This window comes from Lysobacter arenosi, assembly GCF_016613475.2.
In the GTDB taxonomy this organism is placed as follows: domain Bacteria; phylum Pseudomonadota; class Gammaproteobacteria; order Xanthomonadales; family Xanthomonadaceae; genus Lysobacter_J; species Lysobacter_J arenosi.
Genome location: NZ_CP071517.1, coordinates 1,763,032 through 1,818,115 on the forward strand (window position 1 = coordinate 1,763,032; position 55,084 = coordinate 1,818,115).

Sequence of the window (55,084 nt, forward strand, 5' to 3'; positions counted from 1 at the left end):
CGGTGCGCTTCGTCCGCGAGATGATGCTGGACGAACCGATCAAGTAACGATGCACCACCCCTCTCCCGACTGCGGGAGAGGGGCTTCATCCAACGAGGAACCCGCCATGTCCCCCGGCAGCACGGTCATTCCCACCCTGGTCTACCGCGACGCACCCAAGGCCATCGACTGGCTGTGCGACGCATTCGGCTTCCAGCGCCAGGCGGTCCACGCCGACGGCGATGTAATCCTCCACGCGCAGCTCGTGCACGGCAGCGGCATGATCATGCTCGGCTCGGCCAACAAGGACGGCGAGTGGTCGCGGCTGATGATTCACCCCGATGAAACCGGCCAGCGCGCGACCCAGAGCATCTGCGTGATCGTCAGCGACGCGGACGCCCACTACGCGCAGGCAACCAGAGCCGGCGCACCAGTCGTGATCGATATCGCCGATCAGCCCTACGGTGGCCGCGGCTACGCCTGCCGCGACCTCGAAGGCCACCTGTGGTGGTTCGGCACCTACGACCCATGGAAGGACGCCTGAGCGATGGACGAATTCGGTAGCGGCCCGAAACCGGTCGACGGTATCCGCGTCGGCGTCGGCGGCTGGACCTACGTGCCCTGGCGCAGCAACTTCTACCCCAAGGGCCTGGTGCAGCGGCGCGAGCTCGAGTACGCCAGCCGCCATCTCAGCGCGATCGAGGTCAACGGCACCTACTACGGCTCGCAGAAACCGGCGACGTACGCGAAGTGGGCAGCGGAGACGCCGGACGGTTTCCTTTTCTCGGCCAAGGCGCCGATGCGGATCATGCAGTCGAAAACGCTGGCGAAGACCGGTCCGCAAATCGAGGACTTTGTCGGTGGCATCGCCTCGCTGGGTGATCGCCTCGGCCCGATCGTCTGGCAGTTCGACCAGGGGCCGCCGTTGCAGCGCGACACGTTCGCGCAGTTCCTCGCGCTGCTTCCCAACGAAGTCGAAGGCCGGCGACTGCGCCACGTGATCGACGTGCGCGACCATGCCTTCGTCGACCAGGACTACGTGGCGTTGCTGCGCCAGCACAACATGGCCGGCGTCTTCACCGATTCGTCCGAGCACCCGTCCTTCGCCGACGTCACCGCGGACTTCGTCTACGCGCGCCTGATGCAGACGCGCAGCGACATCGCCGATGGCTATCCCGACGACGAACTCGACCGCTGGGCAGCGCGTGCTCGCGAATGGTCGCAAGGCGGGCAGCCGGCCGACCTGCCCTATCTTGCGGCGCAACATGCCGACGGCGGGAAGCGTGACGTGTTCGTTTATTTCATCAGCGCAGCTAAGGAGCGCAACCCGGCGGCGGCGATGGCGCTGCTGCGGCGCCTGGGCGCCTGACGACACTCGGCTCGGCGCAGCGAGCACTCGCTCCATGCCCATCGGCACTGTCGTACGCGCCGCATCGACCGTATCAACGGCACAATCTCCGTTCACCCCGGAAGAGATCACGCCATGGCCAACCGTCGCGAGTTCATCTCCACCGCCACCCTGACCGCCGCGGGCATCGCCCTGGCGCCGCTGGTGGCTTGCAGCCAGGAAAAGCCGGCCGCCAGCGCTGCCGCGCCTGCGTCGGCAGCAGCCAAACCGTTCAAGGGCCCGTTGCTGACACGGGCGGTCCCCGCCACCGGCGAAAAGATCCCGGTGATCGGCATGGGCACGTCCGGCAGCTTCGAAGTCGGTACCGATGCCGGCGGCCGCGCGCCGCTGCGTGAAGTGCTCGATACCTTCGTCAATGCCGGCGGATCGCTGATCGATACCGCACCGACCTACTCCACCGCCGAAGACGTCCTCGGCGACCTGATCGCCGACGCCAAGGCGAGGCAGAAGCTCTTCATCGCCACCAAGTTGTCGGGCGTGAGCGGGCGCGAGGAAGGCCTGGCCCAGTTCAACGATTCGCTGCGCCGGCTCAAGACCGACAAGGTCGAGTTGCTGCAGGTCCACAACCTGCGCGATACCGCCGCGCAGATAGCACTCGCGCGCGAACTCAAGCAGCAGGGCAAGACGCGCTACGTCGGCCTCACCCACTACCGCGAGGACGGCCAGGCGCAGCTCGCCGACGAGATGCGCCAGTTCAAGCCCGACTGGGTGCAGATCAACTACTCGCCGGTGTCACGCGGCGCCGAAAAAACGATCTTTCCGTTGGCAAAGGAACTGGGCATCGCGGTGATGATCAACCGCGCCTTCGAGGACGGCCGGCTGATCTCGCAGATGCGCGACAAGCCGCTGCCACCGTGGGCGGCCGAAGTCGGCGCCGACTCCTGGGCGCAGCTGATCCTGAAGTACGTGCTCAGCCAGCCGGAAGTGACGGTGGTGATCCCGGCCACCTCGAAGGCCCGGCACCAGCTCGACAACCTCAAGGCGGGCACGGGCCAACTGCTCGATGCAAAGCAACGCGACGCGCTCGTCGCGGCGCTGGCCTGACCGGTGCCCATGGCGAACTGGTCGCACAAGATCGCGTCCCTCTTCGGCGTGACCGAAGAGGAGGCGCCCCCGGTACTGGCCGGCGCCCTGGTGTTCTTCCTGCTGTTCGCCGGCTACTTCATGCTGCGGCCGGTGCGCGAGACGATGGGCGTCGCCGGTGGCGTCGACAACCTGCAATGGCTGTTCACCGGCACCTTCGTCGCCACGCTGGCGGTGATGCCGCTGTTCGGCTGGATCGCGGCGAAGGTGAAGCGGCGCCACATCCTGCCGTGGACCTTTGGCTTCTTCGCCGCCAACCTGGCGCTGTTCGCGGTGTGCTTCCAGCTCGATCCGGAGAACCTGTGGATCGCGCGCACCTTCTACATCTGGATCTCGGTGTTCAACCTGATCGCGGTGTCGGTGGTGTGGAGCGTGTGCGTGGACCTGTTCCCGACCTCGCAGGCCAAGCGCGTCTTCGCGCTGATGGCGTCCGGCGCGAGCCTGGGCGGCCTGGTCGGGCCATTGCTCGGCATCGCGCTGGTCGAGCTGATCGGCCATGCCGGCCTGCTGTGGCTGGCGGCGACACTGCTGATTGCCGCGATCTTCGCTGCCCGGCGCCTGCAACGCTGGCGCGATGCGCATCCGGTGCGGGAGGAACTGACCGCCGGCGCACGTGCGCGTCCGCTCGGCGGCAGCCCGCTCGCGGGCATCACCACCGTGATGCGCTCGCCGTACCTGCTCGGCATCTCCGCGTTCGTGCTGCTGTTGGCCAGCGTCAGCACCTTCCTCTACTTCGAGCAGGCGCGGCTGATCGAGCTGCGTTTCCCCGATCGCGCCGACCAGACCCAAGTGTTCGGGATGATCGATGTGATCGTGCAGAGCCTGACGATCGCCTCGCAGCTGTTCCTCACCGGGCGGCTCGTGCAGCGACTGGGACTGGGCGTGCTGCTGGTGGCGGTGCCGATGGTGACCATGCTCGGCTTCCTGTGGCTGGCGATGGCGCCGACCTTCGCTGTCCTGGCGGTGGTGATGGTGGTGCGCCGCTTCGGCGAGTACGCCTTCGTCAGGCCGGGCCGCGAGATGCTGTTCACCGTCGTCCCGACCGAAGCCAAGTACAAGGCCAAGAGCTTCATCGACTCGGTGGTCTATCGCGGCGCCGATGCCGTCAGCGGCTGGGCCAAGACCTTCGTCGACATGCTGGCGCAGCAGCCGGCGATCGCCGCGCTGGTGGGCGCGGCCATCGCGTTGACCTGGGCGGTGACTGGCGCGGGGTTGGCGCGGGCTCAGTCGCGCATCGCCGACCAGCTGGAAACCCAGCTGGAAACGGAGCCCGCCGCCGCGAACCGCTCCGTCTAACCCAGGCGCGCCATCGCCCGCACCGGGAACGTGCCGGCGCCCTTCACCTTCGGCGGGATCGCGCTGAAGGCGAAGCCTTCATCCGGCAGCGCGGCCAGGTTGCACAGGTGCTCGACGATCAGGATCTCGGCGCCGAGGAGCGTCGAATGCACCGGGCGTTCGCCGCCGCGGGTGTCGTCGATGTTCATCGAGTCGATGCCGACCAGGGCGACGCCGCACTCACGCAGGTAAGCGGCCGTGTCCTCGGTCAGGAACGGGTGCTCGATCGCGTAGCCCGGCTCGCGCCAGTAGGCATCCCAGCCGGTGTGGACGAGCACGGCACGACCGCGCAGTTCCTTGTCGCGGAACCATGAGGCATCGATCGCGCGGACTTCGCGATGGTCGGCGTGGATGACGATGCCGTCGAGGTCGGCGAACGCCGCAATCCCGACCTGCGACAGGTCGTGGCCATGCGCGTAGCGGTGCGACGGACAGTCGATGTAGGTGCCGGTGTTGGCGACGATCTCGATCCTGGCGATCTGGAACTCGGTACCGGCCGCGTACTTCGCGCGCGACTGCTCGCGGCTGAGGAAGTCGCAGATGCGCGCGGCGGGGAGACCGGGATAGGTGACCAGGCCGTCCTCGATGACGTGGCTGAGGTCGACGTAGGTGCGCCCTTTCTCGGCGCCTCCGGCCTTGCGCTTGTGCGGCTCGGTGATGATCTTCTTGTTGAGGATGCGCGCCGGGCCGACCATCAGCAGGCGCAGGTCGCGCACGATGTAGTCGACCAGCTCCGCATCGGCGATGTCGTCACCGTCGATGTCCAGGCGGAAGTCCTGGCCCTGGATGCCGCCGCCGTTGGTGAACTCGAAGTCGAAGTCGAAAACGACGCGCTTGTCGGTCATGTCGTCACTTTCCAGCCCGCTGGCTCAGCGCCACGCTGCCCAGGATCATCACGCCGGCGATGCCCATCTTCAAGGTCAGCGGCTCGTCCAGCAGCAGCCACGCCCAGGCCACGCCGAACACCGGAATCAGGTAGGTCACCGTCGAGGCGCGACCTGCGCCGATCCGGGCGATCAGGCGGTAGTACATGACGAACGCCAGGCCGGTGCAGAGCACACCGAGCATGCCGGCCGACAACCAGGACTTCATCGCAACCGCATGCGTCGGCCAGTTCGCGACCGCGAACGGCAAGGTCAGCAGTGCCGCCACGCCGAGAGTGGCCGAGGCCACCGCTGCCGGCGGAAGCCCGGTCAGGTGGCGACGCACCAGGTTGATGCCGACGCCGTACAGGAACGAAGCGCCCGCACCGGCGGCCACGGCCCAGCCGATGCTCGCGCCTGCCGTCTTGTCGCTGGCCAGCACGATCACGCCGACGAAACCGGCGACCAGCGCGATCGCACGGCGCGCACCGATCTTCTCGCCGAAGAACAGGAAGCCGACGAGCGCGGTGAACAGCACCGTCATCGCATTGGTGATCGCGCCCACGCCGGCCGGCGCGGTCTTGGCGGCCCACGCAAAGAGCATGAACGGCAGCGCCGAATTCAGCGCACCGATGATCGCCAGCTTCGGCCACAGCTTCGCCGGGAACTGCGCGCGGGCACGCCACAGGAACGGCAGCAGCACGAGCGAGCCCAGTGCAAGACGAACCTCGACCAGCGCCATCGCGCCGAAATCAGGAGCGGCCACGCGCATGAACAGGAACGAGGCGCCCCAGATGGCGCCGAGCAGGCACAGTTCCAGCGGCGTGAACCAACCGCGTTCGTGCGTATCGGAAAGACTGGAAGTCGATGCAACGCTGGTCATGCCAAACCTCTTTTGAGGACGTACTCGTGGGGGAGGACGTATGCGGAACGACAGTCGACGCTCGGGCGTAGTCAGCCCTGCGTCGGGTGATAGCAATGCGTGATGGATTCCGAACTACCGCCTGCGGCGAGGAAGGCGGCGTAGCCAAGGTTCACTCCGATCAGGCGTACACCGCTTTCGGTATGCGGGCGATGCCGGCTGTCGGGAGCGAAGTACACGTACGTTCCGTCGCCGTGGCGGACGTCTCCCTCGATGACCTCGCCGCTGATCACGTAGTACGACTCACCGGTCTCGTGGTGGTCCAGCACCGGCCACTGCGCGCCGGGCGCCATGTCCACCACCCACATGCGCAGGCCGGGGCCGGCGGGCAGGTCGCGGCGCAGGCAGCCGGGGCCGACCTCGACTGCCGGGACCGCCTCGATCGGCAGCGCCTGCATCGTCAATTGCGGGCTGATTTCGTGCAGATGGCCCATTCGTCCGCTCCTGCGGTCGGGCGCCAAGGGAGGCGCCCATCGACTAATCTGGCTCTTGCCAGACCGACATTCTGATTACCTGTACGTCCTGCACAAGCGCATACTTTGGCTGTCAGACACAAACCAGATTTGAGGCTCGACATGGCACTGCGCGCGGACTGGCTGCCGGCCCTGACGGCATTCGAATCGGCGGCCCGGCACCAGAACTTCGCCCACGCCGCCGAGGAGCTGCACCTGACCGCCAGCGCGGTCAGTCACCACGTACGCAAGCTCGAGTCGCGGCTGGGCGTGGCCCTGTTCCAGCGCCATGCGCGCGGAGTGGCCCTGACCGCCGACGGCCGCAAGCTGGCCGACGCCGCCGGCAGCGCCCTGGCCGACGTCGATGGCGTGCTGCGCAGCCTGCGCTCGGGGCGCGAGGACCACGACCGCATCCGCTTCACCACCCTGCACTCGCTCACCTACACCTGGCTGACTCCGCGCCTGCCCGAGTTCACCCAGGCGCACCCCAACCTGCGCCTGAGCATCGACACCGAGGTCGCACTGACCCGCTTCGACGAACCCGGCCCGGATTTCGGCATCCGCCATGGACCAGGCCACTGGCCGGGACTGACCGCGCATTTCCTGATGGACGAAGGACTGCTGCCCGTGGTCTCGCCGAACTTTCCGGGAATCGACCAGATCCGGGAGCCGGCCGACGTCGCCAGGCAGCCGCTGATCTCCGACCACTCGCGGCAAGGCTGGCACGACTGGTTCCGCGCCGCCGGCGTGCACGGCGCAAAGTTCGACGAACGCCTGACCTACACCGACAGCACCGGGGCGATGAACGCCGCCGTGTTCGGGATGGGCATCGCGCTCGCACGCTCGCGCATCGTCACCCCCTACCTCGAGAGCGGACGCCTGCAGCGGCTGCCGGTGCCGACGGTGAAGGCGCGCTGGGGCTACTACGTGGTCTACCCCTCGCACCGGCGCCTGCGCGCGGCGGCGCAGACGTTTGTCGACTGGTTGCTGGCGCTGCCGAAGGATTGACGCAGGTCTCCACCCTGGCGAGTGACCGCCTTCGCGGGAATGACGGCTTTCGAACGAAGACCGTGCAATGAACTGCCGGAGCGTCGTCCGCCGGGTCGGGGATTGCGTAGCAGTGGGCCATGGATGGCCCACGCCCCGCCTTCGGACAGGATGTCCGAACGAAGGGGCGGAGCAATCCCCGGCCCGGCGGACGACGCCGCCACCGCAGCAGGAACCCCACAGCGCAAAAAATTCCGGAAGCGAGTGTCGATCCCGCCCGTTCCCGTTCGTCATCCAGACAAGAGCCCCACTCCGGCGGCTCCAAGGCAGGAGACGACGATGCGCTTCATGGTGATAGTCCGCGCCACCGCGGAATCGGAAACCGGCGTAATGCCGAGCGAAGAACTGCTCACGCAGATGGGCAACTACAACGAAGAACTGGTCAAGGCCGGCATCATGGTCGGCGGCGAAGGCCTGCACCCGAGCAGCAAGGGCGCACGAGTGCGCTTCAGCGGCAAGCAGCGCAACGTCGTCGACGGCCCGTTCGCCGAGACCAAGGAACTCATCGCCGGCTACTGGCTGTTCGAGACCGGCTCACTGGCCGAAGCGATCGAATGGGTCAAGCGCGCACCCAACCTGTTCGAAGGCGAAGACAACGGCGAAGTCGAGATCCGCCAGGTCTACGAGACCGAGGACTTCGGCCCCGAACTCACCCCCGAACTGCGCGCCCAGGAAGACCGCCTGCGCGACCAGCTCGGCGAACGCCGCTGAACCCCGACCTCATCCGCCAACAGGACGTCCCATGAAGATCAACGCCTACCTCACCTTCAACGGCAACTGCGAAGCCGCGATGCGCTTCTACGCGCAGGCACTCGGCGGCACCCTCGACCCCATCACCACGTTCGGCGACAGCCCGGCCTGCGATCACGTACCGGCCGACCACCGAAACAAGATCATGCACGCGCGCCTGCACGTCGGCGACCAGGTGCTGATGGCATCGGACGGCATGCCGACCGACACCTACGACGGCGTCAAGGGTTGCGCGATCGCGCTCAACGTCGATTCCGTCGCCGAAGCCGAGCGCGCGTTCAAGGCACTGTCCGAGAACGGGACCGTATGCATGCCGCTCGACAAGACCTTCTGGGCAGTCAGCTTCGGCATGCTGATCGACCAGTTCGGTGTGTCGTGGATGGTCAACTGCGAACGCGAGGCCTGATCGCCATGGCCAGCCAGATCTTCCTCAACCTCCCGGTCAAGGACCTCGACCGCTCGGTCGACTTCTTCGAAAAGCTCGGTTACTCGTTCAACCCGGACTTCACCAACGAAATGGGCGCCTGCATGGTCGTCTCCGACGACATCCACGTCATGCTGCTGACCGAAGCGTTCTTCCAGACCTTCACCCGCAAACCCGTGCACGATGCAACCAAGGCCACCGAGGCCATCGTTTGCCTGACCCTGGACAGCAGCAACGACGTCGATGCGATCGTCGCCAAGGCCGTGGCCGCCGGCGCCAAAACCCACTTCGATGCCAGCGACCAGGGCTTTATGTATGGCCATGGCTTCGAGGACCTGGACGGACACCTATGGGAGTACGTCCACATGAAACCCGATGCGGTACCCAACCGCTGACCTGCCATGACCGCACAGTCCACCACGGAGATGCCACCATGCGCTTCATGATGCTGATGATCCCCAAGGGCTATGAATCCGCCGCGCCCGGCACGTTGCCCGAAGCCGACGCCGTCGCGACGATGATGAAATACAACGAGTCCCTGCACAAAGCCGGCGTGCTGCTGGCACTGGACGGACTGCACCCGCCGTCGATGGGTGCGCGCGTGAGTTTCACCGATGGCAAGCCGCAGGTTACCGACGGCCCCTTCAGCGAAGCCAGGGAAGTGCTCGGCGGCTACTGGATGATCCAGGTGAAGTCGCGCGAGGAAGCCATCGCCTGGGCCTCGCGTTGCCCGGCCGCGAACAACGAAGTCATCGAGATCCGGCAAGTGATGGAACTGGCCGACTTCCCGGCCGACGTATGCAACGCCGCCGCCGGTCTGCAGGACATGCAGCAGCAAGCCGGCTCGACACCCAAACACTGATCTATAAACCCAAGGAACGGAGTCACGAATGCTCAAGTTCATCGCCGTCGCCGTCGTCGTACTGATCGCGGCCGTCCTCATCTTCGCCGCCACCCGGCCGGACACGTTCCGCGTCGAACGCCACATCCACATCCAGGCATCGCCGGAACAGGTGTTCGCGCAGATCAACGACTTCAACCGCTGGCGGTCCTGGTCGCCGTACGAGAAGCTCGACCCGCAGATGCAGCGCGAGATTGGCGGTGCCGCACAGGGCACCGGCGCCACCTACCGTTGGGACGGCAACAACAAGGCCGGAGCCGGACGGATGGAGATCGTGCAATCGGTGCCCTCCTCGCGGATCGAGGTCCAGCTCGACTTCACCCGGCCAATGCAGGCGCGCAGCGCCGCGCAGTTCACCATCGTGCCGCAGGGCAATGGCAGCGACGTGACCTGGGCGATGAATGGCGACATGCCGTATGTCTCCAAGGTGTTCAGCGTGTTCGTGAACATGGATCGCATGATCGGCAAGGCCTTCGAGGAAGGGCTCGGCAACCTCAAGCGCCTGAGCGAGCACGACGGTGCCGCGACACCCCGCCTGGAAGGCGCGTGATGCCACTTCGAGCACTTGCAACGGTACAACGTCGGTGGTGTGATCGGTCGCCATGACGGCGACCGACATCCACCGCAGCATCGATGCCGTATGGCGCATCGAATCGGCCAAGCTGATCGCGACGCTCGCGCGCATGGTGCGCGACGTCGGCCTGGCCGAGGAGCTGGCGCAGGACGCGCTGGTCGCGGCACTGGAGCGCTGGCCGGAGACCGGCGTTCCCGACCAGCCCGGCGCCTGGCTCATGGCCACGGCCAAGCATCGTGCGATCGACCGCCTGCGCCGCAGCAAACTGCTGCAGCGCAAGCACGAGGAACTCGCGCGCGAACTTGAGGCCGAACAGGAAAGCGCCGATGACGCGCACCTGGACAAGCTCGACGACCCGATCGGCGATGACCTGCTGCGACTGGTGTTCACCGCGTGCCATCCGGTGCTGTCCACGCCCGCGCAGGTGGCATTGACCCTGCGCCTGCTCGGCGGCCTGAGCACCGACGAGATCGCGCGTGCGTTCCTGGTGCCGGAGCCGACGATCGCCCAGCGCATCGTCCGCGCCAAGCGCACGCTGGCCGACAAGCAAGTGCCCTACGAAGTCCCGCGTGGCGAGGAACTGGCGCAGCGCCTGTCGTCGGTGCTGGCGGTGATCTACCTGATCTTCAACGAAGGCTATGCCGCCACTGCCGGCGACGACTGGATGCGCCCCGGTTTGTGCGAGGACGCGCTGCGCCTGGGCCGAATCCTCGCCGGGCTGGTGCCGAACGAGCCGGAAGTGCACGGCCTGGTCGCGCTGATGGAAATCCAGGCCTCACGCTCGGCCGCGCGCGTGAACGGAAACGGTGAGCCGGTGCTGCTGCTCGAACAGAACCGCGCCCGCTGGGACCAGCTGCTGATCCACCGCGGGCTGGCAGCGCTGGAGCGAGCGGAGAAGCTCGGCTCGGTGCGCAATCCCACACGTGGCCCGTACACGCTGCAAGCGGCGATCGCGGCCTGCCATGCGCGCGCGTTGACCGCCGAGGAGACCGACTGGGCCAGCATCGTCGGCCTCTACGGCGCGCTGGCGCAGCAGGTGCCCTCGCCGGTGGTCGAGCTCAACCGCGCGGTGGCGCTGTCGATGCTGTTCGGACCTGCCGCCGGCCTGGCCGTGGTCGACGGGCTGACCGGCGACCCGCTGCTGAAGGATTACCACCTGCTGCCGAGCGTGCGCGGCGATCTGCTGCGCAAGCTTGGTCGCTTCGGCGAGGCGCGCGAGGAGTTCGAGCGCGCCGCGGGCATGACCCGCAACGCGCGCGAACAGGCGCTGCTTCGGCAGCGCGCGGCCGAGTGCCTGGCCGAAGGTTGAGCTTCAGAGCGAAACGATAGGCTTGAAGCCGCCCCAGAACATGCGCTTGCCGTCGAACGGCGCGTTCTTGGGATTCATCATGTCGGCCAGGCGCGGGTCGTTCATCACCTGCTTGTTGATCTTGTCGCGTTGTGCGCGCGACTTGTAGGTGATCCACGAGAACACCACGACCTCGTTGGCCTTGAGCTTCACCGCCTGCGGGAACGAGGTGAGCTTGCCGGGCTGGACGTCGTCGGCGACGCACTCGTTGACCTCCAGCGCACCGTATTCGCGCCAGATCTTCCCGGCCTTGCGCGCCATCGCGCGGTAAGCCGCCAGGTTCTTCTTCGGCAGCGGCAACACATATCCATCGACGTAGAAAGCCATCGTTTGCTCCTTCTTCATGGGGCGACCGTGAAGTCGCATGATCCGGCACCGGCTGTTAGCGGGCCGGCAAGAAACGATCAGCAGGTCACGGCGCCTGCGCCTTGTCCGCCTGTGCCTGCGCTTCCTGCACCGCTTCAACTTGAATCCGCAGCGTCACGTTCATGTCGAAGCCATAGTCCTTGCCGGCGTCGATGCCGAACTCGTCGCGGCGGAACGTGCCCAGCGCATCGGCGCCGCACAGTTCGCGCTTGTGCAGCGGATGCGGGATGCACTTGAAGCGGTCGATGGTCAGGTCCAGCGGCCGCGTCACGCCGCGCAGGGTCAGTTCGCCCTTGACGCGCGTGGGTGCGCCGTCGCGAAAATCGGCCAGGCGCCCTTTGTAGACCGCCTTCGGAAATTTGACCGCATCGAGCAGGTCGGCTTCACGCGCCTTGTCGTTCATCACGTCCAGGCCGTAATCGACGCTGGCGGTATCGATCGTGACTTCCACCGTGCCGGTGCCCGCGCTCTTGTCGAGCGAGATCTCGCCCTGGCTGGAGTTGAACTTGCCACGCCACACCGACACGCCCATGTGGTCGGCTTCGAAGCTCGGGAAGGTGTGGGCCGGGTCGATCTCGTAGCGGACGGGCTTGGCGCTGGCGACCGCGGCCAGCGCAAGCAGGGTCGCGGCCAGGGCGAGGCGGGCGAAAACAGGATGCTGGAATGACATGACAGGGTTCCGGGGTTGGATGGGATGCCGGCGGTCTGCGGACTATCCGCAATGGCGGCCTTCACTGTCATGACGAACGGGCCCGGGCCAAATCGACATCGCCGCAGCGGGCCGCGGATTGCTATTTGCGGCGCTTGGACGGGGTCTTGCGCAGGGCGGCTGCGTAGGCGAGTTCCGCCCAGGGTTTCATCGCCTGCGCCGATTCCATGGCCGATTCCGGGACGGACCAGTAGCTCATCCGGATCGGCAGCTGCTGCCCGCGGTAGACGTAGGGCTCGCTGCCCGCGGCTTCGAAATGCAGGCGGGTCTCGTTGTCGGCCTTCAGGTACAGGGCTTCCTCGATGACCACGCCGATCAGCGCGCCGTCGAGATACACGCCATGGCCGCCGAACATGGCACGCGTCGTCACCCGGCCCATGCCGTCGAGCAGGTCGTGGAGATGGGCGATGAGGGCATTGCTCATGGACGTGCGATCGCGGTGGCTCCGGCCGCTCCCAGTCTGCACCCACCGTGGCGCCTCGTCTCGCCCTGTTTCGCCCGTCGCCGCCAACTGGCAACTGCGGCGACAATAGGCCCCCTCGCCGCCACCGACCCACAGCGACCACAGCCGCATGAACCCGACCAGCAAGGCGCAACTGCAAATCCATTTCTGCGTGCTGCTGTGGGGCTTCACCGCGATCCTCGGCAAGCTGATCACGTTGCCGGCGCTGCCGCTGGTGTGGTGGCGGATGCTGATCGTGGTCGCCGCGCTGGCACTGCTGCCGCGGGTGTGGCGCGGGCTACGGGCGATGTCGCCGCGGCTGATGCTGGCCTATGCCGGCATCGGCGCGCTGGTGGCCCTGCACTGGCTGACCTTCTACGGCGCGATCAAGCTCTCCAACGCTTCGGTCGGCGCCACTTGCATGGCGCTGGGCACGGTGTTCGTGGCGATGATCGAGCCGTGGCTGACGCGCACGCGATTCTCCAAGCGCGAGCTGGCGCTGGGCCTGATGGTGCTGCCGGGCGTGGTGCTGGTGGTCGGCGGCGTGCCGGCGGGAATGCGCGTGGGCATTGCCGTGGGCGCGATCTCGGCGCTGCTGGTGGCGCTGTTCGGCTCGCTCAACAAGCGCCTGGTCGAACACGGCGATCCGCTCACCGTGACCGCATTGGAACTGGGCGCGGGCACGCTCACGCTGACCCTGCTGGCGCCGTTGATGCCGCTGCTGTTCCCGGCCTTCGCCGGGCCGCTGCTGGTGGTGCCCAGCGGCCACGACATCGCCCTGCTGCTGGGCCTGGCGCTGGCCTGCACACTGTTGCCGTTCACGCTGTCGCTGGTGGCGTTGCGCCACATGAGCGCATTCGCGCAGCAGCTGGCGGTGAACCTGGAGCCGGTCTACGCGATCGTGCTGGCGGCGCTGCTGCTGGGTGAACAGCGGGAACTGACCACGACCTTTTACGTCGGCGTGGTCATCATCCTGGCTGCGGTGTTCGTACACCCGCTGCTGGGCAAGCCCAGGCGCCTGCAGCATCCGGAAGTCCTCGGGACCGCCGAGGCCAAGGGCGCGGCCGACTGAGCGGCCGGTTGGCGCGGCTTCCGCCGCGACAGGCGTTTTGTGGCAGGCTTACCGCCATCACCCCTTGCAGGTTGCGCATGTACCTCGAGCACTACGGCCTGACCGAGCCGCCGTTCTCGATCACGCCGGACCCGCGTTTCGTGTTCCTCAGCGAGCGCCACCGCGATGCGCTCGCGCACCTGTTGTTCGGCATCGGCCAGGGCGGCGGCGGCGGTTTCGTCCAGCTCACCGGCGAAGTCGGCACCGGCAAGACCACGTTGTGCCGCCTGCTGCTGGAACAGATTCCCGAGACCACGCGCGTGGCGCTGGTGCTCAACCCGCGCGTGACCCCGGTCGAGCTGCTGGAGACGATCTGCGAGGAGCTGCACCTCGACCTCGACGGGATCCACGCGCAAGGTGCCGGCGGCAGCATCAAGGCGCTCGTCGACGCCCTCAACGCCTACCTGCTCGAAGCCTACGCGCAGGGCCTGCGCGTGGTGCTGATCATCGACGAGGCGCAGAACCTGTCGGTCGATGCACTCGAACAGGTGCGCCTGCTGACCAACCTGGAAACACCGACGCAGAAGCTGTTGCAGATCGTGCTGCTGGCCCAGCCCGAACTGCGCACGATCCTCGCCCGCGACGAACTGCGCCAGCTCGCCCAGCGCATCACCGCGCGCTACCACCTCACCCCGCTCGACGCCGCCGAAACCGGCGAATACCTGCGCCACCGTTTTCGCGTCGCCGGTGGCCAGCATTTCCCGTTCAATGCCGCCGCGGTCCGGCGCATCCATGCCCATTCCGGCGGTGTGCCACGGCTGATCAACAACATCGCCGAACGCAGCCTGCTGGCCGGCTATGCCCACGATGCCAGCGTCATCGATGCGCGCTGGGTCGATCGCGCCGCGGCCGAAGTGCTGCCCGCACGCTCGCGGAAATGGTGGCCGCCCCGGGCAATCGTGACCGTGCCGCTTGCCGTCGCCGCGATCGCCCTGCTCGCCCTCGCGCTGACGCTGTGGTGGCCGCGCGCACCGGCACTGTCACCCGCTACCGCGTCGACACCGGTCGCGTCCGTGGTCGCGAAGCCGGCCGCGCGTACCGTGCAGCCCGCACTGGACGCGACCGCTGTCTCCGCGCGCCTGGACGCTTCCGCGATCCCGGCAACCGCCGCCTGGAGCAAGTTGCTGGCGCGCTGGCAGTTGCCGTCGGGCGCGAATGAAGCCGCCGTGGCCGCAACCTGCCCGCCGGTGCTGGCCGCCGGCGTGTACTGCCTGCGCGGGCACACCACCCTCGATGCGCTGATCGCGCAGGATCGTCCGGCACTGCTGCGCCTGCGCCACGATGGCAACGAGACCTGGGCGCTGCTGGAAGGCGCGGACGCGCGACAGGCGCGCCTGCGACTGGGCGACGACAGCGTCGCCGTCGACCGGATCGCCCTGCAGCAGCTCTGGGACGGCGAGCATGCCGCGCTGTGGCGCGCCCCGGCGTTCCTTGCGGACACGCCACGCCTTGGCAGCCAGGGCGCCGCCACCGACTGGGTGCGCACGCGGCTGCAGCCGCGCTACCTGCCGGCGCAACCCGGTGCGGTCGTCTTCGACGCTGCGATGCAGCAGGCGGTGCGCCAGTTCCAGCGCGATCGCGGCCTCGACAGCGATGGACTGGTTGGCCCGGCGACCCTGCTGGCACTGGCCGCGAACGACGGCGACGGCCCGCACCTGACCACGCCCGAAGGCGGGAACTAGATCCGATGTCGCTGATCCTCGACGCCCTGCGCAAATCCGAAGCCGAACGCCGCCGTGGCCAGGCACCGGACCTGTATGCCGAGCTGCCACCCCTGGTTCCGCGCGCGGCTGCGCGCCGCCCGGCTTGGCCGTGGTGGCTGGCCGGTGGATTGGCCGTGCTGGCCACGCTGTGGATGCTGCGCGATGTCCAATCCCTGGCCGGAGCGACAACAGCGCCGGCCGCCGATGCGGCCGCGCCGATTGCCGCTCCACAGCCGGAAACCGCGCCTGTGGCGATCGCTGCCCAGGCGCCCATCGCGATGCCCACAGCCGTTCCGCCGGCAATGCCGGCCACCACCACCGCCGTGATCGCACCGGCACCGGTCCCCATCGCCGATGCAGCGGTCCGTGAACCGGCGATGCCGGCGGCGACCACCACCGCCGAGCCACCATTGGCCGCTTCGGAACCCGTGACCGAGCCCGTGCTGGCGCCCCCGCAACCATCACCCGTGCAGGTGGCCAGCGCGAGCCCGCCGCCGGCCACCGCAGCGCCTGTTGCCGCGCCGGCGACCGCCCCCGCGCCGCTGCGCCTGGCCGACCTGTCGGCCGGCGAGCGCGAACAGCTGCCGGCGCTGAAGATCAGCATGCACATGTGGGGTCCGACCCCGGACCAGCGTTTCGCCATCATCGATGGCGCCCGGGTCGGCCAGGGCGACCGCGTCGGCGATGCGGTGGTCGAGGAGATCGGCGCAGACAGCGTCGTCCTCAGCTGGCATGGCCAGCGGCTGGCATTGCCGATCCGCTGATCCGCCGGCGCGTTGCAGTTGCGCCGGAGCCCGCGCTGGCGTGACCATCAGCGGGTCGCGGCTCTACCGGTCCTGCTCCGTACGATTCGATCCACCCAACCATCCAGCCAGCAAAGGGGTTCCGCCATGAACAGCAGCACCCAGCAAGACATCGGCAAGCTGATCCTGCGTCTCGCAGTGGGCGTACTGGTTTTCCTGCATGGCATCAGCAAGCTGGAAGGTGGCCTCGACGGCATCGTCAAGATGGTCGAGACGCAGGGCTTCCCTGGCTCGTTCGCCTACGGCGTGCTGATCGGCGAAGTACTGGCGCCGCTGCTGATCATCACCGGCTTCTTCTCGCGCATCGGCGGCATCCTGGTCGTGATCAACATGCTGTTCGCGCTCTACCTGGTGCACCTGGGCGACCTGGGCAGGCTCAACGAACAGGGCGGCTGGGCGATCGAACTGCAGATCATGTTCCTGTCCACGGCCGCGGCGGTCGCGCTGCTCGGGCCGGGCAAGTACGCGTTCAACCAGCGCTGAGCTGACCGTGCCCCTCTCCCGCTTGCGGAGAGGGGTTGGAGCAAGGGCAACGCGCGCCGGTCACATCCGGCTGACGCGGAACTTGCGTCCCTTGATCTTGCCTTCGCGCAGCCGCGCCAACGCCGGCGCGGCCTGCGCACGCGCCACGGCGACATACGAGCGCGTGGCGAACACATCGATCTTGCCGACCGCATCGGCCTTGAGACCGGCATCGCCGGTGAGCGCACCGAGGATGTCGCCCGGACGCAGCTTGTCGGTACGTCCGGCATCGATGCGCAGCGTCACCATCGCGGCGGCCGGCACGCCGGAGGCCTTGCCGGCCAGCGGCGTGGCCTTGTACCAGATCAACGGCAGACCCTGGCGCTCCTCGATCTGGCTCGCGCGCGCCTGTTCGCGCGGTCCGCACAGGCTCAGCGCCATGCCCTCGTTGCCGGCACGACCGGTGCGGCCGATGCGATGCACGTAGATGTCCGGATCCGGCGGCATGTCGTAGTTGACGACCATCGCCAGTTCCTTGACGTCGAGCCCGCGCGCAGCGACGTCGCTGGCCACCAGCACCGTGCAGCTGCGGTTGGCAAAGCGCACGAGCACTTCGTCGCGGTCGCGTTGTTCCATGTCGCCATGCAGCGCCAACGCGGTGAAACCGTAGTGCGCCAGCGAGGCGGCGACCTCGTCGACATCGCGGCGCATGTTGCAGAACACCACGCATGATTCGGGCTTGTACTGCAGCAGCAGCGCCGCCAGCAGCGGCGTCTTCTTGGTCTGCTCGGCCTCGTAGAAGCGCTGGTCGATCGCGACATGCTGCTCGTCGCCTTCGACCGTCACTTCCATCGGCTCGCGCAGCAGGCCGCGGCTGATCTCGCGCACCGCTTCGGGGAAGGTCGCCGAGAACAGCAGGCCCTGGCGCGACTTCGGCGTCTTGCCGACGATCTCGCGGATCGGTTCCTCGAAGCCCATGTCGAGCATCCGGTCGGCTTCGTCGAACACCAGCGTGCGCAGTGCCGACAGGTTCAGCGCGCGCTTGCGCAGCAGTTCCTGGATGCGGCCCGGCGTGCCGACCACGACGTGCGGCGCGTGCTCCAGCGAGGCCAGCTGCGGCCCCAGCGGCATGCCGCCGCACAGGATCGACAGCTTCAGGTTGGGAATGGCGAAGGCGAGCTTGCGCAGCTGCTTGCCGACCTGGTCGGCCAGTTCGCGGGTCGGGCACAGCACCAGCGCCTGGGTGGCGCCCTGGGCCGGGTCGAGGCGGTGCAGCAGGCCCAGGCCGAAGGCCGCGGTCTTGCCGCTGCCGGTCGGCGCCTGCGCGATCAGGTCGCGGCCGGCGAGGATCGCCGGCAGGCTGCCGGCCTGCACCGGCGTCATCTTCGTGTAGCCCAGCGCCTGGACGCCCTGCTGCAGGGCCGGGTCCAGGGTCAGGGAGGCGAAATCGTGGGAAAGCGGTTCGTTCATGCCGCCATGATCGCAGCTATCGGCCGAGCACGGACTCGGTGAAGCCACGTCATCCGGGCGGACGCCGGGATCCATCTCGTCCGTCATCCCGGCGAACGCCGGGATCCAGGCCGGCAGAGCAACAGCAAAATGGATCCCGGCGTTCGCCGGGATGACGGTGAGGGCTACGCCGGGATGACGGGCAGGCCCTATGCTGCCGCCATCGGCCCTCGGCCTGCCGGGACGCAGTGCATGACCACCGACCCGCTGTTCACGCACATCCGCATCGTGCTCGGCATCGTCCTCGGCCTGGGCCTGACCACGCTGCTCAAGGGCATGGCCCGCTTCGTCCAGCACCCCGGCCGCGATCACATCTACTGGGTGCACATGGGCTGGGCGATCTCCATGTTCATCCTGCTCGTGCATTTCTGGTGGTGGGAGTTCGGGCTCAGCCACGTCCATCCGTGGAGCTTCGTCGCCTACGCCTTCCTGATCCTGTACGTGGTGGTGCTGTTCCTGCTGTGCACGCTGCTGTTCCCCGACGACCTGGCCGAGTACACCGGCTGGCACGACTACTTCCAGTCCCGCCGCGGCTGGTTCTTCGGGATCATGGCGGTGCTGTACCTGATCGACTTCGGCGACACCCTGATCAAGGGCCACGACTACTACCGCCGATTCAACGTCGAATACCCGATCCGCAACGTGGCGATGATCGGCCTGTGCCTGATCGCGATGAAGGTGCGCTCGGAGACCTTCCACCGCTGCTTCGTCGTCGCCGCGATCGTCTACGAGCTGAGCTGGATCTACCGCCTGTACGACTACCTGGACTAAGGACCGAGGCGCCGGCTGTGACGATTCGCCCCTGCCTGCGAATCACGGGTTCGACCAGGCAATGGACGCATTCGCAATGGAGTACACCGCCATCATGACGGCCGACACAAGGCAGCAGTTCGAGGCCCTGCTCCAGGCTCACCGCGGCATCGTCTTCAAGGTCGCCGCGACCTATGCCAGCCATGCCGAAGACCGCGCCGACCTCGCCCAGGACATTGCCGCGCAGCTATGGCGCGCGTTCCCGGGCTACGACCCGCAGCGCCCGTTCCCGACCTGGATGTACCGGATCGCGCTGAACGTGGCGATTTCGTGGCTGCGCGGCGAAGGCCAGCGCCGCCGTCGCACCGTCTCGCTCGACGACAGCCTCCACGACCTGCCCGACGAGCAAGGCATCGATGTCGAAGCGCGGCAGCGACTGGACGTGTTGCAGCGCTTCATCGCCGCACTCGATCCGATGCACCGCGCCCTGCTCCTGCTCTACCTCGAGGACCGCAGCTATCGCGAGATCGCCGAGATCCTTGGCATCAGCGAAACCAACGTGGCCACCCGCATCAGCCGGCTCAAGCAGCGCATCCGCCAGGACGTGGCATGAGCACGGTGCCCGCAATCGCAAGGAACGACCATGGAACTCGATGAACTCAAACTCGCCTGGCAGACCCTGGACCGCCGCCTGGAGCAGCAGACCGCGCTGAACCTGCAACTGCTTACCGAAACGCGCATCGACAAGGTCCGCTCGCGACTGCGGCCGCTGTGGTTCGGCCAGGTGATCCAGCTGATCGTCGGCGTGCTGCTGACGGTGACGTTCGCCAACTTCTGGATAGCCAACGCCGGCTCACCGGCGCTGCTCGCCAGCGGCCTGCTGATGCATGCCTGGAGCGTGGCGCTGATCATCTCGGCGGTGATGGAGCTGCTGCTGATCACCCGGATCGACTACGCCGGGCCGGTGCTGACGATCCAGAAATCACTGGCGCAGTTGCGGCTGTGGCGCACGCGGGTGTCGCCGTGGCTGGGATTGCCGTTCTGGCTGCTGTGGATGCCGCTGATGGCGATCGCGTTCAAGCAGCTGTTCGGCGCGCAGATGCACGCCAGCGTCTATTACATCGGCATTCCGATCGGCATCGTCGGCATGCTGGCGACGGTGTGGTTCCACTTCTGGGCGCATCGCCCCGAGCGCCGTCATATCGGCGAGGCGATCGATGCCGGCAGTGCCGGGCGCAGCGTCACGCGCGCCCAGCAGTATCTAGACGAGATCGCGCAGTTCGGGAAGGAATGACCGGGCAGGAACGACCTGCCCGGCAAACGCGGGCGGTCAGGCCCTGGCGCGCTGCGGGAAGCCGACCATGCGCTGGGTTTCCTCGCACCACAGCTTGAGGCGGGCGCTGCGCAGGCTGGTCCACATCGTCAGTCGCGGCGCGGCCTGCAGCAGCGGGCTCGACTCGAACGCTTCGCGCAGGCGGTAGTTCGGAATGCGGCTGGCGAGATGGTGGATGTGGTGGTAACCGATGTTGCCGGTGAACCAGTGCACGACCCGCGGCAGGTCGAAGTAGGAACTGCCGGCCACCGCGGCGCGACCGGAATCCCAGTCTTCGCGGCGGGCCCAGTAGGCCTCTTCGAAGGTGTGCTGCACATAGAACAGCCACACGCCCACGGCACCGGCCACCAGCACCACCGGCATGTGCACCATCAGCACGGTGTGCCAGCCGATGCTGAAGCCCAGCGCCAGGAACGCCACCAGCAGCATCAGGTTGTTGAGCAGCACGCTGGCCCATTCCTTCTTCCAGGTGAAGGGAAGATCGAACGGGAAACGGTGCTTGATCACGAACTGGTAGAACGGACCGATGCCCAGCAGCACCGGCGTGCTGCGGTACAGGCGGTAGCCCAGGCGGCGAATGCGCGGCAGCGCGCGGTACTCGGCGACGGTGAGCGTGTCGATGTCGCCCATCTCGCGGCGGTCGAGGTTGCCCGAGGTGCCGTGGTGCACGGCATGGGTCTTCTTCCAGTAGCCGTACGGGAACAGCGTCACCAGTCCCAGGCAGCGGCCGACGATGTCGTTGGCGCGCTGGCTGGCGAAGAACGAACCGTGCCCGCAGTCGTGCTGGATGATGAACATGCGCACGTACAGGCCCGCCGCCGGCAGCACCAGCAGCAGCGTCCAGCCGAAGCCCCAGCCGTCGACCACGCTCCAGGCCATCACTGCCCACAACGCAAGGAATGGAACCAGGGTGTTGATCAGTTGCCACACGGCGCGGCCGAGGTGCGGGCGGGCGAAGCGGGCGCAAAGCTGGCGAAGGGTTGCGGCGGTGGGTGACGCGGAGGCTGTGGCGCTCAAGGCACTTCTCGGTGTGGACGATGCATTGTGGGTGCGCGCCATGACAGCCACAATGACGTGCGCATGCGTATGGTCATCGGTCATGCTCCGAACTGCGACCGCGACTGCAGTGGCGACCCCGCCTGGCGGGTACCCACGCGCCCGCTCGCCAGCGCGACCGCTCCTACGCTAGGCTGCGGCCCCATGAACGCCTGGTATGTCTATCTGCTGGAATGCCGCGACGGCAGCCTGTACACGGGCATCACCACCGACGTTGCGCGCCGTTATGCCGAGCATGAAGCCGGCAAGGGCGCCCGATATACCCGAGCACGACCGCCGGTTCGCCTGCTCGCGCAATTCCCCTACCCCGATCGCGCAACCGCCAGCCGGGCCGAATACGCCATCAAACAGCTGCGCCCGGAGCAGAAACGCGCGCTCTGCGCCGGTGCCCCATAACCGCCAGCCATTGCGCAACGCCGGCGGCGCTGCGACCCTGACCGCCCTTCCCCGCGCCATCGCCATGCAACAGATCGAATTCGAACTCGACCGCGACCACGTCGAACTCAACCAGCTGCTCAAGCTGGTCGGGCTGTGCGACAGCGGCGGCGCCGGCAAGGCGATCGTCGCCAGCGGCGCGGTCAGCGTCGACGGCGCGGTCGAACTGCGCAAGACCTGCAAGATCCACGCCGGCCAGGTCGTAACGATCGAAGACGTCGAGATCCATGTAATCCACGCCGCTTGAAGGCGGGCGCGCTCACGCCAGCGCCGAGAATATTTTCCCCAGCAGCTCCTTCAACGGCATCCTCATCAGGATGACCGGCAGCAGCGGCAACGCCGCCGCGAGCGCGAACTGGGTCAACAGGAAACGCTGCAGCGGAATCGTCCCCATCTGCTTGACCGTGGCGTAGACCCCGGTCAGGTCGCACAACGCCGACGAGTCGCCGGCTTCGAGGATGGGCGAGGCACCGCCGCGGGCGCGCCCGAGCCATCGCTGTTCAAAGCCTTCCGAGCAGTCGGTACCCAGCGCGCCGTAGGCCAGCAGGCTGTTGCGCTTGAGCGCCGCCAGCCGTGGCACCAGCAGCAGCAGCGGCGCCACCATCAGCGCCACGCCCATCACGACCCAGCCGGCCATGATGAAACGCAGGCTCTTGAGCTCGGCACCGTAGTACTGGACGTCCAGCGCCAGCGTGCCGGCCAGCGAGATGCCACCGACCAGCGGCAGCACCAGGAATGCAGTCTGCGCATAACCCAGGAACGCCAGCCCGCCACGGCCGTCGGGATGGGCGGCATGCAGGTCCAGGTTGAAGCGCGAGAAACGCAGCAGCAGGAGCGTCCACAGCGCCAGGCGCCAGAACCACAACAGCACGAGGAAGCGGATGACCGGCATCGCCACCCATTGCAGCCAGATCGCAGCAAAGCTCATCTCGCTGGCACTGCCTTTCCAATCGGTGACGTTGTCCAGCAGGCCCAGCACCGGGATCGCGTACGAGGCAATGATGGACAGCGCGAACAGCACCAGCTCAGGCGTGTTGGCATCGCGCCAGCGCCGCATCTGCGCCAGCACTTCTTCAAAGCGGTCGCGGTCGGTGGCATCGACCAGGTCCTGCAGGTGCTTGATCGCGCGCCACAGGCGTTCGTCGGCCATCGGTGCCGCCAGCACGAGCAGCGGTACGGCGATCAGGAACCGCGCCCAGATCGAATAGTCATGCAGCAATGGAATGGTGACGCCGTCGACGAGCGTGCCATCGCGCGCCGCGGCCACCACCATCGGCACCAGGATGATCAGGACGAGCACGACGGCCACCAGCGGCGCGAGCTTGCGCTGGGCGCGGCTGAGACCGCTGATCCTGGAAACGCGGTACACCAGGCCGCCACGCAGCAAGGAATAACGCAGATCACTCATCGCCGAGCCCTCCGGCGCGTCCGGTATGCGCGCCGGGGCATCGTGCCGTGGGTGATGTGATGGCCGGCTCACGTGGCCGCCGGCACGGCCCATTCGATCAGGCGTGCGCGGCTGCGATCAGCTCTCGCCTGCCTTCGGCTTGGGCGACTGCTGCGACACGCCGTCAGGCTTGCTGGCGCCCGGGACCAGCGCCGTCCCCGGATCGAACTCCGACAGCGGGCTCTCCGCCGGGCAGGCCTGGTCGGGGAAGCCGTAATCCTTGCGCAGGTTGAGACCGCAGGTATTGAGCGCGTCCAGGTCGGTGTTGGGCGTCTTGCAGCGCTTGTCGAAGGCACGCACGAACGAATCGCGGCGGCTGACGAAGTCCTCGCCGCACTTGCGCATCAGACGCAGGCGGTCGAGGTCGTCCTGGGCCGGATTGACGCCGTCCAGTCCGTACAACTCCAGCTCCTCGACCGTGAGCAGGCGCAGGCCGCGGTTGGGCACGGCCATCATCAGGTCGGCGACCGCGGTCGCCGCGCCGTTGCGCTCGAGGTAGTCACGCACGCGCTCGTACACCACGCGCAGCTCGGCATTGAGCTCCGCGCGCGTGGTCGCGGTCGAACTCATGCGGATGATGCGATGGATGCCGACCTGGCCGGCGATCATGCGGGTGTCGCCGGCGCTGAGGATGAACACGCAGGCGCTGTGGCAGATCGCGCCCTCGCGCACCCAGATCGTCCAGCGCGACTCGGCGATGAAATCGCCGGCCTTGATCGCATCCTCGACCTGGCCACCGGCCGAGTCGACGTCGAGCACGCGCTTGTGGATGCCCAGTTCGTTGGCGACATGGGTGACGCGTTCGACCAGCGAGCCGAATTCGGCGGTGATCTTGCCCTTGTAGCGCAGGCGCGCGACGCCGCGCTCCACGCACGGCTGCAGCGCTTCGCGCAGGCCGGCCTGGTCGAACTTCGCCAGCACGTTGCCGTCGCCCAGCGCGGCGTAGTCCAGCTCGCAACTGATCGATGCCTCGCCCGAAGTCAGCTCCAGCGTCGACCAGTCGATCGGCGCTTCCTCGCTGCTGGCCTTGGCCGTTTCACGCACGCTGGTCTTGGCCTTGCGCGGCGAAGTCGCCGGCTCGGCCGGGACCGGGGGCACCTTGACCGGCGCGGTGCTGATCGCACCGCCTTCCTGCGGGCTGTTCACCTCTTCGATGACCATGCCCGAGTGGGTCGCCGGCTCGGCCTGCTGGCAGGCGGCCAGCGCGAGGCACAACAGCAACGGCCAGGAGTGCGTGATGATCTGTCGCAAGGAAATCCCGCTTAGTGTTCAGTCAATGAATGCGCGCCCGCAGCGCACGTATACACAAGGATACGATGCGCGGGCTGACTGTCGGCCTAGTGTGGCACCAGGCACATGCGGAGCGACATTGGCGGGCCTCGAAGGCCCGGCTACGGCTGGACTCCCTGCGGCAGCGGGACGACGGCGCCGTCACGCCCGCCCATCCGACTGGACATCCCCTGGCGCAGCACCTGTTGCGGCGTCATCTGCGAGGCCACGAACGGCAATCCGAGCACCACCGTCTCGATGACGAAGATCTCGCCATCGAAATCGACCAGGTACACCTGGCCGCTGCTGTCGGCATTGATGCTGACGATGTTGGTGAGCGCACCTGCGTCGGGGGTGAAGTCGCCGTTGCGCAAGGTGAACTCGTTCGCCTGCAGCGTCGTGCCCGGCACCAGCCGCGAGATCGGCAGCGACCAGATATTGGGACGCACGAAGTCGGCGAAAATGTACTCGCCGATCAGCGACTCGACTGCGCCGCGATAGACCAGGCCACCGGTCACCGACAAGCCGTTGACCGGTCCGGTGCCGTGCGAGTACTGCGCCACCGGCGGCGTCAGTCCCGTGGTCGGCCCGCCGCGGAACGGCACGGTGCCCTCGAGGATCGGCCAGCCGAAGTTGGCGCCGCCGTCACTGGGCCGCATCAGGTCGATCTCCTCGATCGCGCCCTGGCCGACATCGCCGATCAGCAGGTTGCCGGTTTGCGGGTCGAAGTTGTTGCGGAATGGATTGCGCAGCCCGTACGCCCAGACTTCGGGCGCGCCGCCGGAAGTGATGAACGGATTGCCTGCGGGGATCGCGTAGTCGCGGTCGGGCTCGGAGGGGAATGCGTCGCTGGCCGGGTTCACGCGCAGGATCTTGCCCAGCAGCGTGTTGGTGTTCTGGCCGTTGTTATCCGGGTCGCCGCTACCGCCGCCATCGCCGGTGGCGATGTAGAGCATGCCGTCCGGACCGAAGCCGATCCAGCCGCCGTTGTGGTTGTTGCGCGGGTGTGGCACGCGCAGGATGGCGTCGCCGCTGGTCGGGTCGGCGCGGTTGAGGTCACCGGCAACGGTTTGGTAGCGCCGCACTTCCAGCGTCCCGTCGGGCGCAGTCACGAAGATGTAGAAGCGGCCGCTGGTGAAGAAATCCGGCGCCGTCGCGAAGCCCAGCAGGCCACGCTCGCCGTCGATCGAGATGGTTCCGGCGATGTCGAGGAACGGCGCGGCCGTGATCGCACCGTTTGCGGTCATGATGCGGATGCGGCCCTCGCGTTCGACCACGAACAGGCGTCCGCTGCTGTCGGGCACCGGCGCCAGGAAGATCGGGAAGTTCAGTCCGCTGGCGACCCGCCGCACCCGGAATGCAGCGCCGCGCACATCGGTGACGGTGACCGACAGCGCCTGCGTCACGCTGGCGATTCCGTCGCTGGCGGCGAGGGTCACCAGGTAGACATTGTCGCCATTGGCGTCGACGGGGTTCTCGAAGTCCGGCGCGGTGACGAATGACAGTCCGCCTTGCGCGGTGATGCGCAAGCGCGCCTGGTCGGCGCCGCCAGCGAGCGAGAACGTGATGGGATTTGAATCGGCGTCGCTAGCGGTGGCCGTGTAGAAGACCGACGTGGTGTCTTCGGGAACGGTCGCAGTAGCGCCCGACGTGAACACCGGTGGCCGGTTTGCCGGCGTGGCCGGCGGCGCGACAACGGCGCGCGGACTGCCGCCACCGCCGCCACAGGCAGTCAGCAGGGCGACAAGAATTGCAACCAGGGCCGGGGCAAGCCACGCCCGCAATGCACGTCGTCCGCTCTGCACCATTGCGCTGCTCCTCCGTGTCCCCGCGAAGGACCGCGATGGTCCGAGGCGGTCCCGCGCCGAAGAGGCTGGCAGAACTCGTGCCGCCCGGGCGTGAAGAGGCACGTCACGGCTGCCGGACGGTCGCCTCCTCCGACCCGCGGTCCAGGCGCCGTTTTTCCCGCCGCATCGCGTTTGACGGATGGGTGCGCCGGGATCCGCGCATTGACCTGATCTGAACCCGACCCGGCGCAGGCTGCGCCGGTCGCGTGTGATCCATACCGGAGACCGCCATGAGCCCCCAGGTTTCGCGCCGCCAGTTCCTGGCAATTCCCGCTGCAGTCGGCGCCGCCGCGCTCCTTCCCGCCGGCCTGCTTGGCGCGCTGGCGCGCGAAACGCCCGCCCTGCCCGACCTGTCGGACTGGACCAGGGTGCGCGCCCAGTTCGTCCTCGATCCGGCCTACGCCCATTTCGCCAGCTTCTTCATCGCCAGCCACCCGGCGCCGGTGCGCGAGGCGATCGAGGCCTACCGCCGCTCCATCGACCAGAACCCGTTCCTGGTCGTCGAGCAGGGCCTGTTCGAGGACGAGGCGCACAACGTCCCGCTGCAGGTGCAAAAGACCATTGCCGCCTATCTCGGCGGCCAGCCCGACCAGGTCTGCCTCACCCGCAGCACGACCGAAAGCCTCGCGCTGGTCTACCACGGCCTTCCGCTCAAGTCCGGCGACGACGTTCTCACCACCGTCCACGACCACTACTCGCACCACGAGTCGATCCGCCTGGCTTGCGAGCGCAGTGGCGCGGGCATGCGCAAGATCACCTTGTTCGACGATTCGGCGAAGGCCAGCACCGACCAATTGATCGCGCGCCTGTTGAAGGGCGTGCAACCCAACACGCGCGTGGTCGGCCTGACCTGGGTGCACTCCAGCACCGGCATCCGCCTGCCGATTCGCCAACTCGCCGCCGCCCTCAAGGCAAAGCATCCGGACGTGCTGCTGGTGGTCGATGGCGTGCATGGCATCGGCGCGGCCGACGAGACCATCGCCACGATGGGTGCCGATTACTTCTGCGGCGGATGCCACAAGTGGATGTTCGCGCCGCGCGGCACGGCACTGGTCTGGGCCAATGCCGACAACTGGGCGCGCCTGCGTCCGACCATCCCGACTTTCAGCGAATGGGAGTCGTACAACGCCTGGGCAGAGAACCGCGATCCGAAGACGCCCAGCAACGCCGCGCGCATGAGTCCTGGTGGTTTCCATGCCTTCGAGCATCAGTGGGCGATGGCCGCCGCGTTCCAGATGCACCAGGCGATGGGACGGCAACGCGTCGCATCGCGCATTTCCAGCCTCAACGACCAGCTCAAGAAGAACCTCGCGCAGAACCGCAGGATCCGGATCCACACGCCGATGTCGGCGGACCTGTCGGCGGGACTGGTCGCGTTCGAGATCGAAGGCGTCAAGACCGAGGACGTGGTCAAGCGCCTGCTGGAGCGGAAGATCATCGCAAGCAGCAGTCCGTACGCCGTCAGCTACCCGCGCCTGGCACCAAGCCTGGTCAACACACCGGAGGAAGTGGACCGCGCCGCGCGCGCGGTCCATGAACTCGCTTCCTGATGCGGGCTAGACACCCCACAGCGCGCGCGCTTCCTCGGCAATGACGTCCGGGAATTCTTCCGGGAAGAACAGCTTCGCGCCATCGATGCGGCGCACGCCGCGCGAATTGCCAAAGCTGCGATCCAGATGCTCGGCGCCGCGCTCGGAGAAGATGCTGTCGCCGGTGCCCCAGATGATCCGCGTCGGTCCTTCGAAGCGTGCCAGATCCGGGCCGATGCCTTGCAGCCAGTTGCGGTCAAGGCCGATCGCGTAGGCGTGGGTGCGGTCGGCGTTGCGGACCAGCGGACCGAGGTAGGTGTCGACGGCCTCGTCGGTGGGATGGGACGGATAGGTGAACGTCTGTCCGCCCAGCCCTTGCGGCGAGCGCGCCAGCGCCTTGTCGGCCAGCCACGGCGCCAGCCATTCCTGGACGAACCTGCCCTGCCTGGCCAACTCCAGCACCGGTAGCAGCGCCGGCGGCGGACATTCGATCTCCGAGTCGCAGTTGGTCAGCAGCAGCGTGCGCACCCGCTGCGGATAGCGTGCAAGGAACAGCTGCGCTGCCTGGCCGCCGCTGTCGTTGGCGATCACATCGACGCTGTCGATGCCGAGGCGATCGAGCAGGTCGGCCAGCATCGCCACCTGCGCATCGGGCGCCACGCTCTGGCCGGGCGCGACCTCGGTATTGCCCAGGCCGAGGAAGTCCGGCGCGATGCAGCGGCGGTACGGCGACAGTCGCTGCAACGCGCCACGCCACTGGTACCCGTTGAGCGGGAATCCGTGCAGGAACAACGCAGCCTCGCCGCTGCCGCGTTCGGCATAGGCGATGTTGCCGAACGGCGTCTTGATGAAGCGGCTGGCAGCGCGGAACGCCGCCGCGGCGATGGCATCTTCGCCGCCGGCCGCGACCGTAGCCGAAGAAGCGCCGGGCCGTGCGGCCAATGCCGATGCAACTCCACCCAGCGCGCCTGCCGCCAGCGTGCCCATGGCCATCGAGAGGAACTGCCTGCGAAGCATGATCGTCATCTCCACGGGGCCGATCCCCGCCTGTGTGGCAAATGATTCGCCTGGCAGGGCATGCGATCAACGAAGTCACAGGTCATGACGTCATGACCTGCGAGGTCATGGAACTGTGCGCGACCCGGTCGTATCCTGCGGCCGTGAACAACCTTTCCCACCCGCTGTCCCGCCCGCAGCTGGGCGCCCTGCTGCGCGAATGGCGCGCGGCGCGGCGCCTGAGCCAGCTCGACCTGGCGCTCGATGCCGGCATCTCGCCGCGCCACCTCAGCTGCATCGAAACCGGCAAGGCGCAGCCCAGCCGCGATGTGGTCACGCGCCTGGCCGATGCGCTCGACATGCCGTTGCGCGAACGCAATGCGCTGCTGGTCGCGGCCGGGTTCGCACCGCGCTATCCGGAAACCGCGCTGGCGACGCCGGAGCTTGCCCAGGTCCGCCGCGCGATCGAGTTCATCCTCGCCCAGCAGGAGCCCTACCCCGCCTTCGTCCTCAATCGCCGCTGGGACGTGCTGATGGCCAATGACGCCGCGTTGCGCGTCAACGGTTACGTGATGCACGGCCGTGCCAGCGCGCACCGCAACATGATCCGGCAGATCTTCGATCCGGCCGACCTGCGCGCGGCGGTGGCGAACTGGGAAGAAGTGGCCGGCGACCTGATCCACCATCTCCATGCCGAAGTGGCGGCCGCGCCGTCGGACCTGGAAGCGCGCGCACTGCTCGATGACGTACTGGCCTACCCCGGCGTTCCTGCCCGCTGGCGCAGGCGCGACCTCGATACCGCGCCGGCGCCGCTGCTGACGACCGTACTGCAGCGCGACGACCGGCAACTGCGCTTCTTCTCGACCATCACCGCGTTCGGCACGCCGCGTGACGTGACCCTGGACGAGCTGCGCATCGAGTGCTGCTTCCCGGTAGACGAGGCGACCGTGCAGCTGTGTCGCGAACTGGCTGCGAACCTATAAGGGCGCGGCCCGGCGCAGCGACCAGAAGCCGATGTCGCGGCGATCGCGATAACCGCCGCGCTCGTACAGCTGCTTGGCGCGATGGTTCTCGTGGGCGACATGCAGGAACGGGGTTCGTCCGCGATCGAGCACGTCGTTGCTCAGCCACGCCAGCAGGTGGCGCGCATAGCCGCGGCCGTTGAAGTCCGGATGCGTGCACACCGCGCTGATTTCCTGGAACTCGTCCATGCCCATGCGCTCGCCGATGATGGCCGCCAGGCGCCCGTCCTGGTAGATGCCGAAGTAGCGGCCCAGGTCCATGGTGTGCGGACGGAAGTAGTGCGGATACACCAGCGCGGTGAGTTCGAGCACGTCCTGCCGGTGCGCCTCGCCCAGTTCCATGATCGGCGGTCCTTCCACCTCGGCCATGTGCTGCGGGCATTCCATCTGCGCCAGCATCGCCAGTTTGTCCAGGCGCCAGCCGTCGGCCACGGCCGGCGTCACGCCGAGCAGCAGCACGGTGTCGTCGGGCGGAACCAGTTGCGCCAGCGCCGCGCCGACATCGACGCCGTCGGCGGCAACGCCGAGGAACGGCGCCACCTGCGCCGGGTAGCGGGCTACATCACCGGTGCGGATTGCCAGGTCGCGATGGCGGCTGCGCAGCGATTCCCAGATCGGGTTGTCGAGGACATGGTCGGCCATACCCGGATGCAACCAGAGATCGACACGCCGGGCAAGACCGGCCAGTCCCGGATGCAACCAGAGATCGACACGCCGGGCAAGACCGGCCAGTCCCGGTCAGGTGCGACCTGCGTCACTCATGACGAAATCACCGGTCTCCGGCGACCACCTCCGGCATCTCGCAGCGCGCTCCTGAACTGGGTGGCGTTGGTACCGCTCTTGGCGCGGAACGCGCGGGCGAAGCTGCAGGCATTGTCGAAACCGCAGGATTCGGCGATCTCGGTGATGTCCATCGAAGTCGTCTCGAGCAGGTCGTAGGCGCGCTCGATGCGCAGTCGCGAGGCCGCCGTCTGCACGCTCTCGCCGTAGAGCTCGTGGAACGACTTCGACAGGTACCACAGCGAGTAATTGCTGATGGCCATGATCTCGCTCATCCGCACCATCCGGTGGGCGTTGCCTTCCAGGTACAGGCGCGCGCGCTGCAGGCGGTTGAACAGGCGCCGCTTGCGCGTGCGCGAGTGCCCCGGGCAGTGGCCGAGCGCGGCGACGTGGCGGGCCTGCACCGCCGACATGTGCAGGATCAGCGGCCGCAGCGCCCGCACCAGGGTGCGGTCGGGAACGCGCTCGTGCGCCTGCAGCACGCGCACCGCGCCGTGCCAGAGCCGCAGCGCGAGGATGCGATCGCGCAACGTCATCGTGCCCTTGCCGACGAACAGGTAGGCATCCTGGAGCAGCGGCATCAGGTCGGCCGGAACGACCAGGGCCAGGGTCAGGCCGTTCTGGTCGGCCTGTACCTCCGGCGCCGAATCGGCGTCGAGGGCGATCCACGCCCCCGTACGCAGCCGGAACGTGCCCTCGGCCGCATGCACCTGGGCGCTGCCGCGGATCTGCATCCACAGCGAGAACGAGGGCCGCGTCAGCGCGATGCTGCCGAGCCTGGACACGGCGGCCCAGCACACCCGTGCCGGAGCATCGGCACCAGCCACGGGGACGGCCGCGCTGATCTCGCGGAACTGGCCGTCATGGGCCCAGACCCGATGCGGTGACAGCGGCATTGTGGCGGCCGCGGGGACCGGTCGCATGCCTGTGGCCGGTTCGGCGTATCGCGACGCCAGGGCATCGACCGGCAGGGTGGCTTGCATCGACAGCACTTGCATCGAAAGCCGCGAACTGGCCATGGCACCTCTCCGTGTAGGGTGCCCTGATTTGCCGATTACGCGGTTCTGATGTCCTGTCGTTGCGCGGATTTCTTGCTGAAATCGCGGTATCGGATTCCTGATGAAGTTCCGAAACCCTTGCAGCGCCTCGCGCTGCGCTCAGCGCGCCGGTTCCGCGGGCAGTCGTGCCCAGCCGATGTCGCTGGCATCGCCGGTGCTGTAGGAGTAGTACAGCCAGCCGCTGCCGGGGTCGTAGCTGACTCCGGTCAGCTCGCCACCGCGCGGATCCAGGCACGGCCCGCTGCGGCTCCCGGCCGGCGCATCCACGGCGACCCAGCGCACGTTGCAGCCGTCGCCGGCGGCCACGATCCAGTTGCCGCGGTCAGACGTCACCAGCCGCCGGCTCTGCAGGTAGAACCCGGCATTGGGAACGATCCGCGGCAGCGAGCCGCCGGGATCGGCATGCAGGTCGTCGAGCAGCTGCGGACCGTCCAGCGCCATCCCGGCCTGCCACAACCCCCACGAAGCATTGCGGAAGAACACCACGCGCCGGCTCGCCGGATCGAAGCGCGCCAGGGCGACATCGTCGAGGGTCGCCAGTGGTTGCAGCTGTTCGCCGCTGCGCTGGTACAGGGTCAGCCCGAGCCGCCCGGCGCCGCGGTCGGATACCACCAACAGGCGACCAGGCTCGGCCAGGTAGGCACCGTACGTCGGCCGCCCCTGCGGCAGCACCAGCTTGCGCACCGCACCGGTGGCCGGAGTGATCTCGAACAGCGCCTCGTTGTCGCCATCGGCGCCGATCATCAGCACGGTCTTGCCATCGGCCGACCATGCGGCGGGATGGCGAGGGAACGGTATGAAGTTCTCGATGGGACGCAGCGAGGACGCACGCCCGATCTCGCCCGACCACAACCGCACATCGCCGGTGCGATCGGAGACGAACACGATCTGCCGGCCATCGGGCGACACCGACGGCAGCAGTTCGCTGCCGGAGGACGGGAACACCTTCTCCGGCGCGGCGACCGCTTCGCCCTGCGCGGGAATGCGGACGCGGTACAACGACGTCGGCGTCTCCTCGATCACGAACGCGACCGACGCATCCTTCAATGCAACGCTCGGGAAGCGAGCGTTGCCGATGCCCAGCTCGGTGATCCGCCGCGACTGTACGTCCAGCCGCAGCAGCGACGGCTCCTGGCCCCGGTAGGCGGAGAAAACGATCGACTTGCCATCGGGCGACCAGGCCAGGCCGTAGAGGTTCGATTCGATCCGGGTCAGCCGTTCGGGCTGTCCGCCGGCCGCCGGCACCAGCCACAGGTCACCGCGCGAGACGTTGCGCTGGAATGCGATCCAGCGCCCATCGGGGGAATACTTCGGCGCCAGGTCGAGATCGCTGGCGGCATGCGCGTAGTCGAGCTTGCGCGACGTGCCGGCCGCAAGGTCGAGCACCTCGATCGCGTTCACGCCGGGCTGACCGGCATTGCTGGCGCCGAACACCAGATGCTTTCCGTCCGGGTGCCAACCGAACATGCGCAGGCGATCACTTTCGCAATTCGCCACCGGGTGCGGCTCGCCGCCGGCCGACGCCATCAACATCAGGTGGCAACTGGAACCGGCACCGGACTCACGACGAACACGGTAGAACGCGATCTGTCGGCCATCGGGCGACCATGCCGACATCAGGTCCTGCTCGCCCGCCACGGGATGGGTCAGCGCCCGCGGTTCGACCGGCGCCGTCGTCTGCAGCATCAGCTGCGTGCGCCCTTTACCGTCCACGTCGACATAGGCGCTGTACACGACCTGCGAACCGTCCGGCGACAGACTCGGCGCGAACTCCGCTCCGGGCGCGGAGGTGATTTTCAGGAACGGCGGAGCGGCTTCGTCGCTACCACCGGCTACGCGCTGTGCGCGTTCGCGGTCGGCGCCGATCGCCAGCCACAAGGCGAGACCGAGTGCGGCCAGTGCCGCGACGGTGCCGATGATCCGCAGGGCCGGCCGCGCACGCGGACTGGCCGGCATGGCAACTGGTTGCGCCGGAGGCGGCGTCTGCTCGACAGCCTCCGGGACATCCAGCCACTGCACCGGCGCCAGCAGGCGATAGCCGTGCTTGGCGATGGTCTCGATATAAGGCTCGTCGCTGCCGAACGCCTTGCGCAGCTGCGCCACCGCCTGGGTGACGACGTCGTCGCCGGGCAAGGTGTCGGGCCACACCGTCTCCAGCAGGGTTTCGCGACTGACGACCTTGCCGGCATGACCGATCAGCACGACCAGCAGGTCGATCGCCTTGAGACTCATCCGATGCGGCGCGCCATCGGCGGCAGCGGACGCCGGCGTGATCTCGCGCGCGGCGAGGTCGACCATGCTGTCGCCCACGCGAACGCGCTGGGAAGGCAACGACTGCAACAAGCTTTGATGCTGTTTGGGCATTGCGCGCCAGAACCGGTGTGAGCGACTCCTGGCAGGATTCTAGATCAACTTCGCCAGCGCCACTGGCGCAGGTCATGGTGGGCAACTCACGGCAGCGGGAAGGACGTGCGCCCTTCCCTGCCGCCGCGCCGGAGCGCGGTCCGTGTCCGGATGCATTTCGGTCCGGCTAGAACTTCTGTGAGTAGGTCATGTAGAAGAACCGTCCTCCGATCTCGTAGGCGGGGTCGATGCTGTTGGCGAAGGCGGTGATCGCGATTGGCGGGTCACGATCGAAGGCGTTGTTGACGCCGAGCGTGACCCTCGCGTTCCACGGCGCGTTCCAGTACACCGTCAGGTCGTGGTAGGTCGCACTGGGGATGTTGTTTTCCGGGCGCGCGGCGGGACCGTCGGGCGCCAGGTCCGGATCGTCGCCGTCGAGGTTGGTGAAACGGTTTGGATCCGAACACAGCCGCTCGATCTGCGCCGCCGGCACGTTCGGCGTGCCCACGCACAGCTCGTCCTGCGGCGAGTAGTAGCGCACGTACCAGGTCGCGCCGTAGTCGCCCTTGTCCCAGCGCGCCGACAGGTTGGAACGGATCCGCCAGTTGTTGGTGAAGGTCGAGCCGAAGTATTCGCCGACGTTGTTGCCGGACTCGCCGTTGAGCTGGTCCGGCGAGTACACACCATCGCCGTTGACGTCGATGAAAAGGTCGCTGGTGTAGGCCGTGTCCCAGACGAAGGCGAACTTGCCCCACGACGTCTCCGGCAGCCGGTAGCTGACCGTGAAGTCATAGCCCTCGGTATCGATCGTGCCGATGTTGCTCGGAATCGACAGCAGGTCGCTGACCTGTCCCGACGAAGTACGGCTGATCAGGGCGCAGGCCGCGTCGGTGCCGTTGCGATAGCAGTTGTCGAGGATCGCCTGCCCGGTCTGCAGGAAGATGGCGTCATCGATCTCGACCTGCCACCAGTCCAGCGAGATATCCAGGCCCTGGACGAAGCCCGGACTGTAGACGAAGCCCAGCGTCTTCGACGTCGACAGCTCCGGTTGCAGGTCCGGGTTGCCACCGACGGTGATGCGGATCTGCGGATTGTTCTGGTTGTACTGCGGGATGCCGGCGCATCCGGCCGGGATGTCGTTGTTGGGCGTGCCCTGCAGGCTGCCGGCACAGGGATCGGTGATCGCCGGGAACGAGTCGGCCTGGCCGGCGAACAGTTCGGAGATCGACGGTGCACGGAAGCCTTCGGACCAGTTGCCGCGAATCATCAGGTCGTCGATCGGTTTCCAACGGAAGCCGAACTTGCTGTTGAGGGTGTCGCCGAAGTTGCTGTAGTCCGAGTAGCGCGTGGCCAGGCTGAAATCGAGCAGGCGCGCGAACGGCACGTCCGCCAGCACCGGAATCGCCAGCTCCAGGTACGCCTCGTCGAGCTTGTAGCCGCCACGCGTCGCGGTGCGCGCGTTGCCGGTGGTGTCGCCGGAATTGATCAGCCCGTCGGGTTCGTCGTAGCCGAACTCGGTGCGGTGCTCCAGGCCGAAGGAGAACCCGAGCGCGCCACCAGGCAGGTCGAACAGGTCTCCGCCGACGTTGGCGTAGTAGGTCTTCTGCTTGTAGTAGAACTCGTCGTGGGCGGTGAAGGTCGCGTAATCGATCATGTCCTGGGTCAGCGTGCCCGCACCGCCGAGCAGGTTCATCGGCACGCAGCCATCGATGACCGTGCTGGCGTCGCCGGGGACACTGACGCAGATCGGCGTGCCGGTGGCATCGATCATCGACGGGCCGATCGCATTGACCACCTTGCTGATCTGGAATAACCCGTTGGTGGTGTTGTTGGCCTTGTTGTCGCCGTAGAAGTAACCGGCCTCCCAGTCGAAGAAGCGCTCGCCGATGTCGAACGTACCCTCGAATCCGCCGTCGAACGCGAATGTGCGCACGTCCTGGTTGAACGAGCGTCCACCGGTCTCCGCCATGCGCCGGAAGATCTCGTTGACGTCGCGGCCGTAGGGGTTGTAGATGCTGTCGGCGCTGATGAACTCGGGGTCGCCGGAGCTGGCATCGAAGGCCAGCGGCACCGCCGCCAGCAACTGTTCCGATTTGCGCTGGTTGTAGGTGATCGTGGTCCTGAAGCGGATCTCGTCGGTGATCTCCAGCGTGCCGCTTCCGAACAGCGAGACGCGCTCCTGCGGCGTGATCAGGTAGTTGTCGGGGGCGAAGTTGTAGTTGTCCGCCAGGCCCGCGTTGGGCCGGAATCCAAGTCCCACGCCCGGCGTCGGCACGAAGAAGCCGTAGTCGTCGTTGGGCTGGGTGAAGAACGGGCCCGGATCGTTCTCGTCGACCGGCGGGCGGAAGAACGAGAAGTTGCCATCCGGCGGCGAGAAGCTGCCACCGGTACCGGGAATGGCGCCGAACACCGGCACCGCCGATTGCGGCCGGTCGCCGGCCATGACCGGCTCCTCTTTCACGTAGCCGACACCGAGCATCGTCGACCAGCGATCCGACCTCGAACCGATCAGCACGTCATAGGACTGGCGGAAGCCGTCGCCCTTGTCGTACTGGCCCAGGTAGGCATTGGCTTCGGCGCCGTCGAAGTCCTTGCGCAGGATCACGTTGACGACGCCGGCGATCGCATCGGAGCCGTAGATGGTGGACGCGCCGTCCTTCAGCACTTCGATGCGTTCCACGGCCGCGGTCGGGATCGTGTTGAGATCGACCGCGCCGCCCAGTCCCGTGCCACCGACCCAGCGCCGGCCGTTGACCAGCACCAGCGTGCGATTGGAACCGAGGTTGCGCAGCGACACCCGCGTCTCGCCGTTGCCGGCATTGTTGAACGCGGAGTTGAGCGTGGAGCCGTTGGCGGTGATGTTCTGGATCACATCACCGATCGAGGTCAGGCCCTGCGCCTGGATCTCGTCGCGACTGAGGCTGAAGATCGGCTGCGAGGTCTCGATGTCGGCTCGCTTGATGCGCGAGCCGGTGACTTCGATGCGATCGAGCGTGGTGGTCGTGTCTTCAGTGGCCGGCCCTGCTTGTGCAGGCGCTTCCTGCGCGCCGGCCAGCGCCGGCAGCAGTGCCAGGGTAATGCTGGCCGGCAGCGGCGCGCGCCGCAGTGACGGCCGCGAATGGCAAGGACTCATGGTGGACCTCCGCTTTGCGTTCTGGGCGAATTAACTGCCTGTTAACGCTAAGCGCAGGTGCCATCGAAGCGCCTACCCGCGGTTGGGGAGGGTTGTTACCTGTGTTGGTATTGCTGCGTGATCTGGTGGTTTCCTTTGGGGAGGAGGTGGGGTGTATTCCGCGAACCTCCGCTTCGCTCCGTTTACTGTTCGCGAAATACACCCCACCGCCTCCTTCCGGAAGCTTCTACTGTTCTATTGACTTCAACTGTTGACGAGAGCGCAGTGCCCGCGTGACGCATCCGCGCCGGTCGGACTCGCGCTGTGCCGGCCCTGGACGGTGTCCGTGCCCTCGCTCATTCGCACGTCTGCTCGGTGATCTGGGTCCCGGACGCCCGCGAAAGGAAGTGGTCGTTCCGAACCCACTCGCGCTGGTGAGCCCTCTCCCTCGGGAGAGGGGTTGGGAAGAGGGCCGCCGAAGACCACGCAATGAATTGCCGGAGCGTCGTTCGACGGGCCGGGGATTGATCCGCAGTGGGCCATGGATGGCCCACGCCCCGCATCAGACAGGATGTCTGACTAAGGGGCGGAGCAATCCCCGGGTCGGCGGACGACGCCACAACGGAGCAGGAACGCCGACAAGAGCAACGGCAAAGTCAAAATGGATCCCGGCGTTCGCCGGGACGACGGATCAGACCATCGGCAGCTTCAAGCCCTGTTCCTTCGCGCACGCCTTGGCGATGTCGTAGCCCGCGTCTGCGTGGCGCATCACGCCCGTACCCGGATCGTTCCAGAGGACGCGTGCAATGCGCTTGTCGGCTTCCTCGCTGCCATCGCACACGATCACCACGCCCGAGTGCTGCGAGTAACCCATGCCGACACCGCCACCGTGGTGCAGCGACACCCACGTCGCACCGCCGGCGACGTTGAGCATCGCGTTGAGCAGCGGCCAATCGCTGACCGCATCGCTGCCGTCCTTCATCGCCTCGGTCTCGCGGTTGGGCGACGCCACCGAACCACTGTCGAGATGATCGCGACCGATCACCACCGGCGCCTTCAGCTCGCCATTGCGCACCATCTCGTTGAACGCCAGGCCGAGCTTGTGGCGCAGGCCCAGGCCGACCCAGCAGATGCGCGCCGGCAGGCCCTGGAAGCTGATGCGCTCACGCGCCATGTCGAGCCAGCGGTGCAGGTGCGCGTCATCGGGGATGAGTTCCTTGACTTTGGCGTCGGTCTTGTAGATGTCCTCCGGATCGCCACTCAGCGCGACCCAGCGGAACGGGCCGACACCACGACAGAACAGCGGACGCACGTAGGCCGGGACGAAGCCCGGGAAGTCGAACGCGTTCTCGCAGCCCTCGTCCTTGGCCATCTGGCGGATGTTGTTGCCGTAGTCGAACACCGGGATGCCCATGTCCTCGAATGCGAGCATCGCCTCGACGTGCGTGCGCATCGACTTCTTGGCGGCATCGCGCACGCGACCCGGATCCTCGACCTGCATGCGCTGCCACTGCTCCACGCTCCAGCCGATCGGCAGGTAACCGTGGACCGGATCGTGCGCGCTGGTCTGGTCGGTGACCGCATCCGGACGCACACCGCGGCGCACCAGCTCCGGCAGGATCTCGGCGGCGTTGCCCAGCAGCGCGATCGATTTCGCTTCGCCCGACTCGCAGTACTTCTCGATGCGCGCCAGCGCGTCATCGAGGTCGCTGGCCTGCTCGTCGACGTAGCGCGTGCGCAGGCGCATGTCGATGCGGCTCTGCTGGCATTCGATGTTGAGGCTGCACGCACCGGCCAGCGACGCCGCCAGCGGCTGCGCGCCGCCCATGCCACCCAGGCCGGCGGTGAGGATCCACTTGCCCTTGAGGCTGCCGCCGTAGTGCTGGCGGCCCATCTCGACGAAGGTTTCGTAGGTGCCCTGGACGATGCCCTGGCTGCCGATGTAGATCCAGCTGCCGGCGGTCATCTGCCCGTACATCATCAGGCCCTTCTTATCGAGCGCGTTGAAGTGCTCCCACGTTGCCCAGTGCGGCACCAGGTTGGAATTGGCCAGCAACACGCGCGGCGCATCGGCATGGGTCGGGAACACGCCCACCGGCTTGCCGGATTGGATCAGCAGGGTCTCGTTGTCTTCCAGCTCGCGCAGCGACTTGAGGATCGCGTCGTAGCTCTCCCAGTCGCGCGCGGCGCGGCCGATGCCGCCGTAGACCACCAGCTCGGTCGGGCTCTCGGCGACTTCGGCGTCGAGGTTGTTCTGGATCATCCGATAGGCGGCTTCGCTCAGCCACGACTTGCAGCTCAACTCGGTTCCGCGCGGGGCACGGATGACGCGGGAAGGATCTTTGCGGGTGGACATCGGACGACTCCGGCAGGCGGCGGGCCGGCCATGCGGGGGGCATGGCCGCAGTGAAGGACTGGAAAGGAATTATCGCGCCCGGTGTGCGGCGCGGTGTCGCCGACGGAGCGCAAACCACGCCTTTCGAGCATCTTGCGAGCCTCGGGGAGCAGTTTTGTATACGCTGTATACATGAGCCGATCCAATCACCCGGTCAGCGACACCGCCACCCGCATCCTGCGCGCGGCGCAGGCACTGTTCGACCGCGAGGGTGCGCAGGGCGTCAGCATGCGCCGTGTCGCCGCCGCTGTCGGTGTGACGCCGATGGCGATCTATCGACACTTCCCCAATCGCGAGTCGTTGCTCAAGCGCATGAGCGACGACAGCTTCGACGCGATCGCACGTCACTGGCATGCGCGCGGCAGCGGTGGTGACGTCGGCGAACGATTGCTGGCGGTGCAGCGCATCTACCTCGATTTCGCCCTCGCCTACCCGCACCGCTTCGATTACGCCTTCTCGACCCCGCGCAACGACGCACGACGATTCCCGGAGGACTTCCACGCGCGCCTGTCGCCGACCCTCAACGTCGTCGCCGACGCGGTTGCCGACGCGATGCGCGCCGGCCTGCTGCGCACGGACGATGTCTGGGATGTGACGATGACGCTATGGGCACACACCCATGGCCTGATCGCGCTGTACCGCGCCGGACGTTTCAGTTTCGACGAGGCCGCATTCCGCCGCTACTACGATGCTTCGCTGCAGCGGCTGATGACGGGTCTGCAACGGTAGGCGCCCGCTCCTACGGAATCCGCACGCGCGGTTCCACCGGCGGAATATCGTTCGGCGGCGGTGGCTCCGGCGTCGGTTCGGCTTCGATCCGATCGAGTTCGCGTTCCTTGCCCACACGCCAGGCATCGTGATCGGCCTGCTTCTGGTCGAATTCCTGACGAAGCTCGTTGCTGCGCGTGGGTTCGGCACCGCGCTCGCGGTCCAGGCGCGCGCGATCGTTCTGCAATTGCTGGTCGCCTCGGTCGATATCGCTACGCACGCCGTCGGCCTGGACGCGGCGACTGGCCGCGTCGATGTCGCGCCCCAGCTTGGCGGCGTCGTTGCCGGCACGCGTGGGCTTGCTGCTCACCGGCGAGGTTGGTGGCGGTATTGGCGCGACCAGCGGCCTGGGTTGCAGCGAGTTCGACTGTGCCTGCGCATACGACGATGCCGCCAGCAACGTGGCAAACACCATTGGCAGCGCCAGGTTCATGCGCGGCATCACGTCCAGTGCGTCACTTGATCGAGGGATCAAGGCGACGAAGGGCGTCGGCGATGTCCACCTGGCCGGTGCGGTCAAGGTCATCGCGGCCATAGGAGCGCCCCGGACCCTGCGCGCACGCCGGCTTGCCGGTCTTGCGGTCGGCGGTGCGGATGCGCGAGCCGGTGTATTGCAGGCAGTTGTACGGAGCCTGCTCGGCGAGCTTGTCGCCAGGAACGTTGCTGGCCGTGGCGTCGGCCTGACCGAAGTCGGCCTGTGCGGCCAACTGCGTATCGGCCTGCGCCGGCGCGGTGGCCTGAGTGGCCGGAGCGGACTGCGCGGAGACCGCGAACGAGGATGCCAGCAGGCATGCCGCGATCAGGGTGGGGGTCATGCGGTTCATGGCATCACCTTTGGCATCTATGCCAGGGGTACAGCGGCAGGCATTGCCGCGATTCCACGATACGCCGGGGCCGCGGCAAAGGCGGTTGCGTGGGTGCCGGCGTTTAAGCGTTCGTCAGGCTTGTGGACAGGTCGCCTGGCGGCCTTCACGGAACGCGACCGCCTCGGCCTCGCCGACCGGACGCGGCTCGAGGCCATCATCGAACAGCACCCGCCACACGCCGTCCGCCCCGCGGTGCCAGACCGAGTTGAAGGCACCGATGCGGTAGCGATGCTCGGCCTTCGGGTCGGGATCCTCGAACAGCGACGGGCCGCTCGACCAGGCGATGTCGCCGACGCCCCCTATCGTGGTCCGCGTCGGGTACCAGGCGAGCTTGAAGCGCTTGCCTGCGATGATCCCGGTCCAGCGCCGGGTGATCAGGTCGCGGCCGCGGGTCGGCTCCGGGCCGCTGGCACCGAAGGCCGCGTCCGGTTCCAGGTGCGAGGCGAATGCCGCGGCGTCGTGATCGGCCACCGATTGGGCAAAGCTCAGTTCGCGTGCCCAGACCTGGCATTCCTCGGCGCTCAGGCGCGCTGTCGGAACCGGCTTGGTCGGCTGCTGCGCACCGGCGGAAGCGAACACGAACAGCAGGGCAACGCTTGCCAGACCGGTTGCGTGACGAACTGCCAGTGGCTTCATGACGGCGCTCCTCGGACGAGGCGCCACTATCGGCAAGGTTGCCGCCCGCGACCAGCGACGAAAGTCATGCCGCAACACAGGCTGGCTATCATCGCCCGATGCCCTCGATACGTTTCGCGGCCGCGGCCGCCTGCCTCGCCCTCGCTTCTGCCCTGTCCGGCTGTACCACTGCCCCGCCGCACGCAGCGGTGGCGTCCGCGTCGGCGACGTTGCCGGCCCGCGCCGACAGCCTGTTGCTGGTATCCATCGACGGCTTCCGTGCCGACTACCTCGACCGGGGCATCACCCCCAACCTGGCGCGCATCGCCGCGCAGGGCGTGCGCGCGCAGTGGATGAACCCGTCCTACCCGTCGCTGACCTTCCCCAATCACTACACGCTGGTCACGGGGCTGCGCCCGGACCATCACGGCATCGTCCACAACAGCATGTGGGAAGACCGGCTGGGCACGTTCCGGGCGTCCGACCGGACCGCCGTGGGGACCTCGCAGTGGTGGGGCGGCGAGCCGATATGGGTCGGTGCGGACAAGGCCGGGCTGCGCACCGCGACGATGTTCTGGCCCGGTAGCGAAGCACCGATCAAGGGCCGCCGACCGCAACGCTGGATGCCATTCGACAAGAACCTCAGCGCCGACGCTCGCGTCGACCAGGTTCTGGCGTGGCTGGACGAACCGGCTTCGACGCGTCCGCAACTGGCGACGCTGTACTTCGACCAGCTCGATGTCGCCGGTCACGACCACGGGCCGGATTCACCGCAGGTGCAACAGACGATCATCGAACTCGATGCCGCGATCGGTCGCCTGCTCGATCGCCTCGATGCGCGCGACCAGCTCGATCGCATCAACCTGATCATCGTCTCCGACCACGGCATGGCCAGCGTCGGCCCGGGCCACGTAATCGCGGTGGAGGACATGGTCGCGCCCGAAGACGCCACCGTCGTCTCTGTCGGCCAGTCGATCGGCATCGCGCCCAAACGCGGGCGCAAGGCAATGGTGGAGAAGCAGCTGCTCGGCGAACACGCGCAGTACGACTGCTGGCGCAAGGACGAACTGCCCGAACGCTGGCACTACGGCAGCAATCCGCGCGTGCCGGCGATCATTTGCCAGATGCACGAAGGCTGGGACGCCTTGGCGCGGGAAAAGGTCACCGAGCGTCCGCCCGGCATCACCCGCGGCTCGCACGGTTTCGATCCGGCACTGCCGTCGATGCGGGCGATCTTCCTGGCCCGCGGCCCGTCGTTCCGCCAAGGTGCGGTGTTGCCCGCGTTCGACAACGTCGATGTCTATCCACTGCTGGCCAGGCTGCTGAAGGTCGCGCCTGCTCCCAATGATGGCGATCCGGCGACGTTGTTGCCGGCATTGCGAGACCAGGGGCGCTGAGCCTAGCCGCTCTGGCTGCAAGGGCTGACCGGCCCACCCGGAAGTCTCCGTTCGAAAAGGTGAGTGCGTACGCGCCGCCGCTTGCGGATCTCCCTGCCATGCCCATGATCGACATCTACGCTTCGCCCGGCACGTTTGCCGATCCCGCGCGTCTGGCTCGCGAAGCCGCCAGTGAGCTCATGGCGGCGGAACAGTTGCCCGACCTTCCGATATTCCGTGCGAATACCGCTGCCTTCGTGCACGACGTGCAGTTCCTCGCAGATGTCAACGGCGACGGCGCCTGCGTCCGCGTACAGGTGCTGACGCCTCACGGCGCGCTTGATCGCGACAAGCAGAGGGATGCGGTCGCTCGCCTCACGACACTCGTGGCTGCCTCCAGCGCCGTGCCTGCGGATCGCGTGTGGGTACTGCTGACGGAAGCCACAGAGGGTGGCTGGGGCATTGGAGGCCACGCGCTGGGTGCGGAAGACATCGCCGCGGTCGTGAACCAGGCATAGGCACCCGTTGTCCCGGGCAAAGCGAGCGACCGGCCGTCCAGCAGCGTCCGGCGGGCCACTCCACGTCCATGTCCGAATCCGGCCAGTCGATGCCCCGCGTCGGTGCTAGCCTGCACCCATGGCGAACGTGTCCCCCACCCATTCCGACTCGCTTCCCGACTGGCAGGTCTGCGAGCAGGCGCGCAAGAGTCGCGATCCGCGCTTCGACGGCCTGTTCTTCACCGCGGTGCCGAGCACGCGCATCTATTGCCGTCCGGTGTGTCCGGCGCCGATGGCGAAGAAGGTGGCCTATTACCGCCACGCCGCCGCGGCCGAAGCCGCCGGTTTCCGTCCCTGCCTGCGCTGCCGGCCCGAGTTGTCGCCCGATGACGGCAGCTGGCGTCGCGGCGATGCGGCGGTGGCGCGTGCGCTCAAGCTGATCGACGACGGCGCATTGGCCGAGCAGCCGCTGTCGGCACTGGCCGAACGCGTAGGTCTGGGCGAACGGCAGTTGCGACGGCTGTTCGTCGACCGCGTCGGCGTGGCGCCGATCGGCGTGCACGGCACGCGACGCCTGCTGTTCGCCAAGCAATTGCTGACCGAGACGACGCTGCCGATCACCGAAGTCGCACTGGCCTCGGGCTTCGGCAGCCTGCGCCGCTTCAACGATGCCTTCCGCGCCGCCTACCGCATGGCGCCGCGCGACCTGCGCAAGCAACGCGACCACGTGCGCCACGACACCAGCCAGGCCCTCGTCCTGCGCCTGGGCTACCGACCGCCGTACGACTTCGAGGCGATGCTCGATTTCCTCCGCGGCCGCGCCTTGCCCGGCGTCGAGGTCGTCGACGCGCACAGCTACTCGCGCGTGATCGGCCCGATCGAACAGGCCGGCTGGTTGCGCGTGAGCGCCTCGCCCGGTGGCGAGCACGCGCTGAAGCTGGAGTTGTTCGGTCCGGCGCCGGCACGACTGTTGGAAATCGTGCAACGCCTGCGCCGCATGTTCGACCTCGACGCCGACCCGCAGGCGATCGCCGCGGCCTTGTCCGGTGACCCCAGGCTGGCCCCGCTGCTGGCGAAACGACCCGGATTGCGCCTGCCCAGCGGCTGGGACGGTTTCGAGATCGCGGTGCGGGCGATCATCGGCCAACAGGTTTCCGTTGCCGCGGCGCGCACGGTCGCCGCGCGTCTGGCGCAACGCTTCGGCCAGCCGCTGCCGCATCCCTTCGCGCCCGGCCTGGAGCATCTGTTCCCGACCGCGCAGGCACTGGCCGATGCCGACCTGGGCGCAAGCGGCATGACCCGCGCGCGCGCCGAAACGGTACGCACGGTCGCACGCGCATTGCTCGACGGCCGGGTCGACTTCCGCGCCGAGCGCACGCTCGACGATTTCGCTTCGCGTTGGGTGGCCTTGCCGGGCATCGGACCGTGGACCGCGCAATACATCGCCCTGCGCGCGCTCGGCCATCCCGACGCCTTCCCTGCCGAGGACCTGGTGCTGCAGCGCGCGGTCCCTGCGGACGGATCACGCCTGAGCGCGAAGGCACTGACCGCCGCGTCGCAAGCCTGGCGTCCGTGGCGTGGCTACGCGGTCATCCACCTGTGGCGGGACACGATGACGGCACCGTTGCCGGCCGCGGCGCCACCGGCACGCAAACCTGCGCGCAAGACGACCGCAATCCGGCGCCGCGGCGCGGAAGCCACGGGCGCGACACCGTGATCGTGCACACCACCATCGCCAGCCCGGTCGGCCCGCTGCTGCTGGCGACGAGCGATGACGGCATGCACCTGATCGAGTTCCATAGCCCGCGCCACCCGATGCGACGCGATGCCCACTGGCAGGAAGGCGACAACGCGCTGCTGCGCTTGGCCCGGCATCAGCTCGACGAGTACTTCGCCGGCAAACGCCACCAGTTCGAATTGCCGCTGGCGCCGCAGGGCACGCCGTTCCAGTGCGAGGTCTGGCACACGCTGGCAGCCATCCCCTACGGCGAGACGATCAGCTACGCGCAACTGGCGCAGCGCGTTGGAAAACCGAGTGCGGTGCGTGCGGTCGGCGCGGCCAACGGCCGCAATCCGTTGCCGCTGGTGTTGCCCTGCCACCGCGTGATCGGCAGCGACGGCAGCCTGACCGGCTTCGGCGGCGGCCTGCCGACCAAGCACTTCCTGCTGCGCATGGAAGGCGCCCTCGCCGAGAGCGCCGACCTTTTCACCGCGCCTGCATAGCGCCGGGATCAGCCCATCAACTGCGTCATCGCCGCCCGATAGCGCGCGGCGATCGCATCACGCTGCACATGATGCCCGCCAACCACCACGCGGCGTCCGCCCACATGCACATCGCGCACCAGGTTGCGGTTGCCGCTGAAGATCCAGCGGTCGATCGCATCAGCGCCGGTCAGCCCGAACAGCGGCGGCGCATCGGTGTCGAGCACGACCGCGTCGGCGAACTCGCCGACGGCCAGACGGCCGATGGCATGGCCGGTCGACTGTCGCGCACTGGCGGACACATCGGCCAGCAACGTCTCGCCGACGCTCGGTGACGTCGCTCGCACCGCGATGTTGCGATGGCGGGTGATCAGTCGCTGGCCGTATTCCAGCCAGCGCAGCTCTTCCACCGGCGACACCGAAATGTGCGAGTCAGAACCGATGCCCCAGCGTCCACCGGCGGCAAGATAATCGCGCAGCGGGAACAGGCCATCGCCGAGGTTGGCCTCGGTGGTCGGGCAGATCGCCACCGTTGCACCGGTGCGGGCGATGCCCTGCACTTCCACGGCGTTGAGATGGGTGGCATGGACCAGCGTCCAGCGCGCATCGACGGCGGCGTTGTCGAGCAGCCATTCGACCGGTCGCGCATTGCGGATCGCCAGGCAGTCCTGCACCTCGCCGACCTGCTCGGCGATGTGGATGTGCACCGGCATGGCCGGCGGCAACGCGGCCAGCACCGCCTTCATCGCATCGGCCGGGACCGCGCGCAGGCTGTGCAGTGCGCAGCCGACGTGCAGGTCGGGCGCGGCCTCTTCGCACAGCGTGTCGATCAGACGCAGGTAGGCATCGAGATCGTGGCCAAAACGGCGCTGGCGCTCGCCCAGGGCGCGACCGTCGAAGCCGCCGGTCATGTACAGCACCGGCAGCAGCGTCAGGCGGATGCCGGTTTCGCGGGCGGCGGCGACCAGCGCGCGCGACATCGCCGCCGGGTCGTCGTACGGGCGACCGTCGGGCGCGTGGTGCAGGTAGTGGAACTCGCAGACCGTCGTGTACCCCGCCTCGAGCATCTCGGCGTACAGCTGCGCGGCGACATCCTTGAGCAGCTCCGGAGTGAAGCGCGCGGCGAAGCGGTACATCGTCTCGCGCCAGGTCCAGAACGAGTCCTCGGGATTGGTCTGGCGCTCGGCCATGCCCGCCATCGCCCGCTGGAAGGCATGCGAATGCAGGTTGGCGATGCCCGGCACGATCCAGCTGGCACTGGCGGTGGGTTCTGCGGAGTCGATTGCGACGATCCGGCCCTGGTCGTCGATGTCGAATCCGGCATCGGCCTGCCAGCCGCCCGGGGTCCACAGCATCGCGGCGTCGAGTGTCTTCATGGCGCCGATTGTCGCCCGGTCGGCCGGCGTTGGCGAATTGCCGGCGCCTGTCCCCGAGGACCACAGTGGACGGGGAAACGTGGCTAGAATCGCCGACATGACTGCAAGTACCCACCCGGCCTGGGATGGCATCGTCCTCGGCGTTTCGCTGGCCACGCTGGACTCGCCGCAGGGCTATGCCGAAATCCACGATGGCGCGCTTGCCTGGAAAGGCGACCTGCTGACCTTCGTCGGCGCCCGCAAGGACCTGCCCGACGCCCCCCAGCGCCTTGCCCGCGAAGTGATCGAGACCAAGGGCTGGATCACGCCCGGGCTGGTCGACTGCCACACCCACCTGGTGTTCGCCGGCGATCGCGCCCGCGAGTTCGAGCTGCGCCTGCAGGGCGCCAGCTACGAAGACATCGCCCGCGCCGGTGGCGGCATCCTCTCCACCGTCGCCGCCACCCGCGCCGCCGATGAAAGCGAACTGCTGCGCCAGTCGCTGCCGCGCGCGCATGCGCTGATCACCGACGGCGTGACCACGCTGGAAATCAAGTCCGGTTACGGCCTCGACTTCGAGAACGAACGCAAGATGCTGCGCGTCGCGCGCCGGCTCGACCAGCTCGGCATCGGTGTGCGCACCACTTACCTCGCCGCGCACGCGCTGCCGCCGGAGTACGCCGGGCGCAGCGACGACTACATCGACGCGGCCATCGAATGGCTGCCGCGCCTGCACCACGACGCCCTGGTCGATGCGGTCGATGCGTTCTGCGAAGGCATCGGTTTCAGTCCGGCGCAGACACGCAAGCTGTTCGAGGCGGCGCGTTCGCTCGGGCTGCCGGTCAAGCTGCACGCCGACCAGCTCAGCGACCTGGGCGGTGCCGCGCTGGCTGCCTCGTTCGACGGCCTGTCGGCCGACCACGTCGAGCACACCAGTCTCGACAGCGTGCGCGCGATGGCCGCCCACGGCACCGTCGCGGTGCTGTTGCCCGGCGCATTTCATGTGCTGCGCGAAACCCGGCTGCCACCGCTGGATGCCTTCCGCGAGCACGGCGTTGCCATGGCGGTGGCGACCGACTGCAACCCGGGCACGTCGCCGCTGCAATCGCTGCGACAGGCCATGCAACTGGCGTGCACGCATTTCCGCCTGACCCCGGAAGAAGCACTTCGCGGCGCCACGGTGCATGCGGCGCGCGCGCTCGGGCTGCACGACCGCGGTGTCCTGCGCGTGGGGACGCGCGCCGACTTCGCGCTGTGGAACATCCACCACCCCGCCGAGCTTTGTTACTGGCTCGGCGGCCGCCTGGCGCAGGCGGTCTATGCGGGCGGGCACCGCGTCATCTGACGCACGACTTCTGACCCACGACTTCACCACTCATCACGCTCAACTTGGGGATACAGCATGCGTTTTCCGTTCGTCTTCGGCCTGACCCTGTCCATGGCCGCCGTTCCCGCGCTGGCCGCCACGAACGAGGCCGCGCACCGGCTCGCCCAGGATTCGATCATCGTCGATACGCACATCGATGCGCCGGGCGAGCTGATGTCGCACTGGGACGATCTGGGAGTGGCGACGCCGGGCAAGGAGTTCGACTATCCGCGCGCGCGCCAGGGCGGGCTCGCCATCGGCTTCATGTCGATCTACACCTCGCCTGACCAGGACAACGCCGGCACCGCCTGGCAGAGCGCCAACACGCAGATCGATGCGGTCGAGGCGATGGTCGGCCGGCATCCGGACAAGTTCGCCAAGCTGACCTCGCCCGCCGACGTGGCGCGCCAGCGCCAAGGCGGCAAGGTGCTGCTGGCGCTGGGCATGGAGAATGGCGCGCCGATCGGCGACGACCTGTCCCAGCTCGCCGCCTTCCACAAGCGCGGCGTGCGTTACATCACCCTCGCCCACAGCGCCAACAATCGCATCAGCGATTCCTCCTACGCGTTGCAGAAGAAGTGGGGCGGGCTGAGTCCGTTCGGCGAGAAGGTCGTCGCCGAGATGAATCGCCTGGGCATCATGGTCGATGTCTCGCACCTGTCGGACGATTCGATCCGCGACGTGCTCGCCGCCACCGACGTGCCGGTGATCGCCAGTCATTCGGGCATGCGTCATTTCACGCCGGGCTTCGAGCGCAACATCAGCGACGAGCTGGCCAAGGCGGTGGCGGCCGAGGGTGGCGTTGTGCAGCTGGTGTTCGGCACCGGCTTCATCGATGCAAAGGCGGCGTCCGATCTGCAGGCTTCGTTCCAGGCCGAGGCGGACTTCGATCGCGAGAACGCGGCGCTGGTCGCGGCCGGCAAGCCGGCGCGCTCGAAGGACGATTTCGAGAAGGCGTGGAAGGATGCGCATCCGATGCCGGTCACGCACATTGCTGCGGTGCTCGACCAGATCGACTACGCGGTCAAGCTGATCGGCGTCGACCATGTCGGCATCGGTTCGGACTTCGACGGCGTCAGCGGCAACCTGCCGGTCGAGCTGAAGTCGGTCGCCGACTATCCCAACCTGGTCGCCGGCCTGCAGGCACGCGGCCATTCCGATGCGGACATCCGCAAGATCCTCGGCGGCAACCTGCTGCGGGTGTGGACGGCTGTTGAGAAGGCGGCGACGGCACGCTGAGCCACAAAAAAGCCCCGCCGGAGCGGGGCTTTTTCGTTCGGAGCAGCGCCGGGGCGCTTATTCCTTGGAAGCGGTCTTCTTGGCCGGGGCCTTCTTGGCAGCCGGGGCCTTGGCCACGGTCTTGGTCGCCTTCTTGGCGACCGGCGCAGCGGCGTTGCCGGTGGCCTTGGTCACGGTCGAGCTGCTGCGGGCGTTGCCGTAGCTGGAGTTGTAGCGCTTGCCTTTGGCGGTCTTGCGGTCGCCTTTACCCATGGTCGTGCTCCTGGAACTATCGAAAATCCGCACGAAGGGTGCGGCGTTATAAGAATGCGCGGCCGCAAAGTCTATCACGCGCCCGCCCGCAGCCCCCACCTTCCGGCGCCTAGACCCGCAACCCCCCAGGAAGCCCATCTGGAGCGCAGCCCCCTTAGTAAGGGGGCGCCCCGGCAGGAGCAGGGATTGGGAGACAAGAGCTGGGGCCCAAGATTTGCTGCAAGCAAATTTGGGGATTGACCTCAATGCGCAGCAGTGAGGTCAATGAACGCAAGTAGCGTCGTGGATGTGCCCGAGGCGCAGATTCGCCAGGTGGCCAAGCCCAACCAACGTGCCGCCGAGGGTCATCGTGATGGCATGCGGGATCAGGCTTTCGTGCAGCGGGCGGTAAAGCACGCCCAGCCACAGCAGCAGCAGGCCGGGGACGACCAGCGAAAGGGCGCGCAGGCCATGGTGGCGGCGGTAACCCCATAGGGTGCTGAAGAGCCCCAGGCCGGTGGCGAAGATCACGAAGCCGGCCTCGAAGCTGCTTCCCAGCCAGGTCGCCACGCCCAGCGAAGGCAGCGTCGCGATCAGCACCGGCAGCAGCGCGCAGTGGATCGCGCACAGCAGCGAGCCGAAGGCGCCGAGGCGGTCGAGCAGGCGGCGGGGGCGGACAAGGGGCATGGGCATGACTTCCGGGGGAGTGCGGCATCCTTGGTTGTTATAATATAACATTCCACGGAATCCGCCACGCCACTTTACCCGAACCCATGCCCAATCGCTGCATGCCCCCACGCCTCCCCCTCGCCCTGGCCCTGGCCATCGCCCTCCCCTTTGCCGCCCAGGCTGCCCAGCCAGCCGATGCGGCGGGTGCAGCGGACCAGCACGACCACCAGCAGCCCACCGACCTGGCGGGGGTCGAGGTCAAGGCCACGCCGCTGGCGGGTACCGCCGAAGACCTCGCGCGACCGGTCGAGGTACTGACGGGCGAGAAGCTCGATGAAATGAAGGCGAACTCGATCGGCGAGACGGTCAGCAAGCTGCCGGGCGTGCAGAGTTCCTATTTCGGCCCGGGCGTTGGACGGCCGATCGTGCGCGGCTTCGATGGCGCCCGCGTGCAGGTGCTCAGCGACGGCCTCGGTTCCGGCGACGTCTCCACGGTGAGCGTCGACCATGCAGTCAGCGTCGAGCCGTTCCTGGCCGACCAGATCGAAGTGCTCAAGGGTCCGGCAACGCTGCTCTATGGCAGCGGCGCGATCGGCGGCGCGGTCAATGTCGTCGACGGACGCATCCCCGAAGGCGTGACGGACGAACCGCTGCAAGGCCGCGCCGAACTGCGTGGCAATTCGGTCAACGACGAGACCACCGGCATGTTCCGCCTCGACGGCACCTCCTCCGGCGGCGGCTTCGTCTTCCACGTCGATGGCCTGCACCGCGAGACCGGCGACTACGACATCCCCGGCTATCCGGAAAGCGCCCAGCGCATGGCCGAGGAAGGCGAAACGCCCGACCCGGCCGAGAAGGGCACGCTGCCCAATAGCGCGGTGCGCACCGACAGCGGCGCGCTTGGTGTGACCTGGGTCGGCAGCCGCGGCTTCCTCGGCGTCGGCGCCAGTCTGTTCAACACGCGCTACGGCATCCCGGGCGCAGCGCACGAACATGCCGACGAAACTCCCGGCGCACCCGTCGAGGAAGAGGAAGGCCCGGTCACCATTTCCATGGACCAGCACCGCTATGAAATGCGCGGCGGTCTCGACAACCTCGGCCCGTTCAAGTCGCTGCGCGCGAAGGTCGCGCGCACCGAGTACACGCATACCGAATTCGAAGGCGAGGAAACGGGAACGGTGTTCGAGAACACCAGCACCGAAGGCCGCGTCGAACTCGTCCACGAACCGCTGCTCGGCTGGGATGGCGCCGTCGGCGTGCAATGGGGCCAGCGCGACTTCGAAGCGATCGGCGCCGAGGCGTTCGTGCCGCCGTCGAAGTCGCACGACGCCGGCCTGTTCTGGCTCGGCGATCGCACGTTCGGTGCGTTCAAGGCCGAGCTCGGCGCACGCCTGGACCGCAACAGCATCGACGTCGACCAGGCCACCGCGATCGGTCCGGATCGCGACTTCAATACCAGCAGCCTGTCGGCGGCGTTGAAGTGGGACATCAACCAGTCCTGGCACATGTCGTTCGGACTCGACCGCGCACAGCGCTCGCCGACCGCCGAGGAGCTGTATTCCAACGGCCTGCACGTCGCCACCTCGAGCATCGAGCTGGGTTCGCCCGAACTCGACGCCGAGACCGCCAACCGCGCCGAAATCGGACTGCACTGGCACAGCGGCCCGTTCAAGCTGGGCGCCTCGCTTTACCACGTGCGTTATGACGACTTCATCTACCTCGCCGACACCGGCATCGAGGATGCCGATGGTCCGGTGCGCGTGTGGACGCAGGACAACGCGCGCTTCAACGGTGCCGAAGCCGAGGCCAGCTGGAACTTCGCCGACAGCATGGGCGCCGACTGGGAACTGCGCGTCTTCGGCGACATGGTGCGCGGCGAACTCAGCGGCAGCGGAACGCGCGAGTTGAGCTTCTCCGTGCCGCACGGCGATCACAGCGACGACTACACCATCGACCTCGCCCGTGGCGGCAATCTCCCGCGCATCGCGCCCGGCCGTGTCGGTGGCGAAGTGCGCTGGGAGCGTGGCCAGTGGCGCGCCTCGCTCGGCGCGGTGCGCTATGCCAAGCAGGACGACGTGGCCGAGTTCGAGACCGCAACGCCGGGCTACACGCTCGTCGACGCGCACGTGGCCTGGCACGCCGACACCGCCGCCGGCAACGCATGGGAACTGTTCGTCGACGGCAGCAACCTGCTCGACGAGGAAGCCCGCGTGCACACGTCCTTCCTCAAGGATGTCGCCCCCCTGCCCGGCCGCGGATTCGCCTTCGGCGTGCGCGCGTTCTTCTGACCCGCGCCACACCCGGGTCCAAGCAGAAACGCCGGCTCAACGCCGGCGTTTCTGTTTTCGCGACAAGCCCGTCTCCACCCCGCCAGGACCCGCCGCAGTGGCCCGCCGCAGCCTTGAATCTTTCCCTTCCGCCGAAATAGGTGTATATGCACGTATATGCAAACCACTACTCACAGCCAGTGCACCTGCTTCCGCCTGCGCAAGCTGGCGCGGCTGGTCAGCCAGCGCTACGACCGCGAGCTGGCCCAGGTCGGCATCAACATCAACCAGTACTCGATCCTGCGCCGTGCCAGCGTGCAACCGCGGGCCCTGGGCGAACTGGCCCGTGAACTGGGCATGGACCGCACCACGCTCAGCCGCGACGTGAAGCCGCTCATCGCCGCCGGCTGGGTCGAGCTGGCCAGTGGTGAGGATGCTCGCCAGCGCATGGTCAAGGTCACCGCCAACGGCAAGCGGCTGGTCGCCCGCGCCCAGCCGATCTGGCGCCAGGCCCAGGATGCGATCGAGTCCAGCCTCTGGGCCAGGCCAACATCCAGGCCCTGCACGAACGGCTCGACCAGGCCGCGCACTCGCTCGATAGCGGAGCACGCGCATGAGCACCGCATCCGCCCAACCCCTGCCCCATGCGATGACCCGCTACTGGCCACTGGTGCTGGCGGCAACCGCCATGCTGATGATCACCATGGGCGTGCGCCAGTCGCTGGGTCTGTTTGTCGCACCGATCGGACGCAGCACCGGACTGGGTGTGGCGCAGATCTCTTTCGCCCTCGCCGTCGGCCAGTTCGTCTGGGGCGCGGTGCAACCGGTGTTCGGCGCGATCGCCGACCAGAAAGGCCCGGGGCGCGTGCTCGTCTTCGGCGGCCTGCTGCTGGCCGTCGGCATGGCGCTGGCACCGATGCTGGACTCCTCCTGGGGCCTGCTGTTGAGCGTTGGCGTGTTGTCGGCCGCGGGCGCAGGCGCGGGCAGTTTCTCGATCCTGATCGGCGCGACCGCGCGGCACATGCCCGCCGAGAAGCGCTCGATGGCGGCAGGCGTCATCAATGCCGGTGGCTCGTTCGGCCAGTTCCTGTTCGCGCCCCTGGTGCAGGCGGTGATCAGCGCGGCCGGCTGGGCGGCGGCGATGTGGACCCTGGCGCTGTCGGCACTGGCGACGCTGCCACTGGCCTGGCCATTGCGTCGCCGCGGTGGAGATGAAGCGGCGTCGCAATCGCAGGCAGACGCCGGCATCAGCCTGCGCCAGCAACTGCACATCGCCCTGCGCGATCGCAGCTACTGGCTGCTGCATCTGGGCTTCTTCACCTGCGGCGTGCACATCGCCTTCCTGGTCACGCACCTGCCGGGTGAGATCGCACTGTGCGGTTTGCCGGCAAGCGTGTCGGCGATATCGCTGGCACTGATCGGTCTGTTCAATGTCGCCGGCAGTCTCGGCGCCGGCTGGCTCGGCCAGCGTTACCGGATGAAGCACCTGCTCGCGCTGATGTACGCCAGCCGCGCGGTGATGATCGCGATCTACCTCGTCTCGCCGCCGACGCCGCTGACCTTCTTCGTGTTCTCGGCAGGACTCGGCCTGACCTGGCTGGCCACCGTGCCACCCACCGCCGGCCTGGTCGGCAAGCTGTTCGGTCCGCGTTACCTGGGCACGCTGTTCGGCCTGACCCTGCTGTCGCACCAGCTCGGCGGCTTCTTCGGCGCCTGGGTCGGTGGGCTGGTGATGGAACGCTTCGGCGATTACAGCTGGATGTGGTACGCCGACATGGCGCTGGCCGCCGCCGCGGCGATCGCCAACCTTCCAATTCGCGAGAGCCGGCCCGCTTTGCAGGCAGCGGCAGCGTGATTCTCAGTAGCTGCAATTGCCATTACCGGAGGCGGGTCGATCTTTGCAGTCGGGCTTGACGGCAATGTGATCCCCGAAGCGCACAAACAGAAGCTGCACATTGCCTGCGGAGAATTCGCATGCGGCACCCAACGGCCGCAAATCCGCACCGCGGCGTCGCGCATTGCACGCGACGGTTGCCACTTGGCGATCCGGACGTCGCCACGGACAGTGTC

55 protein-coding genes and 1 pseudogene (1 of these 56 cut by a window edge) are annotated in these 55,084 nt (G+C 67.6%); 33 read left to right on the plus strand and 23 right to left on the minus strand.

The annotated features are described in order from the left end of the window. The 5 genes from HIV01_RS08165 to HIV01_RS08185 all read left to right on the plus strand — a co-directional run. Positions 1 to 47 carry the final stretch of a DUF885 domain-containing protein gene (locus tag HIV01_RS08165; protein ID WP_200609492.1) on the plus strand. 1,771 nt of this gene lie to the left of the window's left edge, so only the last 47 of its 1,818 coding nucleotides appear in the window; the start codon falls outside the window, past its left edge; the stop codon is at positions 45 to 47. A 59-nt stretch (positions 48 to 106) separates the two neighbouring features. Further along, the gene (locus tag HIV01_RS08170; RefSeq protein WP_245156948.1) at positions 107 to 523 is read left to right on the plus strand and encodes a VOC family protein; all 417 of its coding nucleotides are present in this window, start codon (positions 107 to 109) and stop codon (positions 521 to 523) included. A 3-nt stretch (positions 524 to 526) separates the two neighbouring features. Next, positions 527 to 1,348: a DUF72 domain-containing protein gene (locus HIV01_RS08175; RefSeq protein WP_200609495.1), complete on the plus strand. Its 822-nt coding sequence runs from the start codon at positions 527 to 529 to the stop codon at positions 1,346 to 1,348. Positions 1,349 to 1,462: 114 nt separating this feature from the next. Next, positions 1,463 to 2,431, plus strand: coding sequence for an aldo/keto reductase (locus tag HIV01_RS08180; protein ID WP_200609496.1), 969 nt, complete (start codon positions 1,463 to 1,465; stop codon positions 2,429 to 2,431). 9 nt (positions 2,432 to 2,440) lie between these two features. Further along, a complete protein-coding gene (locus HIV01_RS08185; protein ID WP_200609497.1) occupies positions 2,441 to 3,766 on the plus strand; it encodes an NTP/NDP exchange transporter in 1,326 nt (441 codons plus the stop codon). Here the strand turns inward: HIV01_RS08185 and HIV01_RS08190 are convergent. From HIV01_RS08190 to HIV01_RS08200, 3 genes are all read right to left on the minus strand, one after another. Then, positions 3,763 to 4,650 (minus strand): cyclase family protein, encoded by an 888-nt coding sequence (locus tag HIV01_RS08190; protein WP_200609498.1) that lies wholly within the window; start codon positions 4,648 to 4,650, stop codon positions 3,763 to 3,765. The genes HIV01_RS08185 and HIV01_RS08190 overlap by 4 nt on opposite strands. A 4-nt stretch (positions 4,651 to 4,654) precedes the next feature. After that, entirely contained in the window at positions 4,655 to 5,551 is an 897-nt protein-coding gene (locus tag HIV01_RS08195) for a DMT family transporter (RefSeq protein ID WP_200609500.1), read from the minus strand. A gap of 71 nt (positions 5,552 to 5,622) precedes the next feature. Further along, the gene (locus HIV01_RS08200) at positions 5,623 to 6,024 is read right to left on the minus strand and encodes a cupin domain-containing protein (RefSeq protein ID WP_200609502.1); all 402 of its coding nucleotides are present in this window, start codon (positions 6,022 to 6,024) and stop codon (positions 5,623 to 5,625) included. Between the two features lie 141 nt (positions 6,025 to 6,165). Between HIV01_RS08200 and HIV01_RS08205 the strand changes: the two genes are divergently transcribed. The 7 genes from HIV01_RS08205 (at position 6,166) to HIV01_RS08235 (ending at position 11,047) form a co-directional block, all read left to right on the plus strand. Further along, a complete protein-coding gene (locus HIV01_RS08205) occupies positions 6,166 to 7,050 on the plus strand; it encodes a LysR substrate-binding domain-containing protein (protein WP_200609504.1) in 885 nt (294 codons plus the stop codon). Positions 7,051 to 7,368: 318 nt separating this feature from the next. Beyond that, entirely contained in the window at positions 7,369 to 7,800 is a 432-nt protein-coding gene (locus HIV01_RS08210) for a YciI family protein (RefSeq protein WP_200609506.1), read from the plus strand. Positions 7,801 to 7,831: 31 nt separating this feature from the next. Further along, positions 7,832 to 8,245, plus strand: coding sequence for a VOC family protein (locus HIV01_RS08215; protein WP_200609508.1), 414 nt, complete (start codon positions 7,832 to 7,834; stop codon positions 8,243 to 8,245). Positions 8,246 to 8,250: 5 nt separating this feature from the next. Then, positions 8,251 to 8,658 carry a VOC family protein gene (locus HIV01_RS08220; RefSeq protein ID WP_200609510.1) on the plus strand — a complete coding sequence of 136 codons (408 nt, stop codon included), beginning with the start codon at positions 8,251 to 8,253 and terminating at the stop codon, positions 8,656 to 8,658. A 38-nt stretch (positions 8,659 to 8,696) separates the two neighbouring features. Continuing rightward, positions 8,697 to 9,125, plus strand: coding sequence for a YciI family protein (locus HIV01_RS08225; RefSeq protein WP_200609512.1), 429 nt, complete (start codon positions 8,697 to 8,699; stop codon positions 9,123 to 9,125). Positions 9,126 to 9,153: 28 nt separating this feature from the next. After that, on the plus strand, positions 9,154 to 9,714 hold the full coding sequence (locus HIV01_RS08230; protein WP_200609514.1) for an SRPBCC family protein: 561 nt from the start codon (positions 9,154 to 9,156) through the stop codon (positions 9,712 to 9,714). 52 nt (positions 9,715 to 9,766) lie between these two features. Then, on the plus strand, positions 9,767 to 11,047 hold the full coding sequence (locus HIV01_RS08235; protein WP_200609515.1) for an RNA polymerase sigma factor: 1,281 nt from the start codon (positions 9,767 to 9,769) through the stop codon (positions 11,045 to 11,047). 3 nt (positions 11,048 to 11,050) lie between these two features. On the opposite strand, the gene HIV01_RS08240 is transcribed toward HIV01_RS08235, so the two are convergent. The 3 genes from HIV01_RS08240 to HIV01_RS08250 all read right to left on the minus strand — a co-directional run bounded on the left by HIV01_RS08240 (position 11,051) and on the right by HIV01_RS08250 (position 12,585). Further along, entirely contained in the window at positions 11,051 to 11,413 is a 363-nt protein-coding gene (locus HIV01_RS08240) for a DUF1428 domain-containing protein (protein WP_200609517.1), read from the minus strand. An 85-nt stretch (positions 11,414 to 11,498) separates the two neighbouring features. After that, a complete protein-coding gene (locus HIV01_RS08245; protein ID WP_200609519.1) occupies positions 11,499 to 12,122 on the minus strand; it encodes a YceI family protein in 624 nt (207 codons plus the stop codon). Positions 12,123 to 12,243: 121 nt separating this feature from the next. Beyond that, positions 12,244 to 12,585 carry a TfoX/Sxy family protein gene (locus HIV01_RS08250; protein ID WP_200609521.1) on the minus strand — a complete coding sequence of 114 codons (342 nt, stop codon included), beginning with the start codon at positions 12,583 to 12,585 and terminating at the stop codon, positions 12,244 to 12,246. Between the two features lie 148 nt (positions 12,586 to 12,733). Between HIV01_RS08250 and HIV01_RS08255 the strand changes: the two genes are divergently transcribed. The 4 genes from HIV01_RS08255 (at position 12,734) to HIV01_RS08270 (ending at position 16,703) form a co-directional block, all read left to right on the plus strand. After that, positions 12,734 to 13,675 (plus strand): DMT family transporter, encoded by a 942-nt coding sequence (locus HIV01_RS08255; protein WP_200609523.1) that lies wholly within the window; start codon positions 12,734 to 12,736, stop codon positions 13,673 to 13,675. Between the two features lie 77 nt (positions 13,676 to 13,752). Next, positions 13,753 to 15,396, plus strand: a complete 1,644-nt coding sequence (locus tag HIV01_RS08260) for an ExeA family protein (RefSeq protein WP_200609525.1) — start codon at positions 13,753 to 13,755, stop codon at positions 15,394 to 15,396. A gap of 5 nt (positions 15,397 to 15,401) precedes the next feature. After that, positions 15,402 to 16,181: a general secretion pathway protein GspB gene (locus HIV01_RS08265; RefSeq protein WP_200609528.1), complete on the plus strand. Its 780-nt coding sequence runs from the start codon at positions 15,402 to 15,404 to the stop codon at positions 16,179 to 16,181. A gap of 126 nt (positions 16,182 to 16,307) precedes the next feature. Further along, complete coding sequence (locus HIV01_RS08270; protein WP_200609530.1) at positions 16,308 to 16,703, plus strand: DoxX family protein; 396 nt, start codon at positions 16,308 to 16,310, stop codon at positions 16,701 to 16,703. Between the two features lie 60 nt (positions 16,704 to 16,763). Here HIV01_RS08270 and dbpA read toward each other — a convergent pair whose 3' ends face one another. Further along, the gene (gene dbpA / locus HIV01_RS08275) at positions 16,764 to 18,152 is read right to left on the minus strand and encodes an ATP-dependent RNA helicase DbpA (RefSeq protein WP_200609532.1); all 1,389 of its coding nucleotides are present in this window, start codon (positions 18,150 to 18,152) and stop codon (positions 16,764 to 16,766) included. A 231-nt stretch (positions 18,153 to 18,383) separates the two neighbouring features. Between dbpA and HIV01_RS08280 the strand changes: the two genes are divergently transcribed. From HIV01_RS08280 to HIV01_RS08290, 3 genes are all read left to right on the plus strand, one after another. Beyond that, positions 18,384 to 18,962, plus strand: a complete 579-nt coding sequence (locus HIV01_RS08280; RefSeq protein ID WP_200609534.1) for a hypothetical protein — start codon at positions 18,384 to 18,386, stop codon at positions 18,960 to 18,962. A 94-nt stretch (positions 18,963 to 19,056) separates the two neighbouring features. Next, entirely contained in the window at positions 19,057 to 19,554 is a 498-nt protein-coding gene (locus HIV01_RS08285) for an RNA polymerase sigma factor (RefSeq protein WP_200609561.1), read from the plus strand. A gap of 30 nt (positions 19,555 to 19,584) precedes the next feature. After that, complete coding sequence (locus HIV01_RS08290) at positions 19,585 to 20,235, plus strand: hypothetical protein (protein WP_200609536.1); 651 nt, start codon at positions 19,585 to 19,587, stop codon at positions 20,233 to 20,235. Positions 20,236 to 20,271: 36 nt separating this feature from the next. On the opposite strand, the gene HIV01_RS08295 is transcribed toward HIV01_RS08290, so the two are convergent. After that, positions 20,272 to 21,291: a fatty acid desaturase gene (locus tag HIV01_RS08295; protein ID WP_200609538.1), complete on the minus strand. Its 1,020-nt coding sequence runs from the start codon at positions 21,289 to 21,291 to the stop codon at positions 20,272 to 20,274. Between the two features lie 183 nt (positions 21,292 to 21,474). On the opposite strand from HIV01_RS08295, the gene HIV01_RS08300 reads away from it, so the two are divergent. Both HIV01_RS08300 and HIV01_RS08305 read left to right on the plus strand, forming a co-directional pair. Further along, entirely contained in the window at positions 21,475 to 21,726 is a 252-nt protein-coding gene (locus HIV01_RS08300; protein ID WP_200609540.1) for a GIY-YIG nuclease family protein, read from the plus strand. Positions 21,727 to 21,790: 64 nt separating this feature from the next. Continuing rightward, complete coding sequence (locus tag HIV01_RS08305; RefSeq protein WP_200609542.1) at positions 21,791 to 22,012, plus strand: RNA-binding S4 domain-containing protein; 222 nt, start codon at positions 21,791 to 21,793, stop codon at positions 22,010 to 22,012. 12 nt (positions 22,013 to 22,024) lie between these two features. Here HIV01_RS08305 and HIV01_RS08310 read toward each other — a convergent pair whose 3' ends face one another. The 3 genes from HIV01_RS08310 to HIV01_RS08320 all read right to left on the minus strand — a co-directional run bounded on the left by HIV01_RS08310 (position 22,025) and on the right by HIV01_RS08320 (position 26,289). Next, positions 22,025 to 23,173 (minus strand): hypothetical protein, encoded by a 1,149-nt coding sequence (locus HIV01_RS08310; RefSeq protein ID WP_200609544.1) that lies wholly within the window; start codon positions 23,171 to 23,173, stop codon positions 22,025 to 22,027. A gap of 117 nt (positions 23,174 to 23,290) precedes the next feature. Beyond that, a complete protein-coding gene (locus tag HIV01_RS08315; RefSeq protein ID WP_200609546.1) occupies positions 23,291 to 24,463 on the minus strand; it encodes a COG3904 family protein in 1,173 nt (390 codons plus the stop codon). A 140-nt stretch (positions 24,464 to 24,603) separates the two neighbouring features. Beyond that, complete coding sequence (locus HIV01_RS08320; RefSeq protein WP_200609548.1) at positions 24,604 to 26,289, minus strand: PQQ-dependent sugar dehydrogenase; 1,686 nt, start codon at positions 26,287 to 26,289, stop codon at positions 24,604 to 24,606. A 269-nt stretch (positions 26,290 to 26,558) separates the two neighbouring features. On the opposite strand from HIV01_RS08320, the gene HIV01_RS08325 reads away from it, so the two are divergent. Beyond that, on the plus strand, positions 26,559 to 27,878 hold the full coding sequence (locus HIV01_RS08325; protein ID WP_200609550.1) for an aminotransferase class V-fold PLP-dependent enzyme: 1,320 nt from the start codon (positions 26,559 to 26,561) through the stop codon (positions 27,876 to 27,878). A gap of 6 nt (positions 27,879 to 27,884) precedes the next feature. Here the strand turns inward: HIV01_RS08325 and HIV01_RS08330 are convergent, their stop codons facing one another. Next, positions 27,885 to 28,874, minus strand: coding sequence for an alpha/beta fold hydrolase (locus HIV01_RS08330; RefSeq protein ID WP_200609551.1), 990 nt, complete (start codon positions 28,872 to 28,874; stop codon positions 27,885 to 27,887). Positions 28,875 to 29,017: 143 nt separating this feature from the next. Here HIV01_RS08330 and HIV01_RS08335 point away from each other — a divergent pair, with 143 nt between their 5' ends. Continuing rightward, positions 29,018 to 29,836, plus strand: coding sequence for a helix-turn-helix domain-containing protein (locus tag HIV01_RS08335; RefSeq protein WP_245156949.1), 819 nt, complete (start codon positions 29,018 to 29,020; stop codon positions 29,834 to 29,836). On the opposite strand, the gene HIV01_RS08340 is transcribed toward HIV01_RS08335, so the two are convergent. The 5 genes from HIV01_RS08340 to hutU all read right to left on the minus strand — a co-directional run bounded on the left by HIV01_RS08340 (position 29,831) and on the right by hutU (position 39,524). After that, the gene (locus tag HIV01_RS08340) at positions 29,831 to 30,517 is read right to left on the minus strand and encodes a GNAT family N-acetyltransferase (RefSeq protein ID WP_200609552.1); all 687 of its coding nucleotides are present in this window, start codon (positions 30,515 to 30,517) and stop codon (positions 29,831 to 29,833) included. The two genes, HIV01_RS08335 and HIV01_RS08340, sit on opposite strands and share 6 nt — an antisense overlap. 116 nt (positions 30,518 to 30,633) lie before the next feature. Beyond that, on the minus strand, positions 30,634 to 31,674 hold the full coding sequence (locus HIV01_RS08345; protein ID WP_200609553.1) for a helix-turn-helix domain-containing protein: 1,041 nt from the start codon (positions 31,672 to 31,674) through the stop codon (positions 30,634 to 30,636). A 138-nt stretch (positions 31,675 to 31,812) separates the two neighbouring features. Continuing rightward, complete coding sequence (locus tag HIV01_RS08350) at positions 31,813 to 34,056, minus strand: winged helix-turn-helix domain-containing protein (RefSeq protein ID WP_200609554.1); 2,244 nt, start codon at positions 34,054 to 34,056, stop codon at positions 31,813 to 31,815. A gap of 187 nt (positions 34,057 to 34,243) precedes the next feature. Then, positions 34,244 to 37,189 (minus strand): TonB-dependent receptor domain-containing protein, encoded by a 2,946-nt coding sequence (locus HIV01_RS08355; protein ID WP_207527139.1) that lies wholly within the window; start codon positions 37,187 to 37,189, stop codon positions 34,244 to 34,246. 670 nt (positions 37,190 to 37,859) lie between these two features. Beyond that, the gene (hutU, locus tag HIV01_RS08360; protein WP_200606413.1) at positions 37,860 to 39,524 is read right to left on the minus strand and encodes a urocanate hydratase; all 1,665 of its coding nucleotides are present in this window, start codon (positions 39,522 to 39,524) and stop codon (positions 37,860 to 37,862) included. Between the two features lie 171 nt (positions 39,525 to 39,695). On the opposite strand from hutU, the gene HIV01_RS08365 reads away from it, so the two are divergent. Next, the gene (locus HIV01_RS08365) at positions 39,696 to 40,292 is read left to right on the plus strand and encodes a TetR/AcrR family transcriptional regulator (RefSeq protein WP_200606415.1); all 597 of its coding nucleotides are present in this window, start codon (positions 39,696 to 39,698) and stop codon (positions 40,290 to 40,292) included. A gap of 10 nt (positions 40,293 to 40,302) precedes the next feature. On the opposite strand, the gene HIV01_RS08370 is transcribed toward HIV01_RS08365, so the two are convergent. From HIV01_RS08370 to HIV01_RS08380, 3 genes are all read right to left on the minus strand, one after another. Further along, positions 40,303 to 40,764 (minus strand): hypothetical protein, encoded by a 462-nt coding sequence (locus HIV01_RS08370; protein WP_207527140.1) that lies wholly within the window; start codon positions 40,762 to 40,764, stop codon positions 40,303 to 40,305. Positions 40,765 to 40,786: 22 nt separating this feature from the next. Further along, a complete protein-coding gene (locus tag HIV01_RS08375) occupies positions 40,787 to 41,155 on the minus strand; it encodes a hypothetical protein (protein ID WP_200606419.1) in 369 nt (122 codons plus the stop codon). A gap of 114 nt (positions 41,156 to 41,269) precedes the next feature. Continuing rightward, a complete protein-coding gene (locus tag HIV01_RS08380; protein ID WP_245156950.1) occupies positions 41,270 to 41,833 on the minus strand; it encodes a YybH family protein in 564 nt (187 codons plus the stop codon). Between the two features lie 98 nt (positions 41,834 to 41,931). On the opposite strand from HIV01_RS08380, the gene HIV01_RS08385 reads away from it, so the two are divergent. The 4 genes from HIV01_RS08385 to HIV01_RS08400 all read left to right on the plus strand — a co-directional run bounded on the left by HIV01_RS08385 (position 41,932) and on the right by HIV01_RS08400 (position 45,908). Next, positions 41,932 to 43,209 carry an alkaline phosphatase family protein gene (locus HIV01_RS08385; RefSeq protein WP_200606420.1) on the plus strand — a complete coding sequence of 426 codons (1,278 nt, stop codon included), beginning with the start codon at positions 41,932 to 41,934 and terminating at the stop codon, positions 43,207 to 43,209. 98 nt (positions 43,210 to 43,307) lie between these two features. Continuing rightward, complete coding sequence (locus HIV01_RS08390; protein ID WP_207527141.1) at positions 43,308 to 43,706, plus strand: tautomerase family protein; 399 nt, start codon at positions 43,308 to 43,310, stop codon at positions 43,704 to 43,706. A gap of 118 nt (positions 43,707 to 43,824) precedes the next feature. Further along, positions 43,825 to 45,402: a DNA-3-methyladenine glycosylase 2 family protein gene (locus HIV01_RS08395; RefSeq protein WP_207527142.1), complete on the plus strand. Its 1,578-nt coding sequence runs from the start codon at positions 43,825 to 43,827 to the stop codon at positions 45,400 to 45,402. Continuing rightward, positions 45,399 to 45,908: a methylated-DNA--[protein]-cysteine S-methyltransferase gene (locus tag HIV01_RS08400; RefSeq protein ID WP_245156951.1), complete on the plus strand. Its 510-nt coding sequence runs from the start codon at positions 45,399 to 45,401 to the stop codon at positions 45,906 to 45,908. Before HIV01_RS08395 ends, HIV01_RS08400 begins: the two co-directional genes overlap by 4 nt. Positions 45,909 to 45,916: 8 nt before the next feature. On the opposite strand, the gene HIV01_RS08405 is transcribed toward HIV01_RS08400, so the two are convergent. Beyond that, positions 45,917 to 47,263, minus strand: a complete 1,347-nt coding sequence (locus HIV01_RS08405; protein ID WP_200606423.1) for a formimidoylglutamate deiminase — start codon at positions 47,261 to 47,263, stop codon at positions 45,917 to 45,919. A 97-nt stretch (positions 47,264 to 47,360) separates the two neighbouring features. Here HIV01_RS08405 and hutI point away from each other — a divergent pair, with 97 nt between their 5' ends. After that, positions 47,361 to 48,587: an imidazolonepropionase gene (gene hutI / locus HIV01_RS08410; protein ID WP_200606424.1), complete on the plus strand. Its 1,227-nt coding sequence runs from the start codon at positions 47,361 to 47,363 to the stop codon at positions 48,585 to 48,587. Positions 48,588 to 48,644: 57 nt separating this feature from the next. Further along, a complete protein-coding gene (locus tag HIV01_RS08415; RefSeq protein WP_200606425.1) occupies positions 48,645 to 49,847 on the plus strand; it encodes a dipeptidase in 1,203 nt (400 codons plus the stop codon). 57 nt (positions 49,848 to 49,904) lie between these two features. Here the strand turns inward: HIV01_RS08415 and HIV01_RS08420 are convergent, their stop codons facing one another. Next, positions 49,905 to 50,099: a 30S ribosomal protein THX gene (locus tag HIV01_RS08420; RefSeq protein WP_200606426.1), complete on the minus strand. Its 195-nt coding sequence runs from the start codon at positions 50,097 to 50,099 to the stop codon at positions 49,905 to 49,907. 261 nt (positions 50,100 to 50,360) lie between these two features. Further along, complete coding sequence (locus HIV01_RS08425; RefSeq protein ID WP_200606427.1) at positions 50,361 to 50,765, minus strand: MerC domain-containing protein; 405 nt, start codon at positions 50,763 to 50,765, stop codon at positions 50,361 to 50,363. A 101-nt stretch (positions 50,766 to 50,866) separates the two neighbouring features. On the opposite strand from HIV01_RS08425, the gene HIV01_RS08430 reads away from it, so the two are divergent. The 3 genes and pseudogenes from HIV01_RS08430 to HIV01_RS08440 all read left to right on the plus strand — a co-directional run bounded on the left by HIV01_RS08430 (position 50,867) and on the right by HIV01_RS08440 (position 54,869). Then, positions 50,867 to 53,035, plus strand: a complete 2,169-nt coding sequence (locus HIV01_RS08430; protein WP_245156952.1) for a TonB-dependent receptor — start codon at positions 50,867 to 50,869, stop codon at positions 53,033 to 53,035. Between the two features lie 156 nt (positions 53,036 to 53,191). Next, positions 53,192 to 53,398, plus strand: a pseudogene (locus tag HIV01_RS18240) (MarR family transcriptional regulator); the annotation flags it as partial. Positions 53,399 to 53,627: 229 nt separating this feature from the next. Further along, entirely contained in the window at positions 53,628 to 54,869 is a 1,242-nt protein-coding gene (locus tag HIV01_RS08440) for an MFS transporter (RefSeq protein ID WP_200606430.1), read from the plus strand. Positions 54,870 to 55,084: the final 215 nt, after the last annotated feature.

Coding starts and splice junctions, on each gene's coding strand:
- HIV01_RS08170 (WP_245156948.1), top strand. CDS start 107: ATGTCCCCCGGCAGCACGGTCATTCCCACCCTGGTCTACCGCGACGCA.
- HIV01_RS08175 (WP_200609495.1), top strand. CDS start 527: ATGGACGAATTCGGTAGCGGCCCGAAACCGGTCGACGGTATCCGCGTC.
- HIV01_RS08180 (WP_200609496.1), top strand. CDS start 1,463: ATGGCCAACCGTCGCGAGTTCATCTCCACCGCCACCCTGACCGCCGCG.
- HIV01_RS08185 (WP_200609497.1), top strand. CDS start 2,441: ATGGCGAACTGGTCGCACAAGATCGCGTCCCTCTTCGGCGTGACCGAA.
- HIV01_RS08190 (WP_200609498.1), bottom strand. CDS start 4,650: ATGACCGACAAGCGCGTCGTTTTCGACTTCGACTTCGAGTTCACCAAC.
- HIV01_RS08195 (WP_200609500.1), bottom strand. CDS start 5,551: ATGACCAGCGTTGCATCGACTTCCAGTCTTTCCGATACGCACGAACGC.
- HIV01_RS08200 (WP_200609502.1), bottom strand. CDS start 6,024: ATGGGCCATCTGCACGAAATCAGCCCGCAATTGACGATGCAGGCGCTG.
- HIV01_RS08205 (WP_200609504.1), top strand. CDS start 6,166: ATGGCACTGCGCGCGGACTGGCTGCCGGCCCTGACGGCATTCGAATCG.
- HIV01_RS08210 (WP_200609506.1), top strand. CDS start 7,369: ATGCGCTTCATGGTGATAGTCCGCGCCACCGCGGAATCGGAAACCGGC.
- HIV01_RS08215 (WP_200609508.1), top strand. CDS start 7,832: ATGAAGATCAACGCCTACCTCACCTTCAACGGCAACTGCGAAGCCGCG.
- HIV01_RS08220 (WP_200609510.1), top strand. CDS start 8,251: ATGGCCAGCCAGATCTTCCTCAACCTCCCGGTCAAGGACCTCGACCGC.
- HIV01_RS08225 (WP_200609512.1), top strand. CDS start 8,697: ATGCGCTTCATGATGCTGATGATCCCCAAGGGCTATGAATCCGCCGCG.
- HIV01_RS08230 (WP_200609514.1), top strand. CDS start 9,154: ATGCTCAAGTTCATCGCCGTCGCCGTCGTCGTACTGATCGCGGCCGTC.
- HIV01_RS08235 (WP_200609515.1), top strand. CDS start 9,767: ATGACGGCGACCGACATCCACCGCAGCATCGATGCCGTATGGCGCATC.
- HIV01_RS08240 (WP_200609517.1), bottom strand. CDS start 11,413: ATGGCTTTCTACGTCGATGGATATGTGTTGCCGCTGCCGAAGAAGAAC.
- HIV01_RS08245 (WP_200609519.1), bottom strand. CDS start 12,122: ATGTCATTCCAGCATCCTGTTTTCGCCCGCCTCGCCCTGGCCGCGACC.
- HIV01_RS08250 (WP_200609521.1), bottom strand. CDS start 12,585: ATGAGCAATGCCCTCATCGCCCATCTCCACGACCTGCTCGACGGCATG.
- HIV01_RS08255 (WP_200609523.1), top strand. CDS start 12,734: ATGAACCCGACCAGCAAGGCGCAACTGCAAATCCATTTCTGCGTGCTG.
- HIV01_RS08260 (WP_200609525.1), top strand. CDS start 13,753: ATGTACCTCGAGCACTACGGCCTGACCGAGCCGCCGTTCTCGATCACG.
- HIV01_RS08265 (WP_200609528.1), top strand. CDS start 15,402: ATGTCGCTGATCCTCGACGCCCTGCGCAAATCCGAAGCCGAACGCCGC.
- HIV01_RS08270 (WP_200609530.1), top strand. CDS start 16,308: ATGAACAGCAGCACCCAGCAAGACATCGGCAAGCTGATCCTGCGTCTC.
- dbpA (WP_200609532.1), bottom strand. CDS start 18,152: ATGAACGAACCGCTTTCCCACGATTTCGCCTCCCTGACCCTGGACCCG.
- HIV01_RS08280 (WP_200609534.1), top strand. CDS start 18,384: ATGACCACCGACCCGCTGTTCACGCACATCCGCATCGTGCTCGGCATC.
- HIV01_RS08285 (WP_200609561.1), top strand. CDS start 19,057: ATGACGGCCGACACAAGGCAGCAGTTCGAGGCCCTGCTCCAGGCTCAC.
- HIV01_RS08290 (WP_200609536.1), top strand. CDS start 19,585: ATGGAACTCGATGAACTCAAACTCGCCTGGCAGACCCTGGACCGCCGC.
- HIV01_RS08300 (WP_200609540.1), top strand. CDS start 21,475: ATGAACGCCTGGTATGTCTATCTGCTGGAATGCCGCGACGGCAGCCTG.
- HIV01_RS08305 (WP_200609542.1), top strand. CDS start 21,791: ATGCAACAGATCGAATTCGAACTCGACCGCGACCACGTCGAACTCAAC.
- HIV01_RS08310 (WP_200609544.1), bottom strand. CDS start 23,173: ATGAGTGATCTGCGTTATTCCTTGCTGCGTGGCGGCCTGGTGTACCGC.
- HIV01_RS08320 (WP_200609548.1), bottom strand. CDS start 26,289: ATGGTGCAGAGCGGACGACGTGCATTGCGGGCGTGGCTTGCCCCGGCC.
- HIV01_RS08325 (WP_200609550.1), top strand. CDS start 26,559: ATGAGCCCCCAGGTTTCGCGCCGCCAGTTCCTGGCAATTCCCGCTGCA.
- HIV01_RS08330 (WP_200609551.1), bottom strand. CDS start 28,874: ATGCTTCGCAGGCAGTTCCTCTCGATGGCCATGGGCACGCTGGCGGCA.
- HIV01_RS08340 (WP_200609552.1), bottom strand. CDS start 30,517: ATGGCCGACCATGTCCTCGACAACCCGATCTGGGAATCGCTGCGCAGC.
- HIV01_RS08345 (WP_200609553.1), bottom strand. CDS start 31,674: ATGGCCAGTTCGCGGCTTTCGATGCAAGTGCTGTCGATGCAAGCCACC.
- HIV01_RS08355 (WP_207527139.1), bottom strand. CDS start 37,189: ATGAGTCCTTGCCATTCGCGGCCGTCACTGCGGCGCGCGCCGCTGCCG.
- hutU (WP_200606413.1), bottom strand. CDS start 39,524: ATGTCCACCCGCAAAGATCCTTCCCGCGTCATCCGTGCCCCGCGCGGA.
- HIV01_RS08365 (WP_200606415.1), top strand. CDS start 39,696: ATGAGCCGATCCAATCACCCGGTCAGCGACACCGCCACCCGCATCCTG.
- HIV01_RS08370 (WP_207527140.1), bottom strand. CDS start 40,764: ATGAACCTGGCGCTGCCAATGGTGTTTGCCACGTTGCTGGCGGCATCG.
- HIV01_RS08375 (WP_200606419.1), bottom strand. CDS start 41,155: ATGAACCGCATGACCCCCACCCTGATCGCGGCATGCCTGCTGGCATCC.
- HIV01_RS08380 (WP_245156950.1), bottom strand. CDS start 41,833: ATGAAGCCACTGGCAGTTCGTCACGCAACCGGTCTGGCAAGCGTTGCC.
- HIV01_RS08385 (WP_200606420.1), top strand. CDS start 41,932: ATGCCCTCGATACGTTTCGCGGCCGCGGCCGCCTGCCTCGCCCTCGCT.
- HIV01_RS08390 (WP_207527141.1), top strand. CDS start 43,308: ATGCCCATGATCGACATCTACGCTTCGCCCGGCACGTTTGCCGATCCC.
- HIV01_RS08395 (WP_207527142.1), top strand. CDS start 43,825: ATGGCGAACGTGTCCCCCACCCATTCCGACTCGCTTCCCGACTGGCAG.
- HIV01_RS08405 (WP_200606423.1), bottom strand. CDS start 47,263: ATGAAGACACTCGACGCCGCGATGCTGTGGACCCCGGGCGGCTGGCAG.
- hutI (WP_200606424.1), top strand. CDS start 47,361: ATGACTGCAAGTACCCACCCGGCCTGGGATGGCATCGTCCTCGGCGTT.
- HIV01_RS08415 (WP_200606425.1), top strand. CDS start 48,645: ATGCGTTTTCCGTTCGTCTTCGGCCTGACCCTGTCCATGGCCGCCGTT.
- HIV01_RS08420 (WP_200606426.1), bottom strand. CDS start 50,099: ATGGGTAAAGGCGACCGCAAGACCGCCAAAGGCAAGCGCTACAACTCC.
- HIV01_RS08425 (WP_200606427.1), bottom strand. CDS start 50,765: ATGCCCCTTGTCCGCCCCCGCCGCCTGCTCGACCGCCTCGGCGCCTTC.
- HIV01_RS08430 (WP_245156952.1), top strand. CDS start 50,867: ATGCCCCCACGCCTCCCCCTCGCCCTGGCCCTGGCCATCGCCCTCCCC.
- HIV01_RS08440 (WP_200606430.1), top strand. CDS start 53,628: ATGAGCACCGCATCCGCCCAACCCCTGCCCCATGCGATGACCCGCTAC.